This window comes from Kitasatospora sp. NPDC056273 (genome assembly GCF_042268845.1).
Lineage (GTDB): Bacteria > Actinomycetota > Actinomycetes > Streptomycetales > Streptomycetaceae > Kitasatospora.
The window spans coordinates 130,356-186,212 of sequence record NZ_JBHJSJ010000013.1 but is presented as its reverse complement, the minus strand read 5'-3'; the positions used below and the strand labels follow the sequence as shown (position 1 = coordinate 186,212).

49 protein-coding genes, 1 tRNA gene, 1 other RNA gene, 1 pseudogene and 1 riboswitch (2 of these 53 running past the window's edge) are annotated in these 55,857 nt (G+C 73.7%); of the genes and pseudogenes, 37 read left to right on the top strand and 15 right to left on the bottom strand.

Going from position 1 to position 55,857, the window contains the following annotated elements; genetic code table 11:
- Window positions 1-815, top strand: the 3' portion of a protein-coding gene (locus tag ACFCY1_RS14900) for a serine/threonine-protein kinase (RefSeq protein ID WP_117488036.1). 439 nt of this gene lie to the left of the window's left edge; the window shows 815 of its 1,254 coding nt (coding positions 440-1,254); the start codon falls outside the window, past its left edge; the stop codon is at window positions 813-815.
- Window positions 816-896: 81 nt separating this feature from the next.
- Window positions 897-2,009 carry a peptide chain release factor 2 gene (prfB, locus tag ACFCY1_RS14895; RefSeq protein ID WP_049653430.1) on the top strand — a complete coding sequence of 371 codons (1,113 nt, stop codon included), beginning with the start codon at window positions 897-899 and terminating at the stop codon, window positions 2,007-2,009.
- 64 nt (window positions 2,010-2,073) lie between these two features.
- Here prfB and ACFCY1_RS14890 read toward each other — a convergent pair whose 3' ends face one another.
- Window positions 2,074-2,268: a hypothetical protein gene (locus ACFCY1_RS14890; protein WP_049653432.1), complete on the bottom strand. Its 195-nt coding sequence runs from the start codon at window positions 2,266-2,268 to the stop codon at window positions 2,074-2,076.
- Between the two features lie 351 nt (window positions 2,269-2,619).
- On the opposite strand from ACFCY1_RS14890, the gene ftsE reads away from it, so the two are divergent.
- From ftsE to ACFCY1_RS14850, 8 genes are all read left to right on the top strand, one after another.
- Window positions 2,620-3,309: a cell division ATP-binding protein FtsE gene (gene ftsE / locus ACFCY1_RS14885; protein WP_049653434.1), complete on the top strand. Its 690-nt coding sequence runs from the start codon at window positions 2,620-2,622 to the stop codon at window positions 3,307-3,309.
- 79 nt (window positions 3,310-3,388) lie between these two features.
- Window positions 3,389-4,300 (top strand): permease-like cell division protein FtsX, encoded by a 912-nt coding sequence (gene ftsX, locus ACFCY1_RS14880; protein ID WP_049653435.1) that lies wholly within the window; start codon window positions 3,389-3,391, stop codon window positions 4,298-4,300.
- Between the two features lie 112 nt (window positions 4,301-4,412).
- Window positions 4,413-5,549 carry a S41 family peptidase gene (locus ACFCY1_RS14875; RefSeq protein WP_375874780.1) on the top strand — a complete coding sequence of 379 codons (1,137 nt, stop codon included), beginning with the start codon at window positions 4,413-4,415 and terminating at the stop codon, window positions 5,547-5,549.
- Window positions 5,550-5,593: 44 nt separating this feature from the next.
- A complete protein-coding gene (smpB, locus tag ACFCY1_RS14870) occupies window positions 5,594-6,070 on the top strand; it encodes an SsrA-binding protein SmpB (RefSeq protein WP_049653438.1) in 477 nt (158 codons plus the stop codon).
- A gap of 86 nt (window positions 6,071-6,156) precedes the next feature.
- Window positions 6,157-6,538: a transfer-messenger RNA gene (gene ssrA, locus ACFCY1_RS14865) on the top strand.
- Between the two features lie 150 nt (window positions 6,539-6,688).
- Window positions 6,689-8,992 (top strand): UvrD-helicase domain-containing protein, encoded by a 2,304-nt coding sequence (locus ACFCY1_RS14860; RefSeq protein WP_049653441.1) that lies wholly within the window; start codon window positions 6,689-6,691, stop codon window positions 8,990-8,992.
- A 361-nt stretch (window positions 8,993-9,353) separates the two neighbouring features.
- Window positions 9,354-10,826, top strand: coding sequence for an NAD-dependent malic enzyme (locus ACFCY1_RS14855; RefSeq protein WP_049653443.1), 1,473 nt, complete (start codon window positions 9,354-9,356; stop codon window positions 10,824-10,826).
- 508 nt (window positions 10,827-11,334) lie between these two features.
- Window positions 11,335-11,619, top strand: a complete 285-nt coding sequence (locus ACFCY1_RS14850; protein ID WP_030242980.1) for an HU family DNA-binding protein — start codon at window positions 11,335-11,337, stop codon at window positions 11,617-11,619.
- A 79-nt stretch (window positions 11,620-11,698) separates the two neighbouring features.
- On the opposite strand, the gene murA is transcribed toward ACFCY1_RS14850, so the two are convergent.
- Window positions 11,699-13,039: a UDP-N-acetylglucosamine 1-carboxyvinyltransferase gene (gene murA / locus ACFCY1_RS14845; protein WP_049653446.1), complete on the bottom strand. Its 1,341-nt coding sequence runs from the start codon at window positions 13,037-13,039 to the stop codon at window positions 11,699-11,701.
- Between the two features lie 300 nt (window positions 13,040-13,339).
- On the opposite strand from murA, the gene ACFCY1_RS14840 reads away from it, so the two are divergent.
- From ACFCY1_RS14840 to ACFCY1_RS14815, 6 genes and pseudogenes are all read left to right on the top strand, one after another.
- On the top strand, window positions 13,340-13,924 hold the full coding sequence (locus ACFCY1_RS14840) for a YqgE/AlgH family protein (protein WP_375874779.1): 585 nt from the start codon (window positions 13,340-13,342) through the stop codon (window positions 13,922-13,924).
- 63 nt (window positions 13,925-13,987) lie between these two features.
- Window positions 13,988-14,266 (top strand): DUF3039 domain-containing protein, encoded by a 279-nt coding sequence (locus ACFCY1_RS14835; protein WP_049653451.1) that lies wholly within the window; start codon window positions 13,988-13,990, stop codon window positions 14,264-14,266.
- Window positions 14,267-14,357: 91 nt separating this feature from the next.
- Complete coding sequence (locus tag ACFCY1_RS14830; protein ID WP_074005025.1) at window positions 14,358-15,968, top strand: beta-N-acetylhexosaminidase; 1,611 nt, start codon at window positions 14,358-14,360, stop codon at window positions 15,966-15,968.
- 357 nt (window positions 15,969-16,325) lie between these two features.
- Window positions 16,326-17,192: a xanthine dehydrogenase family protein subunit M gene (locus ACFCY1_RS14825; RefSeq protein ID WP_049659370.1), complete on the top strand. Its 867-nt coding sequence runs from the start codon at window positions 16,326-16,328 to the stop codon at window positions 17,190-17,192.
- A 68-nt stretch (window positions 17,193-17,260) separates the two neighbouring features.
- Window positions 17,261-17,720: pseudogene (locus tag ACFCY1_RS14820) on the top strand ((2Fe-2S)-binding protein); the annotation flags it as partial.
- Between the two features lie 805 nt (window positions 17,721-18,525).
- The gene (locus ACFCY1_RS14815; protein ID WP_079272634.1) at window positions 18,526-20,853 is read left to right on the top strand and encodes a xanthine dehydrogenase family protein molybdopterin-binding subunit; all 2,328 of its coding nucleotides are present in this window, start codon (window positions 18,526-18,528) and stop codon (window positions 20,851-20,853) included.
- A 96-nt stretch (window positions 20,854-20,949) separates the two neighbouring features.
- Here ACFCY1_RS14815 and ACFCY1_RS14810 read toward each other — a convergent pair.
- Window positions 20,950-21,021 (bottom strand) — tRNA-Cys (locus ACFCY1_RS14810).
- A gap of 84 nt (window positions 21,022-21,105) precedes the next feature.
- A riboswitch (guanidine-III (ykkC-III) riboswitch) is annotated at window positions 21,106-21,171 on the top strand.
- 44 nt (window positions 21,172-21,215) lie between these two features.
- Here ACFCY1_RS14810 and ACFCY1_RS14805 point away from each other — a divergent pair.
- Complete coding sequence (locus tag ACFCY1_RS14805; RefSeq protein ID WP_049656934.1) at window positions 21,216-21,530, top strand: multidrug efflux SMR transporter; 315 nt, start codon at window positions 21,216-21,218, stop codon at window positions 21,528-21,530.
- A 94-nt stretch (window positions 21,531-21,624) separates the two neighbouring features.
- The gene (locus ACFCY1_RS14800; RefSeq protein ID WP_375874778.1) at window positions 21,625-23,064 is read left to right on the top strand and encodes an MFS transporter; all 1,440 of its coding nucleotides are present in this window, start codon (window positions 21,625-21,627) and stop codon (window positions 23,062-23,064) included.
- Between the two features lie 3 nt (window positions 23,065-23,067).
- Here the strand turns inward: ACFCY1_RS14800 and ACFCY1_RS14795 are convergent, their stop codons facing one another.
- Entirely contained in the window at window positions 23,068-24,357 is a 1,290-nt protein-coding gene (locus ACFCY1_RS14795) for a hypothetical protein (protein WP_199823158.1), read from the bottom strand.
- Between the two features lie 405 nt (window positions 24,358-24,762).
- Here ACFCY1_RS14795 and ACFCY1_RS14790 point away from each other — a divergent pair, with 405 nt between their 5' ends.
- From ACFCY1_RS14790 to ACFCY1_RS14780, 3 genes are read left to right on the top strand one after another with little or no spacing between them, the layout of a single operon-like run.
- On the top strand, window positions 24,763-25,404 hold the full coding sequence (locus ACFCY1_RS14790) for a class F sortase (protein ID WP_049656930.1): 642 nt from the start codon (window positions 24,763-24,765) through the stop codon (window positions 25,402-25,404).
- On the top strand, window positions 25,401-26,726 hold the full coding sequence (locus ACFCY1_RS14785) for an esterase family protein (RefSeq protein WP_049656928.1): 1,326 nt from the start codon (window positions 25,401-25,403) through the stop codon (window positions 26,724-26,726). The genes ACFCY1_RS14790 and ACFCY1_RS14785 overlap by 4 nt, the downstream gene beginning before the upstream one ends.
- Window positions 26,693-29,296, top strand: coding sequence for a rhomboid family intramembrane serine protease (locus ACFCY1_RS14780; RefSeq protein WP_375874777.1), 2,604 nt, complete (start codon window positions 26,693-26,695; stop codon window positions 29,294-29,296). The genes ACFCY1_RS14785 and ACFCY1_RS14780 overlap by 34 nt, the downstream gene beginning before the upstream one ends.
- Window positions 29,297-29,441: 145 nt before the next feature.
- On the opposite strand, the gene ACFCY1_RS14775 is transcribed toward ACFCY1_RS14780, so the two are convergent.
- Entirely contained in the window at window positions 29,442-29,867 is a 426-nt protein-coding gene (locus ACFCY1_RS14775; RefSeq protein ID WP_049654781.1) for an SsgA family sporulation/cell division regulator, read from the bottom strand.
- A gap of 312 nt (window positions 29,868-30,179) precedes the next feature.
- Between ACFCY1_RS14775 and ACFCY1_RS14770 the strand changes: the two genes are divergently transcribed.
- From ACFCY1_RS14770 to ACFCY1_RS14760, 3 genes are all read left to right on the top strand, one after another.
- Complete coding sequence (locus ACFCY1_RS14770) at window positions 30,180-32,012, top strand: DEAD/DEAH box helicase (RefSeq protein ID WP_074005029.1); 1,833 nt, start codon at window positions 30,180-30,182, stop codon at window positions 32,010-32,012.
- Window positions 32,013-32,379: 367 nt separating this feature from the next.
- Window positions 32,380-33,030 carry an IclR family transcriptional regulator gene (locus ACFCY1_RS14765; RefSeq protein WP_049654777.1) on the top strand — a complete coding sequence of 217 codons (651 nt, stop codon included), beginning with the start codon at window positions 32,380-32,382 and terminating at the stop codon, window positions 33,028-33,030.
- 38 nt (window positions 33,031-33,068) lie between these two features.
- On the top strand, window positions 33,069-33,875 hold the full coding sequence (locus ACFCY1_RS14760) for a S16 family serine protease (protein ID WP_074005030.1): 807 nt from the start codon (window positions 33,069-33,071) through the stop codon (window positions 33,873-33,875).
- Between the two features lie 73 nt (window positions 33,876-33,948).
- Here the strand turns inward: ACFCY1_RS14760 and ACFCY1_RS14755 are convergent, their stop codons facing one another.
- A complete protein-coding gene (locus tag ACFCY1_RS14755; protein WP_049654774.1) occupies window positions 33,949-34,719 on the bottom strand; it encodes a helix-turn-helix domain-containing protein in 771 nt (256 codons plus the stop codon).
- Between the two features lie 152 nt (window positions 34,720-34,871).
- On the bottom strand, window positions 34,872-35,354 hold the full coding sequence (locus tag ACFCY1_RS14750; protein ID WP_181970601.1) for an Lrp/AsnC family transcriptional regulator: 483 nt from the start codon (window positions 35,352-35,354) through the stop codon (window positions 34,872-34,874).
- A gap of 273 nt (window positions 35,355-35,627) precedes the next feature.
- Here ACFCY1_RS14750 and ACFCY1_RS14745 point away from each other — a divergent pair, with 273 nt between their 5' ends.
- Window positions 35,628-36,233: a VOC family protein gene (locus ACFCY1_RS14745; protein ID WP_375874776.1), complete on the top strand. Its 606-nt coding sequence runs from the start codon at window positions 35,628-35,630 to the stop codon at window positions 36,231-36,233.
- 48 nt (window positions 36,234-36,281) lie between these two features.
- On the opposite strand, the gene ACFCY1_RS14740 is transcribed toward ACFCY1_RS14745, so the two are convergent.
- On the bottom strand, window positions 36,282-36,854 hold the full coding sequence (locus ACFCY1_RS14740; RefSeq protein ID WP_375874775.1) for a hypothetical protein: 573 nt from the start codon (window positions 36,852-36,854) through the stop codon (window positions 36,282-36,284).
- Window positions 36,855-36,988: 134 nt separating this feature from the next.
- Here ACFCY1_RS14740 and ACFCY1_RS14735 point away from each other — a divergent pair, with 134 nt between their 5' ends.
- The 4 genes from ACFCY1_RS14735 (at window position 36,989) to ACFCY1_RS14720 (ending at window position 41,200) form a co-directional block, all read left to right on the top strand.
- On the top strand, window positions 36,989-37,693 hold the full coding sequence (locus ACFCY1_RS14735; protein WP_074005033.1) for a response regulator transcription factor: 705 nt from the start codon (window positions 36,989-36,991) through the stop codon (window positions 37,691-37,693).
- Complete coding sequence (locus tag ACFCY1_RS14730) at window positions 37,690-39,258, top strand: sensor histidine kinase (RefSeq protein WP_375874774.1); 1,569 nt, start codon at window positions 37,690-37,692, stop codon at window positions 39,256-39,258. The genes ACFCY1_RS14735 and ACFCY1_RS14730 overlap by 4 nt, the downstream gene beginning before the upstream one ends.
- 193 nt (window positions 39,259-39,451) lie before the next feature.
- Window positions 39,452-39,625: a hypothetical protein gene (locus ACFCY1_RS14725; protein WP_375874773.1), complete on the top strand. Its 174-nt coding sequence runs from the start codon at window positions 39,452-39,454 to the stop codon at window positions 39,623-39,625.
- A 174-nt stretch (window positions 39,626-39,799) separates the two neighbouring features.
- Window positions 39,800-41,200 (top strand): glycosyltransferase 87 family protein, encoded by a 1,401-nt coding sequence (locus ACFCY1_RS14720; protein ID WP_375874772.1) that lies wholly within the window; start codon window positions 39,800-39,802, stop codon window positions 41,198-41,200.
- 164 nt (window positions 41,201-41,364) lie between these two features.
- Here the strand turns inward: ACFCY1_RS14720 and ACFCY1_RS14715 are convergent, their stop codons facing one another.
- The gene (locus tag ACFCY1_RS14715) at window positions 41,365-41,781 is read right to left on the bottom strand and encodes an SsgA family sporulation/cell division regulator (protein WP_049658875.1); all 417 of its coding nucleotides are present in this window, start codon (window positions 41,779-41,781) and stop codon (window positions 41,365-41,367) included.
- Between the two features lie 406 nt (window positions 41,782-42,187).
- On the opposite strand from ACFCY1_RS14715, the gene ACFCY1_RS14710 reads away from it, so the two are divergent.
- Complete coding sequence (locus ACFCY1_RS14710; protein WP_375874771.1) at window positions 42,188-43,900, top strand: RDD family protein; 1,713 nt, start codon at window positions 42,188-42,190, stop codon at window positions 43,898-43,900.
- A 74-nt stretch (window positions 43,901-43,974) separates the two neighbouring features.
- Window positions 43,975-44,712 carry an RDD family protein gene (locus ACFCY1_RS14705; RefSeq protein ID WP_375874770.1) on the top strand — a complete coding sequence of 246 codons (738 nt, stop codon included), beginning with the start codon at window positions 43,975-43,977 and terminating at the stop codon, window positions 44,710-44,712.
- Between the two features lie 36 nt (window positions 44,713-44,748).
- Here the strand turns inward: ACFCY1_RS14705 and ACFCY1_RS14700 are convergent, their stop codons facing one another.
- Window positions 44,749-45,021 (bottom strand): hypothetical protein, encoded by a 273-nt coding sequence (locus ACFCY1_RS14700; protein ID WP_375874769.1) that lies wholly within the window; start codon window positions 45,019-45,021, stop codon window positions 44,749-44,751.
- Between the two features lie 233 nt (window positions 45,022-45,254).
- Here ACFCY1_RS14700 and ACFCY1_RS14695 point away from each other — a divergent pair, with 233 nt between their 5' ends.
- From ACFCY1_RS14695 to mycP, 4 genes are all read left to right on the top strand, one after another.
- Window positions 45,255-45,968: an endonuclease V gene (locus ACFCY1_RS14695; protein ID WP_375874768.1), complete on the top strand. Its 714-nt coding sequence runs from the start codon at window positions 45,255-45,257 to the stop codon at window positions 45,966-45,968.
- 99 nt (window positions 45,969-46,067) lie between these two features.
- Window positions 46,068-46,517, top strand: a complete 450-nt coding sequence (locus ACFCY1_RS14690; protein WP_049657753.1) for a hypothetical protein — start codon at window positions 46,068-46,070, stop codon at window positions 46,515-46,517.
- 37 nt (window positions 46,518-46,554) lie between these two features.
- The gene (locus tag ACFCY1_RS14685; protein WP_375874767.1) at window positions 46,555-47,985 is read left to right on the top strand and encodes a hypothetical protein; all 1,431 of its coding nucleotides are present in this window, start codon (window positions 46,555-46,557) and stop codon (window positions 47,983-47,985) included.
- Between the two features lie 86 nt (window positions 47,986-48,071).
- Window positions 48,072-49,274, top strand: a complete 1,203-nt coding sequence (gene mycP, locus ACFCY1_RS14680; protein WP_375874766.1) for a type VII secretion-associated serine protease mycosin — start codon at window positions 48,072-48,074, stop codon at window positions 49,272-49,274.
- Here mycP and ACFCY1_RS14675 read toward each other — a convergent pair.
- On the bottom strand, window positions 49,268-49,837 hold the full coding sequence (locus tag ACFCY1_RS14675; RefSeq protein ID WP_375874765.1) for a GNAT family N-acetyltransferase: 570 nt from the start codon (window positions 49,835-49,837) through the stop codon (window positions 49,268-49,270). The genes mycP and ACFCY1_RS14675 overlap by 7 nt on opposite strands.
- Window positions 49,838-50,042: 205 nt before the next feature.
- Here ACFCY1_RS14675 and ACFCY1_RS14670 point away from each other — a divergent pair, with 205 nt between their 5' ends.
- Window positions 50,043-50,639: a DinB family protein gene (locus ACFCY1_RS14670; RefSeq protein ID WP_375874764.1), complete on the top strand. Its 597-nt coding sequence runs from the start codon at window positions 50,043-50,045 to the stop codon at window positions 50,637-50,639.
- A gap of 114 nt (window positions 50,640-50,753) precedes the next feature.
- On the opposite strand, the gene ACFCY1_RS14665 is transcribed toward ACFCY1_RS14670, so the two are convergent.
- Window positions 50,754-51,194, bottom strand: a complete 441-nt coding sequence (locus tag ACFCY1_RS14665; RefSeq protein ID WP_049657761.1) for a hypothetical protein — start codon at window positions 51,192-51,194, stop codon at window positions 50,754-50,756.
- Window positions 51,195-51,848: 654 nt separating this feature from the next.
- Window positions 51,849-52,523 carry a hypothetical protein gene (locus ACFCY1_RS14660; RefSeq protein WP_375874763.1) on the bottom strand — a complete coding sequence of 225 codons (675 nt, stop codon included), beginning with the start codon at window positions 52,521-52,523 and terminating at the stop codon, window positions 51,849-51,851.
- Window positions 52,524-52,779: 256 nt separating this feature from the next.
- On the opposite strand from ACFCY1_RS14660, the gene ACFCY1_RS14655 reads away from it, so the two are divergent.
- Entirely contained in the window at window positions 52,780-53,784 is a 1,005-nt protein-coding gene (locus tag ACFCY1_RS14655) for a hypothetical protein (RefSeq protein ID WP_375874762.1), read from the top strand.
- A gap of 106 nt (window positions 53,785-53,890) precedes the next feature.
- Here the strand turns inward: ACFCY1_RS14655 and ACFCY1_RS14650 are convergent, their stop codons facing one another.
- Both ACFCY1_RS14650 and ACFCY1_RS14645 read right to left on the bottom strand, forming a co-directional pair.
- A complete protein-coding gene (locus ACFCY1_RS14650; RefSeq protein WP_074005044.1) occupies window positions 53,891-54,481 on the bottom strand; it encodes an isochorismatase family protein in 591 nt (196 codons plus the stop codon).
- Between the two features lie 260 nt (window positions 54,482-54,741).
- Window positions 54,742-55,857, bottom strand: partial view of a nicotinate phosphoribosyltransferase gene (locus ACFCY1_RS14645; RefSeq protein ID WP_049654311.1) — the 3' portion only. The gene runs 219 nt beyond the window's last position; 1,116 of the gene's 1,335 nt are visible here — the last part of the coding sequence; its start codon lies beyond the right edge, outside the window; it ends in the stop codon at window positions 54,742-54,744.

The window sequence follows — 55,857 nt, the reverse complement described above, 5'->3', positions numbered from 1 at the left end:
GCGGCGCCCCGCGCGCCAAGCTCACCGACTTCGGGGTGGCCCGCCTGGTCGACGCCCCGCGCCGCACCCGGGCCACCCGGATCATCGGCACCCCGGACTACCTCGCCCCCGAGATCATCGAGGGCCTGGAGCCGCGCGCCGCCGTCGACATCTACGCCCTCGCCACCGTGCTGTACGAGCTGCTGGCCGGCTTCACCCCGTTCGGCGGCGGCCACACCGGCGCGGTGCTGCGCCGGCACGTCACCGAGCAGGTCCCGCCGATCCCCGGCCTGCCGGACGGGCTGTGGCGGATCATCTCCGAGTGCCTGGCCAAGGCCCCGGCCTCCCGGCTGCGCGCCGCCGAGCTGGCCTCGCGGCTGCGCGAGCAGCTGCCCTCGCTGGCCGGCCTGCCGGTGCTCGCCGTGCCCGGCCAGGGCCGGGCCCCGGCCGAGGAGCAGCTGACCCCCGGCGAGGCCGTCTACGCCGAGATCGACGCCGGCCCCGGCATCCACAAGCGCCGCCGCGGCCCGGCCGTCCCGCTGGTGCCCGGCGCCGCCCCGGACTCCACCCGGGACACCCACACCAGCCTGCGCCGCCCGTCGGCCGACGAGCTGGCCGCGTACGCGCTCGAGTCCCGCGCCCAGCGCGCCGCCCCGGGCCACCGCCGGGACCGCCAGGCGCTGCTGCGCCGCCGCCGGCTGCTGGCCGTGCTGATCGCCACCGTGCTGCTGCTGGCGGGCGCCGCCGCGGCCTGGACGGCCTTCGCGGCCACCGTCCCGGACGGCGGCCACCCGGCCCGTCCGGCGGTGTCCGGCACGGCCCCGCGGGCGCCGTAGCCGGGGCCGTGGCCGCCGTCGTGAGGCCGGGGGGACCGGGGGTGTCGTCATGACCACTCCCGGAACCATTACCCTGGGGGCGTGGCAGCCGTCGATCCTTCCGAAGAGCTCAAGAACCTCGATACGACCATGGGGTCGATCGAGGCCGTCATCGACCTGGACAAGATCCGGGCCGACATCGCGGTCCTGGAGGAGGAGGCAGCCGCCCCCACCCTGTGGGACGACGTCGCGAACGCGCAGAAGGTGACCAGCCGGCTCTCCTTCCTCCAGGGCGAACTGCGCCGGGTCGAGGGCCTGCGCAGCCGTATCGACGACCTGGGCGTGCTGTTCGAGCTCGCCGAGGCCGAGGACGACGCGGACACCCGCACCGAGGCCGAGAACGAGCTCGTCGCCCTCCAGAAGGCGGTCGAGGAGCTGGAGGTCCGTACCCTCCTGTCCGGCGAGTACGACGCCCGCGAGGCGCTGATCAACATCCGCGCCGAGGCCGGTGGCGTGGACGCCGCCGACTTCGCCGAGCAGCTCATGCGCATGTACCTGCGCTGGGCCGAGCGGCACGGGTACCCCACCGAGGTGTACGACACCTCGTACGCCGAAGAGGCCGGCATCAAGTCCGCGACCTTCACCGTGAAGGCGCCGTACGCCTACGGCACCCTCTCGGTCGAGCAGGGCACCCACCGCCTGGTCCGCATCTCGCCGTTCGACAACCAGGGCCGCCGGCAGACCTCCTTCGCCGGTGTCGAGGTGCTCCCCGTCGTCGAGCAGTCCGACCACGTCGACATCGACGAGGGCGAGCTCCGGGTGGACGTCTACCGCGCCTCCGGCCCCGGCGGCCAGGGCGTCAACACCACCGACTCGGCGGTGCGCATCACGCACATCCCGACCGGCATCGTGGTCTCCTGCCAGAACGAGCGCTCGCAGATCCAGAACAAGGCGTCCGCGATGAACGTCCTCCAGGCCAAGCTGCTGGAGCGGCGCCGCCAGGAGGAGAAGGCGGCGATGGACGCGCTCAAGGACAGCGGCAGCTCCTGGGGCAACCAGATGCGCTCCTACGTGCTGCACCCGTACCAGATGGTGAAGGACGTCCGCACCGCGTACGAGGCCGGCAACCCGCAGGCCGTGCTGGACGGCGACATCGACGGCTTCATCGAGGCCGGGATCCGCTGGCGCAAGCAGCGCGAGACCAGCGCCGAGTAGCGGCAGACGACGAAGGCCCCCGACCGCAGTGGTCGGGGGCCTTCGTCGTACGTCTCGTGGGTTGTCAGGCCAGAGCCTGCCGCGCGATCAGCGCCACCGCGAGCAGCCCGGCCAGCAGGGCCAGCAGCATCGCGGGGGAGAGTGCGGCGAACGGGCTCTGCTGCTCCTGGATCCGGGCCCGGTTGGCCCGGCACACCGGGCAACGCCCGTCGCTGACGCGGCCGTTGCAGTTGGCGCACACCAGATGGTCGCAGGTCATGCGATCTCCTCCTCGCTGCTACAGCCAACGCGCCGGACGGGGCTTTGGTTCCATGTGCTGCCCTGTACGGGGGAGCGGCCGTGACGCGGTCGCCCCCTCCACTCTGCCAGGTTCCGGCGGTTCCGGCTCCCGGGCTGCGAGATGGCCCCCGATATTCGGGGCATAAACGGACATTCTCCCCCAAGGGGCGGGCGTTGTCGCGGGCGGCCCCTGCGGGCCGGATGCCGATTCGCGTATGGTCCGAGTCCGGGAGCGGCCCTCCGCGCTCCCTTCGACCGCCCCCGGGCCGGGCCCCAGGGGCGGACCGACCCAAGGACTGGCGCCGCCTAGGATGGCCTCCGTGATGCAGCCGTGATCAGATTCGACAACGTCTCCAAGACCTATCCCAAGCAGAACCGTCCCGCCCTGGACAACGTCTCGCTGGAGATCGAGAAGGGTGAGTTCGTCTTCCTGGTCGGCTCGTCCGGCTCGGGCAAGTCCACCTTCCTGCGCCTGTGCCTGCGCGAGGAGCGCCCCACCACGGGGGCGGTGCACGTGCTGGGCAAGGACCTCGGCAAGCTGTCCAACTGGAAGGTGCCGCACATGCGCCGCCAGCTGGGCACCGTCTTCCAGGACTTCCGCCTGCTGCCGAACAAGACGGTCGCGCAGAACGTCGCCTTCGCGCTGGAGGTGATCGGCAAGCCCAAGAGCGCCATCAACAAGGTGGTGCCCGAGGTGCTGGAGCTGGTCGGCCTCGGCGGCAAGGAGGACCGCATGCCGGGCGAGCTGTCCGGTGGTGAGCAGCAGCGCGTGGCGATCGCCCGGGCCTTCGTGAACCGTCCGATGCTGCTCATCGCGGACGAGCCCACCGGCAACCTCGACCCGCAGAACTCGGTCGGCATCATGAAGCTGCTCGACCGCATCAACCGCACCGGCACCACGGTGCTGATGGCCACCCACGACCAGGCCATCGTCGACCAGATGCGCAAGCGCGTCATCGAGCTCGACAAGGGGCTGCTCGTCCGCGACCAGGCCCGCGGCGTCTACGGGTACCAGCACTGACCGACCAGCGCTGACCCGTAGGGCCGCCGGCCCGAACCGCCAGTCCCGGAGCAGTACCGACCCTGGAGTTGTTTCCCGCATGCGTGCCCAGTTCGTCCTGTCGGAGATCGGTGTGGGTCTCCGACGCAACCTGACCATGACCATCGCGGTCGTGGTCAGTGTCGCGCTCTCCCTCGCCCTCGCCGGTTCCTCGCTCCTGGTCCGCGACCAGGTGAACTCCATGAAGGGGTACTGGTACGACAAGGTCGAGGTGAGCATCTACTTCTGCACCAAGGCGGACGCCCGGAACTCGCCCCAGTGCGACAAGGGTGCGGCCACCGACCAGCAGGTCCAGGACATCAAGGACCAGCTGGACAAGATGACCTCGGTGGTCCAGTCGTCCACCTACGAGAGCTCCGCCGACGCGTACAAGCACTGGAAGGAGATGAACCCGGACAACCCGCTCATCTCCGTCCTGGGCGCGGACGCCATGCCGCAGTCCTGGCGGGTCAAGCTCAACGACCCGACCAAGTACGACGTGATCCAGAGCGCCTTCGCCGGCAAGCCCGGCGTCAAGTCGGTCGAGGACCAGCGGAAGATCCTGGAGAACCTGTTCGGCCTGCTGAACGGCCTCCAGACGGCGGCCTTCGTGATCATGGTGCTGATGCTGTTCGTCGCGCTGCTGCTGATCGTCAACACCGTCCGGGTGTCGGCGTACAGCCGACGGCGTGAAACCGGGATCATGCGCCTGGTCGGTGCGTCGAACTTCTACGTCCAGATGCCGTTCATCGCCGAGGCGGCCTTCTCGGCGCTGCTGGGCGCGATGATGGCCTCCGGACTGCTGATCGGCGGGCACTTCTTCGTCCAGAACTGGCTGGCCGACCGGGTGCAGTTCATCCACTTCATCGGCCTCGGCTCGGTGCTGGCGGTGATACCGCTGCTGATCGTGGTCGGTATGGGCATGGCCGGTGTGGCGGCGTTCTTCACGCTGCGCAAGTACCTCAAGGTCTGATTCCCGGACGCCCCGACGGCCCCGGACGGCACTGCGCCGTCCGGGGCCGTCGGCGTTCCGGGGCCCGTCGTTCCGGTTCGTCCCGCTCGGAGCGGTGTCTACACTCCGGTCCATGCTGCAAACTCCGCGCAGGGCCCGCCAGGTGGCCGCGCTCAGCCTGGTGTTCGGCGCCGTGCTGCTGGCCGGCGCGGCCACCGGTGCCTGGGGCGACCCGGGCGGGCCGCCGCACAGCCCGTCCGCCGACACCGCCCGGGCCACCGGCGGGCTCCCGGCGGACCCGGCCGGCGCCGCCCTGTCCGAGCAGCAGGCCGAGCACCTGCTGGCGGCCGGAGGCGACCGCTGGGGCGCGTACTACAGCGCCCAGGAGTACGCGGAGTTCAGCCAGGGCCTGGACGGCCGGTACCCGGGCGTCGGCCTCTCGGTCGGCCGCGGCCAGGACGGCGTCACCGAGGTCTCCCAGGTCGCGCCCGGCGGCCCGGCCGCCGCGGCCGGGATCGCCCCCGGCGACCGGCTCGTACGGATCGGCCGGGACCAGGCCGACCACCTGCCGGTCACCGAGGTGGTCGCGCGGCTGCGCGGCCAGGGCGAGGAGCGCCGGGCCGGCTCCGAGGTCACCCTGGCGGTCCGGCGCGGCGAGGGGGAGGAACGCGAACTGCGGCTGCGGCGCGTGCTGCTGGACAGCCGGCAGGTCACCGCGGAGCAGCTGGGCAAGGGCGTGCTGCGGGTGACCGTGCGCGGCTTCACCAGCGGCGTGGCCGACCAGGTGCGCGCCGCGCTGCGCGCCCCGCACGCCGGCGTGGTGCTCGATCTGCGCGGCAACTCGGGCGGGTTGGTCGACGAGGCGGCCGGCACCGCCGGGATCTTCCTGGACGGCGGAACGGTCGGCTCGTACCAGGAGCGCGGCGAGACCAGGGAGTTGACCGCCCCGCCCGGCGGCGACCAGCGCACCCCGCTGGTGCTGCTGGTGGACGGCGGCACGATGAGCGCCGCCGAACTGCTGGCCGGAGCCCTCCAGGACCGCAGCCGCGCCGTGGTGGTGGGCTCGCGGACCTTCGGCAAGGGCACCGTCCAGCAGCCCAGCCGGCTCGCCGACGGCGCCGTGCTGGAGCTGACCGTCGGCCGCTACTACACCCCGGCGGGCCGCTCCCCGGACGGCACCGGCCTCACCCCCGACGTCCCGGCCGGCTCGGGCGAGGAGGCCGACGAGCTCGCCCTGCGGGTCCTCTCGGGGCTGGGCACCCGCGCCTAAAGCAGCTGCCCGATCCGGCCTCGAAGTGCGAGAATGGCCGCGTTATGGCAAAGGAAACCGGACAGAAGCTGATCGCGCAGAACAAGAAGGCGCGACACGAGTACACGATCCTCGACACCTACGAGTGCGGCCTCGTCCTCACCGGAACCGAGGTCAAGTCGCTGCGCGAGGGGCGGGCCAACCTGGTCGACGGCTACGCGTACATCCAGAACCACGAGGCGTGGATCGACAACGTCTTCATCCCCGAGTACACCCAGGGGACGTGGACCAACCACGCGGCCCGGCGCAAGCGCAAGCTGCTGCTGCACAGGATGGAGATCCACAAGATCGAGAGCAAGGTCCGCGACGCGGGCCACACCCTGGTCCCGCTCTCGCTGTACTTCAAGGACGGCCGGGTGAAGCTCGAACTGGCGCTCGCGGTCGGCAAGAAGCTCTACGACAAGCGCCAGACGCTGCGCGAGAAGCAGGACACCCGCGAGACGGCCCGCGCGGTGGCGGCGGCCCGCCGACGCCAGGGTTAATCCGCTGGACCCTCGCCCGTCGCCTCGCGTACTATGGCGCAAGCAACACGGACGATGACCGTCCGAGCTGTTTCTCAACAAAACATGGGGATGATCGGTTTCGACAGGGGATGTTGAAACAGGGGAAGCGAGCCGAGGAACGCGGCAATGATCTCGTTAACCACGTGTCGCAAAAAAATAATCGCCAACTCTAAGCGCGATTCCCAGCAGTTCGCTCTCGCTGCCTAATAAGCACCGATAGCGCTTGGGTGTCAGACCGGGGAGTTCCCGACCCGGACCCTGGCATAATCTAGGGAACTCAACCGTCCGCCCGGGCTGCGAGGGCGGATGGGAAATCAAACAGCAGCTGGGCCTGTTGGCGGCTTGTCCGTGTGACCGCCAGGGCCGAGAAAATCACAGCGGACTGCGCTCGGAGAAGCCCTGAATTAACTCCACTGGACCCGGGTTCGATTCCCGGCATCTCCACCACCCCATGTTGACACGAAGGCCGTCCTCCGCTCCGCGGAGGGCGGCCTTCGATTTTTGTACGTTCCGGAGCAGCGCGGCCGGGGGGTCGCGGCGTAGGATCATCCGTCCGCTCGTTTTCCGGAGCCGGATTCCGCCGCTACCACCGAGGCCATGCAGAGCAACACGCCCACCACCCCCGCCACCGACCACGAGACCGTCCGCGCACGCGAGATCGCCGGTGAGCAGCAGCACCTCGACACCGTCTACCACCGGTTGGAGGAGAAGCTCGCCGAGGCCGAGTACATCCTGGAGGACGCCGCCAAGCGGGTCCAGGTCGGCACCCCCGGCGCGCTCGCCGAACGCGACGCCCAGGTCTACCGGGCCGGCGCCCACCTCCAGCGTCTGAACAACGAGTTCGAGGACTTCCTGTTCGGCCGGATCGACCTCCAGCGGGCCGACGCCCCGGAGGAGCACGGCATCCCGTCGAACACCCCGCTCGACCCGGCCGACCCGGCCGTCGCCGAGACCCTCCACATCGGCCGACTGGGCGTGCTGGACGCCGAGTACGGCCCACTGGTGATCGACTGGCGCGCGCCCGCCGCCGCCCCCTTCTACCGCGCCACCCCGGTCGAACCGGGCCGGGTGATCCGCCGCCGGGTGATCCGCTCCAAGGGCCGCAAGGTGATCGGCGTCGAGGACGACCTGCTGCGCCCCGACCTCACCCCGACCCTGGACGGCGAGGAGCTGGCGGTGGTCGGCGACGGCGCGCTGATGGCCTCGCTGGGCCGCGCCCGCAGCCACTCGATGCGCGACATCGTCTCCTCCATCCAGAAGGAGCAGGACGAGGTGATCCGCGCCGCCGCCGCGGGCGCCACCCTGGTCACCGGCGGCCCCGGCACCGGCAAGACCGCCGTCGCCCTGCACCGGGCCGCCTACCTGCTCTACCAGGACCGCCGCCGCTACGCCGGGGGCATCCTGGTGGTCTCGCCGACCGCGCTGCTGGTCTCGTACACCGAGGGCGTGCTGCCCGCGCTGGGCGAGGAGGGCCAGGTCGCCATCCGGGCGGTCGGCTCGCTGGTGGACGGCATCGAGGCGGACACCTACGACACGCCCGAGGCGGCCCGGGTCAAGGGCTCGGCCCGGATGGTCCAGCTGCTGCGCCGGGCCGCCCGCGCGGCGCTGGAGCTGGGCGCGCCGCAGGAGCTCAAGGTGGTCGCCCGGGGCGAGGTGCTGAAGCTGGACGCCTCCCGGCTGAAGGCCGTGCGCGGCAACGTGGTGGGCTCCGGCGGCACCCCGCTGAACCTGCTGCGCCCGCGCGCCCGCCGGCTGCTGCTGGACGCCCTGTGGCAGCAGGCCACCAGGGACCTGCCGAAGCCCGCCGACCACTACGCCCGCGAGCAGCGCCAGGAGGAGAAGGAGTCCTTCGACGAGTACGTCTCGGACGAGGCGTCGTTCCTGGACTTCCTGGACGCCTGGTGGCCGGCGCTGACCCCGCGCCGGGTGCTCGCCACGCTGCGCCAGCACCGGCACACCAACCGGATCGCCCGCCGGGCCGTCACCCCGGACGAGGCCAGGCTGCTGGCGGCCTCCTGGCGCCACCTGTCCGGGCGGGGCGAGGGCGCGCTGTCCGCGCACGACGTCGCGCTGATCGACGAGCTCCAGGTGCTGCTCGGCGAGCCGGCCCGCCCGAAGGTCCGCGAGGTGGACGCGGTGGACCTGCTGAGCGGCCTGGACGAGGTCACCACCTTCGCCGACCGCAGCGCCCGCCAGCGCGACCGCCAGCCGGTCGAGCGCACGGAGTACGCGCACATCATCGTGGACGAGGCGCAGGACCTCACCCCGATGCAGTGGCGGATGATCGGCCGCCGGGCCCGGATGGCCACCTGGACGATCGTCGGGGACCCGGCGCAGTCCTCCTGGCCGTTCCCGCAGGAGGCCCAGGCCGCGCTGGACGAGGTGCTCTCCGGCAAGCCGCGCCGCCGCTTCACGCTGACGGTGAACTACCGCAACCCGGCCGAGATCGCCGAGGTGGCGGCCAAGGTGCTGGCGCTGGCCGCGCCGGGCACCCCGTCGCCGAGCGCGGTGCGCCACGTCGGCGTGGAGCCGCGCTTCGCGGCCACCACCGACCCCGCGCCGGAGGCCTTCGGCAAGGCTGCCCGGGCCGAGCTGGAGCGGCTGCTGGCCGAGGTGGACGGCACCGTGGCGCTCGTGGTGCCGATGGACCGCCGGGGCGAGGCGGCCGGCTGGGCCGAGGGCCTGGGCGGGCGCGTGGTGGTGCTGGGCAGCCTGGAGGCCAAGGGCCTGGAGTACGACGCGACCGTGGTGGCCGACCCGACCGGCATCGCCGGCGAGTCGGAGGCCGGCCTGCGGGTGCTGTACGTGGCGCTGACCCGCGCGACCCAGCGGCTGACCGTGCTCTCCGGTCCGGACGACCTGCCGGACGCGGCCGGCGTGCCCGCGCTGCTGCACGGCTGACGGACCCTACGGGATCCGACGGAAGAAGGCCCCTCACCGGGTGGTGAGGGGCCTTCAGACGTTTACGACACCGACCCGCCATGCTCGCCTCGCGGCAAGTGGTCCCTCGAAGGGACGAAGGTTGGGCCCGGGGGCTTGGATCGAGCCGGTGTCCCGTCCAATGTAACGCATCGGCCGGGAGAGGCAAGGAGCGAGCGGCGGGAGCCGGACGGCCATCGGGTGGGATTGTCGGGTCCGCACACTCAATGAACGTTATTTCTGGCTACCCCTTGGAAGGTGCGACGATCGACGTCTAGCATGCGCAGGCGATGCCTTCAACAAAATGTTGAGCCTGCGGGACAGACGGAAGAAGGAAGCGTCGATGGCGACGGTGCCCAGTGTCTCCAACTCGATCACGGTACGGCTGGAGGTCCCGGCCCGGGGCAACGCCGTCAGCGCGATCACCACGGCCGTGGAGTCCTCCGGCGGATCGGTGACCGGTCTCGACGTCACCGCCTCCGGGCTGGAGGCGCTGCGGATCGACGTCACGGTGGCGGCGGCCTCGGTCGCGCACGGCGAGGAGATCGTCGAGAAGCTGCGCACGATCGACGGCGTGTCGATCGGCAAGGTCTCGGACCGCACCTTCCTGATGCACCTCGGCGGCAAGATCGAGATGTCCTCCAAGCTGCCGATCCGCAACCGTGACGACCTCAGCATGATCTACACCCCGGGTGTCGCCCGGGTCTGCATGGCGATCGCGGAGAACCCCGAGGACGCCCGCCGCCTGACCATCAAGCGCAACAGCGTCGCCGTGGTCACCGACGGCTCCGCGGTGCTGGGCCTGGGCAACATCGGCCCGGAGGCCGCGCTGCCCGTCATGGAGGGCAAGGCGGCCCTGTTCAAGCGCTTCGCCGGGATCGACGCCTGGCCGATCTGCCTGGACACCCAGGACACCGACGAGATCGTCGCCATCGTCAAGGCGATCGCCCCGGGCTTCGCCGGGATCAACCTGGAGGACATCTCCGCGCCGCGCTGCTTCGAGATCGAGGCCCGGCTGCGCGAGGCCCTGGACATCCCGGTCTTCCACGACGACCAGCACGGCACCGCGATCGTGGTGCTGGCCGCCCTCACCAACGCGCTGAAGGTGGTCGGCAAGCGGATCGGCGACATCCGCGTGGTGATGTCGGGTGCCGGCGCCGCCGGCACCGCGATCCTCAAGCTGCTGATGGCGGCCGGCGTCGAGCACGCCACCGTGGCGGACGTGCACGGCGTGGTCCACCTGGGCCGCGGGGACCTCAACGAGAACCTGCGCTGGATCGCCGAGCACACCAACCGCTCGGGCCGCACCGGCAGCCTCAAGGAGGCCGTGGCGGGCGCCGACGTCTTCATCGGCGTCTCGGCCCCGAACGTCCTGGACGGCGACGACCTGGCCACCATGGCCGAGGACTCGATCGTCTTCGCGCTGGCCAACCCGGACCCGGAGGTCGACCCGGCCATCGCCCGGCAGACCGCCGCCGTGGTCGCCACCGGCCGCAGCGACTTCCCGAACCAGATCAACAACGTGTTGGTCTTCCCGGGTGTCTTCCGCGGCCTGCTGGACGCCCAGAGCCGCACCGTCAACACCGAGATGATGATCGCCGCCGCCCGGGCGCTGGCCACCACCGTGGCCGACGACGAGCTGAACGCGAACTACATCATCCCGAGCGTGTTCCACAAGGACGTGGCCAAGACCGTCGCCTCCGCGGTGCGCGAGGCGGCCCTGGCGGGGGCCCAGGAGGACCGCGCGCCGGCCCGTCCGACCCCCGGCATCGTGGGCACCCTCGACACCGCCGCGTTCCCCACCGTCAAGCTCTGACGGACGGCTCGGGCGACGTGTCGCAGATCGCTCAAATGTGCGAATAGCGGTCATACCCGCCCAGCTCGCCCCGAACCCTTGCGACACAAGGGCGAGGGGCGTGTTTGGGCTTGTCAGTCGTAGGGCGTACCGTAGCCCTGCACGGGGCAGGCGTGTCCGACAAGTACGGAACGTCCCCCTGGTCTTCCGGCGTGTCGTCCCGACCGCCGCCCGGGTCCGGTCCGCCGGAGCCGACGGAGCGTCACACCTCCGACGGGCGGGCGATGTTCGGGTGGCTCGGCCGGGGCCCGATTGGCTTTCTCGGGGCCGGTCGGGGCAGGATTCGTACCCAGGCGGGCGGGCGGGCCTTCGACGGCTCCGGCGCGCGGCATCGGGTACGGACCCGGCCTGCGACCACGCATTGCCTGCATGAGCACAGTGTGCGGACCTGCGGCCTATCCGGGTGCCCCCCGGTGGGAGCACCGATGGGCCCCCGCGCACCGCAAGCGAACAGACCACAGGAGTACACATGAACCGCAGTGAGCTGGTGGCCGCGCTGTCCGAGCGCGCCGAGGTGACCCGCAAGGACGCCGACGCCGTTCTGGCCGCCTTCGCCGAGATCGTCGGCGAGGTCGTCGCCAAGGGCGACGAGAAGGTCACCATTCCCGGTTTCCTGACCTTCGAGCGCACCCACCGCGCTGCCCGCACCGCCCGCAACCCGCAGACCGGCGAGCCGATCCAGATCGCCGCGGGTTACAGCGCCAAGGTGAGCGCCGGCTCCAAGCTGAAGGAAGCCGCCAAGGGCGCTGCCTGAGCCACCCCTTGAACGCCCGAGAGGCCGGGCTCCCCACTGGGGAGCCCGGCCTCTCGCCGTTGCCGTCGCGGCCGGACCGTCAGGCGTCGACCAGCTGCTCGCTGGGCAGCTCGACGTGGGCGCCCAGGTCGCGCAGCTTGTCCATGAAGTTCTCGTAGCCGCGGTTGATCAGGTCGATGCCGTGCACGGTCGAGGTGCCCTCGGCCGCCAGCGCCGCGATCAGGTACGAGAAGCCGCCGCGCAGGTCCGGGATGACCAGCTCGGAGCCGATCAGCTTGGACGGGCCGGAGACGACCGCGGAGTGCAGGAAGTTGCGGGCCCCGAAGCGGCACGGGGTGCCGCCCAGGCACTCGCGGTAGAGCTGGATGTGCGCGCCCATCTGGTTCAGCGCGCCGGTGAAGCCGAGCCGCGACTCGTACACCGTCTCGTGGACGATGGACAGGCCGGTGGCCTGGGTCAGCGCGACCACCAGCGGCTGCTGCCAGTCGGTCTGGAAGCCCGGGTGCACGTCGGTCTCCAGGGCGATCGCCTTGAGCTCGCCGCCGGGGTGCCAGAAGCGGATGCCCTCGTCGTCCACCTCGAAGGCGCCGCCGACCTTCCGGAAGGTGTTCAGGAAGGTCATCATCTCCAGCTGGCGGGCGCCGCGGACGTAGATGTCGCCCTTGGTCGCCAGCGCCGCGCAGGCCCAGGAGGCGGCCTCCAGGCGGTCCGGCAGCGCGCGGTGGTTGTAGCCGTTCAGCTCGTCCACACCGGTGATCAGGATCGTCCGGTCGGTGCCCAGGGTGATGATCGCGCCCATCTTCTGCAGCACGCAGATCAGGTCGACGATCTCCGGCTCGATGGCCGCGTTGCGCAGCTCGGTGACGCCCTCGGCGAGCACCGCGGTGAGCAGCACCTGCTCGGTCGCACCGACCGAGGGGTAGGGCAGCTCGATCTTGGTGCCGCGCAGCCGCTGCGGGGCCACCAGGTAGGTGCCCTGCGGGTGCTTCTCGATGCTGGCGCCGAACTGGCGCAGCACCTCGAAGTGGAAGTCGACCGGGCGGCCGCCGATGTCGCAGCCGCCCAGGCCGGGGATGAAGGCGTGGCCGAGGCGGTGCAGCAGCGGGCCGCAGAACAGGATCGGGATCCGCGAGGAGCCGGCGTGCGCGTCGATGTCCGCGACGTTGGCGCTCTCGACGTGCGAGGGGTCGAGGATCAGCTCGCCGTCCTCGTCACCGGTGCGCACGGTCACGCCGTGCAGCTGCAGCAGGCCGCGGACCACCTTGACGTCGCGGATGTCCGGGACGTTGCGCAGTCTGCTGGGGCCCTGCCCGAGGAGGGCGGCGACCATGGCCTTGGGCACCAGGTTCTTCGCTCCGCGGACGCGGATCTCGCCTTCGAGCGGGTTTCCGCCGTGGACCAGCAGGACGTCGTCGGTCATCGTTCTCGCAATCCGGGGTGCCAGAGGAGTCGGGGGGAGGGCTCCGGGAGAGAGCCGGTGGTGGACCGGTCGTACGGGCGCGTTCGGGCCCCCGGCGAAACCGAGTCGGCACCGTATAAAGGCGTCCACCAGACGTAGATGGTAGTAGGCGTGCCGTTGGTTCCCGTGAGCCTCTCCCGTGATGGTGCTCTCTCCGGGCCCGGGCCCGCCCCCCGGTACGGCCGTACGGGTGTTCGTGGGCGTGGCCGTTTCCGGGCGTTGCGGTGTCCGAGCGGTGCGGTTCTGCGGGATCATGTGGGCATGACGGCGGCCCATTCGCACGGAGGCCGGTCCCAGACCGGCCGTCTGCTCGTCGCGACGCCCCTGCTCACCGACCCGAACTTCGCGCGGGCGGTGGTGCTGCTCCTCGACCACGACGTCGAGGGGGCGCTCGGCGTGGTCCTGAATCGGCCGACGCCGGTCGAGGTGGGCAGTGTGCTGGACGGCTGGAACAGACTCGTCGGACAGCCGGCCGTGGTCTTCCAGGGCGGCCCGGTGGCGCTGGACTCGGCGCTCGGCCTCGCGGTGGCGCCGGGGGAGCCGGGCACCGGCGAGCCGCTCGGCTGGCGCCGGGTGCACGGCGCGATCGGCCTGGTGGACCTGGAGGCGCCGCCCGAGGTGCTGGCCGGCGAACTGGGCAGCCTGCGGATCTTCGCCGGGTACGCCGGGTGGTCGCCCGGGCAGCTGGAGGCGGAGCTGGAGAGCGGCGCCTGGTACCTGGTGGACTGCGAGCCGGGGGACGTCTCCAGCCCCGAGCCGGAGCGGCTGTGGCGCTCGGTGCTGCGCCGCCAGCGCGGCCCGCTCGCCCTGCTGGCGACCTACCCGGACGACCCGACGATGAACTGAGCCGACCGGCCCGGAGCCGCGACACTGGCCGGGTTTCCGGAGGCGCCCATAGACTTGGCACCCATGAGCACTCTTGAGCCCGAGCGCGGCCTCGGCACCGGCACCCTGGTCGAGCCCGTCCCGCAGGTGTCCCACGGGGACGGCGACCACGAGCGCTTCGCGCACTACGTCCAGAAGGACAAGATCATGGAGAGCGCGCTCTCGGGGTCCCCCGTGGTGGCGCTCTGCGGCAAGGTGTGGGTGCCCGGCCGCGACCCGAAGAAGTACCCGGTCTGCCCGATGTGCAAGGAGATCTACGACGGCATCGGCAAGCCGCAGGGCGGCGACGGCGACAAGAAGTAGTCCGCGGCGCCCCGCACAACGCCGTTTTGCATAGCACCAGGGTTCCCCTGGTGGTCTATGCCAATCGTCGGGGCGTGGGCAGGATGTCGGAATGGACCTCATTCCCGCACCTTCGAGTGCCGCCCGCCGCCCGGACGAGGACTATCCGCTCGACGCCGCCACCACGCTGACCGCACCCCCCGCGCTGGCCGACGCCGAGCGCTGGCTGCGGGCCACGCTGTCCGCCGCCACCGGGCTGCCGCTCGGCCCGGGCCGGCCGGGCGCGGGCATCGAGCTGGTCCAGGACGGGACGCTCGCCGCCGAGGCGTACCGGATCACGGTGCGCCCCGGCCACGCCCTGCTCGCCGCGGGCGGCCCGGCCGGCGCGCTGTGGGGCGCGCAGACCCTGCGGCAGCTGCTCGGGCCGGACGCCTACCGCCGCTCGCCGCTGCGCCACGAGGGCTGGGTGCTGCCCGGCGCCGACATCGAGGACGCCCCCCGGTTCGGCTGGCGCGGCGCGCTGCTCGACGTCGCCCGGCACTTCCTGCCCAAGGCGGACGTACTGCGCTTCGTCGACCTGCTGGCCGCGCACAAGCTCAACGTGCTGCACCTGCACCTGACCGACGACCAGGGGTGGCGGGTCGAGATCAAGCGCTACCCGAGGCTGACCGCGCGCGGTTCCTGGCGGGACCGCTCGATGGTCGGGTACCGGGCCGGACAGCGCCGCGACGACCGCCCGCACGGCGGCTTCTACACCCAGGACGACCTGCGCGAGATCGTCGCCTACGCGGCCGCCCGCGGGATCACCGTCGTCCCGGAGATCGACCTGCCCGGCCACACCCAGGCCGCCGTCGCCGCCTACCCCGAGCTGGGCAACACCGACGTGGTGGACACCGCCGCGCTCGGGGTGTGGACCGACTGGGGGGTGAGCCACAACGTGCTCAACGCCTCCGAGGAGACCCTGCGCTTCTTCGAGGGCGTGCTGGAGGAGGTCCTGGAGCTCTTCCCGTCCGAGTTCGTCCACCTCGGCGGCGACGAGTGCCCCAAGGAGCAGTGGAAGGACAGCGCCGCCGCGCAGGCGCGGATCCGCGAGCTGGGCCTGGCCAACGAGGACGAACTGCAGAGCCACCTGATCCGGCACTTCGACCGCTGGCTGGCCGAGCGCGGCCGCCGGCTGATCGGCTGGGACGAGATCCTGGAGGGCGGGCTCGCGCCCGGCGCCGCGGTCTCCTCCTGGCGCGGCTTCGGCGGCGGGATCGCCGCCGCGAAGGCCGGGCACGACGTGGTGATGTGCCCCGAGCAGCACGTCTACTTCGACCACCGGCAGGCGGACGGGCCGGACGAGCCGATCCCGGTCGGCTTCGTGCGCACGCTGGAGGACGTCTACCGGTTCGAGCCCGTCCCGAAGCAGCTGGACGAGGCCGCCGCCCGGCACGTGATCGGCACCCAGGCCAACCTGTGGAGCGAGTTCATGGACAGCGCCCGGGACATCGACTACCGGGCCTTCCCCCGGCTGGTCGCCTTCGCCGAGGTCGCCTGGTCCGCGCTGCCCGCCGAGCCGGCCGAGCGGGACTTCGCCGGTTTCGAGCGGCGGCTGACGACCCACCTGAAGGCGCTGGACGCGCTCGGCGTCGAGTACCGCCCGGCCGACGGGCCGCACCCGTGGCAGCGCTGGCCCGCCCCGGCCGGCCGGCCGATCGAGGGCCCGCCGCCGGTCCGTTAGGGGGTGTCCCGGGGGCCCTTTCCGGGGCCGCCGGGACCCCCGTGACACGCCCCGGTCGTGCTGACCGGGAACTTCTGAGCGGTCATCGGACGTCAAGAACTGATGAACATCTGCCCTGGCCCGGAGCGGGTCGGGGCAGATACCGCCCGGTATCGGTCCCAATCGGGCAGCCCCGTTCACCGGCCCCGAAATGATCATCGAGCATTGTGTGCCAGAGTTGCCCAACCCGGCCCGATCGCCCGTACCCTACGGGCCAGGCCGGGCTGCTGACGCAGGACGGCACGGCCGCAGGCCGGCGGGCGGCAGGCGATCGATGAGCAAGTGGAGCACGGTGGGACCCAGGTGAACCGGACGATCATGCTGCCGGCCTCCCTCGACGAGGCCGTCGACGCGCTGGCCGCCGCTCCGGCCGCGGTACCGGTGGCCGGAGCCACCGACCTGATGGAGGCCGTCAACGCCGGCCGCTTGCGCCCCGCCGCCCTGGTCGGCCTCGGCCGGATCACCGAACTGCGGGGCTGGCGCTACGAGGACGGCGGCACCGCCGTCCTCGGCGCCGGACTCACCCACGCCCGGATGGACCGCCCCGACTTCGCCGCGCTCATCCCCGCGCTCGCCGACGCCGCCCGCACCGCCGGCCCGCCGCAGGTCCGCAACGTCGGCACCCTCGGCGGGAACATCGTCACCGCCGCCCCGGCCGGCGACACCCTCCCGGTGCTCACCGCGCTGGAGGCCGGCGTCACCCTGACCCGGGCCGGGGGCACCCGCGAGGTGCCGGTCAGTCACCTGCTCACCGGACTCGACCCGGTGCGCCCCGGCGAACTGCTCACCTGGGTGCGCGTCCCGCTGCTGCACGCCCCGCAGGTCTTCCTCAAGGCCACCGGCCGCAGCGGCCCGGCCCGCGCCACCGCCTCCGTCGCCCTCGTCCTCGACCCGGCCAGGCGCTCGGTGCGCTGCGCCGTCGGGGCCGTCGCGCCGGTGCCGCTGCGCCCGCTGGAAGCCGAGGCCTGGGTGGCCGGCTGCATCGACTGGGACGGCAGCCGGGAGATCGACCCGGCCGCGACCGCCGCCTTCGGCGAGTACGTGGCCGCCGCCTGCGTCCCCGACGACTACGGCGCCGAGGGCGCCTGGGAGGCCGTGACCGAGGGGCCGACAGCGGCCGCCGTTCGGCTGCGGCGTACCGTATCGGTGCTGGCCCGACGGGCGCTGGGAAGGGTGCTGAAGTGACCACAGACCCCATCGAGACCCTCGACGCCGACCCGCTCGGCCTCTCCCCGCAGGTCAGCCGCGAGCTGCGCCCGTGCGCCTCGTACACGCTGCGGGTCAACGGTTTCGAACGGCCCGTCACCGACGCCTGGATCGGCGAGAGCCTGCTCTACGTGCTGCGCGAGCGGCTCGGCCTGGCCGGCGCCAAGGACGGCTGCGAGCAGGGCGAGTGCGGGGCCTGCTCGGTGCAGGTGGACGGCCAGCTGGTGGCCGGCTGCCTGGTGCCCGCCGCGCTGGCCGCCGACAGCGAGATCAACACCGTCGAGGGCCTGTCGGCCGCCGGCGGCGCGAGCGCCGTCCAGCAGGCGCTGGCCGCCTCCGGCGCCGTCCAGTGCGGCTACTGCACCCCCGGCATGGCGATGGCGGTGCACGACCTGCTCCAACGCAACCACCGGCCCACCGAGGTGGAGGCCCGTCAGGCCCTGTGCGGCAACCTCTGCCGCTGCACCGGCTACCGGGGCGTGCTGGCCGCCGTTCAGACCGTCGCGGACGCCCGCGCGCTGGAGGCCGAGCAGGCGGAGGAGGCCGCCGAGGCCGCCGCCGCGCAGGCCGCCGCCGGGCCCGCCGCCGAGGCCCCGGCCGAGCCGGTCGCCGAGCCCGTCGCCGAGCCGCCCGCCGCACGGCCGGCGGAGGCGCCGGTCGAGCCCGGGCAGGCCGTCGAGCCGCCGGTCTACGCCGACGCCGGGGACTGGATCGAGCACGTCCCGCAGCAGGCCGTCGAGCAGCAGCCCGTCCCGCAGCAGCCCGTCGAGCAGCACGCCGTCCCGCAGCACGCCGTCGGGCAGCCGGGCGTCGGGCCGGCCCCGGCCGGAGTGCCGTACGGCGACCCCCAGGGCGGCTACGACACCGGCGTGTACGACACCACCGTGCTGGCCCCGATCCGGGACGCCATCCCCGCCCAGGCCGCCGACGAGCAGGTGTACTACCCGCCGCAGGGCTACCCCGAGCAGCCCTACCAGGCCACCCCCGCGCACGGCACCTACCTGCCCTACCCGGACGGCCACCAGCAGCAGAACGGCTACGACGCCGGGTACGACGCCCCGGTCTACGAGCCCACCCCCGCGCACGGCACCCCGCTGCCCGGCGCCGTTTACGACGGCACGCCGCCGCACGGCACGCCCGCGCACGGCACCCCGCTGCCCGGCACCGGCTACGACGGCACCCCGCCGCACGGCACGCCGTACCCCGCTCCGCACCCGCACGGTGCCCCGGCCGAGGGCGGCGCCCCGGCCGGTGTCCCGTACGGGGCCACCCCCGCCCACGGCATCCGGCTCCCCGAGGACGACCACGCATCATGACGTCGCCTACCGACATCGGCGCAGCACTCCAGCAGGACGGCGGCGAGGGCGGCGCACCGGAGCCGATCGGCCTGGGCAGCTCCCCGCTGCGCGGCGACGCGCTGCCGAAGGCGCTTGGCATCTACCCGTACGCGGCCGACCTCTGGGCCGAGGGCCTGCTGTGGGGCGCGGTGCTGCGCTCGCCGCACCCGCACGCCCGGATCCGCGGCATCGACACCTCGGCCGCGCTGGCGCTGCCCGGGGTGCACGCCGTGGTCACCGCCGCCGACCTGCCGCCCGGCCCGGACGGCACCCCCGACGGCGCCCCGGCCGGGCCGATCGTCTCCGACCGGCCGGTGCTGGCCGCCGGCGTGGTGCGCCACCACGGCGAGCCGATCGCCGCGGTGGCCGCCGACCACCCGGACACCGCCCGGCTGGCGGTCGGCCTGATCGCGGTCGACTACGAGCCGCTGGAGGCCGTCACCGACCCGGAGCAGTCCTTCACCGCGCCGCCGCTGCACCCCGACGGCAACCTGTTCCGCCACCTGCCGCTGCGCACCGGGGACCCGGACGCGGTCGGCGAGATCATCGTCGAGGGCCTCTACCAGGTCGGCCGGCAGGACCCGGCCCCGCTCGGCGCCGAGGCCGGGCTGGCCGTGCCGCGCCCGGACGGCGGTGTCGAACTGCACCTGTCCTCCACCGACCCGCACGGCGACCGCGACCGCACCGCCGCCTGCCTCGGGCTGGAGCCGGACCGGGTCCGGCTGGTGGCCACCGGCGTGCCCGGTGCCACCACCGACCGCGAGGACCTCTCGTTCCAGGTCACCCTGGCCCTGCTGGCGCTGCGCACCGGTCGCCCGGTGAAGATGACGCTCACCCGCGAGGAGTCCTTCCACACCCACACCTCGCGTCACCCCGCGCTGCTGCGTTACCGCCACCACGCCGACGCCGAGGGCACGCTGGTGAAGGTCGAGGCGCAGATCCTGCTGGACGGCGGCGCCTACGCGGACGTCTCCGCCGAGGCGCTGGCCGCCGCGACGGCCTTCTCGGCCGGTCCGTACGTCTGCCCGAACGTCTTCGTGGACGCCTGGGCGGTGCGCACCAACAACCCGCCGGCCGGCCGGATGCGCGGCGAGGGCGCCCTGCAGGCCTGCTTCGCGTACGAGTCCCAGCTGGACCAGCTGGCCGCCCGGATCGGCGTGGACCCGGTGGAGATCCGCCGCCGCAACGCGATGTCCACCGGCGACCCGCTGCCCACCGGACAGGCCGTCACCTGCCCGGCGCCGGTGCGCGCCCTGCTGGACGCGGTCGCGGCCGAGCCGCTGCCGGCCCTGCCGGTGGACGACCCGGACGCCGAGTGGCTGCTGCCCGGCGGGCCCGGCGGCGCGGGCGACCCGGCGGCGGTGCGGCGCGGCATCGGCTACGCCGTCGGCATGGTGCACATGCTGGGCGCCGAGGGCGAGGACGAGGTCTCCACCGCGACGGTGCGGGTCAGCGGCGACCACGCGACGGTGATCTGCGCGGCGGTCGACGCCGGGCAGGGCTTCGCCACGCTGGCCCGGCAGATCGTGCAGACGGTGCTGGGCGTCAGCGAGGTCTACATCGCGCCGGCCGACAGCGACCAGTCGATCGCCGGGCCGTCCGCCCGCGGCCGGCACACCTGGGTCTCCGGCGGCGCCGTCGAGCGGGCCGCGCTGATGGTCCGCCACCAGCTGCTGCAGCCGATCGCGGCGAACTTCGGGATGTCGGCGGAGCTGCTCCAGATCGCCGACGGCAAGATCACCTCGTACGACGGGGTGCTCGGCATGCCGGTCGCCGAGGCGCTGGAGGGCAAGGAGCTGTGGGCGACCGCGCAGTGCCGCCCGCACCCCACCGAGCCGCTGGACGAGTCCGGGCAGGGCGACGCCTTCGTCTCCATCTCGTTCTGCGCGATGCGCGCGGTGGTGGACGTGGACATCGAGCTGGGCGCCGTCCGGGTGGTCGAGATGACCGTTGCCCAGGACGTCGGCCGGGCGCTGAACCCGCGCCAGATCGAGGACCGGATCGAGGCGGGGGTGGCCCAGGGCGTCGGTCTGGCGCTGCTGGAGGACCTGCGGACGGAGGGCGGGGTGCTGCAGAACCCCTCGCTCACGGGCTACCGGCTGCCCACCGCGCTGGACACCCCGGAGGTGCGGATCGCCGCGCTGCTGGAGGAGCGCGACGTGGTGGCCCCGTTCGGCGCCAAGGCGGTCGGCGCCGTCCCCGCGGTGGTCGCCCCGGCGGCCGTGGCCGCGGCGGTGCGCGCCGCCACCGGCCTGCCGGTCGGCCGGCTGCCGATCCGGGCGGAGGACGCCGTCACCGCCTGACCGGCCGGTTCGGAAAGGCGACGGAAAGCGGTGCAAACAGCGGAAAGGAATTGCCGGCCGACTTTTCCGGGTCGACCGGCAATTCCTTTCTCCACGAGGCCATGGCGGGGATCGAACCCGCGTGTACCGCTTTGCAGACGGTTCCCTAAGCCACTCGGGCACACGGCCAGTGAATTCATAGTGGCCGATCCGGGGAGAGCGGTCAACGCTCCTTTGTAAATTCTGTATGGCAGTGTGTGCTACCGTCGGAGACCGGTGGCGGCATTTCCGCCACCCCGGACGAGCGCGTCGTACCCGGTGACGACAAGACGGCGCAGTTCAGCGGCAATCCGGCCGCTGTGGACTGCGGAGGCACCACCGTCATGGCCTGGCTCGTTCTGATCCTCTCGGGTTTCCTCGAAACCGTCTGGGCGGTCGCCCTGGAATCGTCCAAGGGCTTCACCCGCCTCGTTCCCAGCCTCGTCTTCGGCGTCGCCCTGCTGTTCAGCATGGGCGGGCTGGCGTACGCGATGCGCACCATTCCGATCGGCACCGGCTACGCGGTCTGGGTCGGTATCGGCGCGGTCGGCACCGCGGTCTACGGCATGGCCGTCCTGGGGGACGCGGTGACCATGGCCCGGATCGGCTGCCTGCTGCTGATCGTCTCCGGCGTGGTGGGCCTCAAGGTGCTGCACTGAGCCCCGGCGGGCCCGCGGCGTAGGTCCCGGGGCGGAGTCGATCACCGACCGGGGTCAGGGGTCATCGAGGCGGACGGCTCTTACGATGTTACGTATGACCACTGCCTCCCCCACCTCGGTCGACCCTGTTCCGATACCCCTCGACGACGACCCCGGTGGCGGGGTGCTCGGCGGCCGCTACCGCGCGCTGACCCTGGGGATCGTCTCGGTGGTCCTGGTGATCGCCTTCGAGGCGACGGCCGTCAACACCGCGATGCCGACCGCGGCCCGCCAGCTGAACGGGCTCGGGCTGTACGCCTTCGCCTTCTCCGGCTACTTCACCACCACCCTGTTCGCCCTGGTCGTCTCCGGCCAGTGGTGCGACCGGAGCGGCCCGCTGAGGCCGCTGTTCAGTGGCATCGCGGTGTTCGGCGTGGGGCTGGTGGTGGCCGGGACGGCGCCCGGGATGTGGGTGTTCGTGGCCGGCCGGGCGATCCAGGGCCTGGGCGGCGGGCTGGTGATCGTCGCGCTGTACGTGGTCGTCGGCCGGGCCTACCCGGAGCGGCTGCGGCCCGCGGTGTTCGCGGCCTTCTCCTCCGCCTGGGTGCTGCCCTCGATCATCGGCCCGCTGGTCTCCGGGGCCGTCACCCAGCACCTGGGCTGGCGCTGGGTGTTCCTGGCCGTGCCGGCGCTGATCCTGCTGCCGCTGGCCGTGATGGGCCCGGCGCTGGCCCGCTCGGAGCGGGAGCGCCCGGTGGTCCGGGGCGCGGCCTTCGACCGCCGTCGCACCCTGCTGGCCGCGATGGCGGCGGTCGGCGCCGGCCTGCTGCAGTACGCGGGCCAGCGGCGCGACCTGATCGGGCTGCTCCCGGGGATCGCCGGGGCGGCGCTGCTGGTGCCGGCCGTCCTGGGGCTGCTGCCGACCGGGACCCTGCGGGCCGGGCGGGGGCTGCCGGCGGTGATCCTGCTGCGCGGGATGGCGGCCGGGGCGTTCCTCGGCGCCGAGGCCTTCGTCCCGCTGATGATGACCACCCAGCGGGACCTCTCGCCGACGCTGGCCGGCCTGACCCTGACCAGCGGCGGCCTCACCTGGGCGGTCGGCTCCTGGCTCCAGGGCCGGCCCGGGGCGGAGCGCTACCGCGAGGCGATGATCCGGGGCGGCCTGCTGCTGACCGCGGTGGCGATCGGGGGCGCCGCGCTGGTGCTGTTCCCGGCGGTGCCGGCCTGGGTCGCGTCGGTGGCCTGGGGCGTCGGCGGCATCGGGATGGGGATGGCGATCGCGAGCGTCAGCGTGCTGATGATGAAGCTCTCCACGCCGGAGGACGCCGGGGCCAACTCGGCCGCCCTGCAGATGAGCGACGCGCTGGGCAACGTGCTGCTGACCGGGATGGCCGGGGTGCTGTTCGCGGCGCTGGGCGGCGGGGCGCTCGCCGCCGCCCACGAGGGCGGCGGGGCGGCCGGCTCGCCCGGCGCGTTCGCGGTGATCCTGCTGTCGATGGCCGGGGTGGCGCTGCTCGGCGCGCTGCTGGCCGGCCGGGTGCGGGCGAAGGCCTGACGGTCAGGACCCGGCGGGGGCTCCGGCCCCCACCGGGGCGCCGAGGAAGGCCTCCCAGCCGCCGGCCGGCGCCTGGCCCGGGGCGAGGGTCTGGAGCTTGCGCAGCACCGCCGGGTCCTGGGCGTCCAGCCAGTCGACCAACTGCCGGAAGGAGACCAGCCGGACCTCCGGCTTGCCCGCGATGGTCCGGAGGACGTCCTCGACGGCGTTCATGTAGATGCCGCCGTTCCACTCCTCGAAGTGGTTGCCGATGACGTACGGCGCCCGGTTGCCGTTGTAGGTGCGGTCGAAGCCCATCAGGTAGGCGTCGCGGGCCTGGGTCTGGAAGCCGGGGTGGAGCGCCGGGTCGGCCTTGGTGTTGGGGCCGCACTGGTTGTACATGATGTTGTAGTCCATCGAGAGCACCTGGAAGGTGTGCCCGGGGAACGGGATGGACTGCAGCGGGAGGTCCCACAGGGCGCCGCCCTGGATCTTCTGCGGCCACACCTGGGTGCCGTTGCCGCTGCTGTCGTAGCGCCAGCCGCGCTTGACCGCGGTGGGCAGCAGGTTGCGCTGGCCCTCCAGACAGGGGGTGCGGCTGCCGATCAGCTCCTTGCGGTAGTCGAAGGGCAGCGCCGGCAGGTCGGTGAAGCCGGTGTTGGTGCGCCAGTTCGTCACGAAGTCCATCGCCTGCTGGATCTCGCTGTCCCACTCCTCGGGGGACCACTTGCCGACGCCGGTGGAGCCGCAGAAGTGGCCGTTGAAGTGGGTCCCGATCTCGTGGCCCTCCAGCCAGGCCGCGTGCACGTTCTCCAGGGTGTCGCGGATGTGCTGGTCGCTCAGGTAGCCGATGTCGGAGGCGCCGGCCCTGTGCTGCGGCGGGCGGTAGAGGTCCTTCTTGGACTCCGGCAGCAGGTAGAGGCCGCTGAGGAAGAAGGTCATCTTCGCGTCGTGCTCCTGCGCCAGCCGGCGGAAGCGGGCGAACAGGCCGTTGTCGAGCTCGCCGGCGCCGTCCCAGGAGAAGACCACGAACTGCGGCGGGCGCTGGCCGGGCTGCAGCCGGTCGGGGACCGGCTGGTGCGGCTGGGCGCCGGTGTCCGAGGTGGAGCCGTCGCCGATCAGGACGGCCTGCGGCTTGGGGGCCGGGGCCGGGGCGGGGGTGTCGCCCCGCTCGTCGGCCGCGCCGGTGGCCGGGACGACGGCTCCGGGCACCCGCACTCCGCCGGTGGCGTGGTCGCTGCCGCAGCCGGCCGCCAGGGTGGCGGCGGTGGCGGCGCCCGCCGCCAGCAGGGTGCGGCGTGAGAGGGCTTCCATGGTCACTCCGTTCGTGGGGCGGTGGGGCGGCGTGCGGGAGTGCGGAGTCCGGTCGGACAAGTGGGTGATACAACCCGTGGCCGGGTCAGCATGGCACGGGGGCGGGGCCGGTCGGAGAGGCGCAGCGCGTCGTCCGGAGCGATCGCCCGAACGCCGCAACCGATCGGGTCCGTAGAACCGTCGGTAGCTCGTGTCGGGAGTGTTCCTGCGGCGATCGTATGCGGGGGGCGGCCGTCGCGCTCCGCGACCGGGTGCCCACGGGGCGCACGAAAGAGGGCGTCAGCCCTGCCGATCGGCGGGTGCCGGTACGACCGTCGTATGGACGTGCCTTACAGTCCGTTCCGGTTGAATTGTTTCCCAGGAAACTCCCAGGAAGCGGGGTTCCGTCGGCAGAGGGGAGCGCCCGTGGGCGTCCAGCAGAGCAGGGGGCCCTGGCCGGGCACCCTGGCGGCGGGTGCCGCGCTGGTGCTCGGTGCCTGGCTCGTGCACGACGGAGGCCCGTCGCTGCCGCCCGCACCGGGGGCCGGCCAGGCCCAGGCCGGGATCACGCCGGTCTCGGTCGTCCCTCCGCTGGGCCCGTCCGCGCCGACCCGGATCCGCATCCCGGCGGTGCGCCTGGACGCCCCGGTCACCGCGCTCGGACTGGACGCGGACGGCCACCTGCAGACCCCGCCCGAGGCGGACCGCAACCTGGCGGGCTGGTACCGGGGCGGGGCCAGCCCCGGCCAGCGCGGTACCGCGATCCTGGCGGGACACGTCGACAACAAGACCGGCCCCGCGGTCTTCTATCATCTGGGCGCGCTCCGTCGGGGGGACCGGATCGAGATCGCCCGGGCGGACGGCGCCACCGCCGTCTACCAGCTCTACGCCATCGAAGTGCACGACCGAAAGGACTTCCCGGACGATCGGGTCTACCGTCAGGCCACTGACGCGCAGCTGCGGGTGATCACCTGCGGCGGCTCGTACAGCGAGGAGCACGGCTACGACGGCAACGTCGTCGCCTACGGCTTCCTGGCCGACACCACCCCGCCGGGCAAAGCCGCATGAGCACGCTGACCCTTGCCTCCCGCTGGAACCCGATCGACTGGCCGCTCACCGAGGGCCTGATCCCGCACGCCGTGCTGGCGGCCGGCTGGGCGGCGCTGATCGCGCTCGCCGTCGGCCGCGGCCGGAGCTGGTGGCGGGTCCGCCTGCCCGCCGCCCTGATCACCGCCGCGGCGCTCAGCTGGCTGCTGGACGTCGTGGTCGACGGCTGGTGGCACCCCTTCCCGGAGGGCACGCCCAAGTACGTCACCTGGTGGATAGCCATCGCCCTGACCGGGCTCTGCCTGGCCGGCTACCGGATGCGCCGGCTCACCTGGCGGCGGCGGGGGCTCGCGCTGGGCCTGTGCGGCCTGGTGGTGCTGATGGCCTCCTCCGAGGTGAACATCGGCTTCGGCCAGTTCCCGAGCGGGCGCGTGATGCTCGCGCCGTGGCTGACCAAGACCGACGGGCTGGTCGCCGACAAGGCGGGCCAGACCGTGGCCGCCCCGCCGGGCAGGACGCTGGAGGAGGTCTGGCAGCCCCCGGCGGACCTGCCCGAGAAGGGCACCGTGTCGGTGGTGCCGATCCCCGGCACCAAGTCGGGCTTCAAGGCCCGCGACGCGTACGTCTACCTCCCGCCCGCCTACCAGGCCACCCCGCGGCCGCTGCTCCCGGTGATCGTGATGATCACCGGCCAGCCCGGCGTCCCGGGGGACTGGGTGCTCTCCGCGCAGATCAACGAGGCGCTGGACGCCTACGCCGCGGACCACGGCGGCCTCGCGCCGATCGTGGTGATGCCCGACCAGCTCGGCTCCACCTGGGCCAACACGCTCTGCCTCGACTCCAAGATCGCCAAGACCCAGACCTACCTGGCGGTGGACGTCCCCGAGTGGGTGCACCAGCACCTCCAGACGGCGGCCGGCCGGAAGTCCTGGGCGATCGGGGGCGCCTCGATGGGTGGAACCTGCGCCCTCCAGCTCGGCGTCAACGCCTCCGACGTGTACGGCACCGTCCTCGACATGTCCGGGCAGGAGGAACCGACCCTGGGCAGTCGGGAACAGACCGTCAAGGCCGCCTTCGGTGGTGACGAGAAGAAGTTCGACGCGGTCGATCCGCTCCAGGTGATGGCCCGCAAGAAGTTCCCGGACACCAACGTCGCGTTGGTCGTCGGCGAGACCGACGAGGAGTTCAGACCGCAGATGGAGAAGGTCTACCAGGCCGCGCAGGCGGCCGGAATGAAGTCCAAGTTCGAACTGATGCCGGGTGGCCACGGCTGGGTCGTCTTCCGGCCCGGCATCGCCCAGCAGCTCCCGTGGCTCGCCCAGCAGACCGGGCTGACCCGGTGACCGGGGCGGGGACGGCGCTGGCCACCGTCGGCGAGCAGCGCGGGCCGGGGCCGGACGCGGAGCGCTCGGCCGAGCGCGGCACCGACCGGGCGCCGGTCACCCGGACGCCGGAGCCGCGCCCGCAGAAGGTCCGGCGGGCGGCCGGGGTGCTCGGCGCCCGGCTGCGCTCGGCGCCGCTGACGCTGGCCCTGCTGGCCGGGCTCTGGCTGCTCGGCGCGGCCACCCGCAGCCTGGGCCACGGCCCGTCGGACCGGCTGCTGGAGCGGGCCGGCATCGGCCTGTCCACGCTGGCCGAGGGCCACTGGTGGACGCCGGTCACCTCGATGTTCTGGTGCTCGGGCCGCGGCTCGTACGTGTTCACCAGCCTGTTGCTGCTCCTGGTCGGCCCGGCCGCCGAGCACCGGCTCGGGCGGCTGCGCACCCTCGCGGTGCTGGTCGGCGGGCAGGTGGTCGGCACCCTGCTGGGCACCGGGCTGGTCGCGTTCGGCTCCTCGGCGGGGGAGCAGTGGACCGCCTCGGTGGCCGACCAGATCTCGGTCGGCCCCGGCGTCGGCGTGTTCGCGCTGGCCGGGGTCCTCGGGTACCGGCTCACCGTGCTCTGGCGCCGTCGGCTGCACCTGCTGGTGCTGCTCGTCCCGCTGGTGATGACGCTGTACGTGGGCCACCTGCAGAGCGTCCAGCGGTGCGCCGCCGCGCTGGCCGGGCTCGGCCTGGGCGCGCTGGTCAGCCGGGGCCGCCCGCACCTGCGCACGCACCGCTCCTCGCACTCGGAGACCCGGGTGCTGGTGGCGCTCTGCCTGGTCGCGGCCGCCTTCGGGCCGCTGCTCGCCTCGCTGTACGACAACGCCAGCGGGCCGTTCAACACCTTCTCCGAGCTGTACTTCTCGCACCGGCTCAGCCCGGACGAGGTGGCCGACTTCTGCGCGCAGTCGGCGCACGACTGCGCCCGGGCGCACGCCGTCGTCCGGATCTTCGACACCCCGGGCCGGATGATGGCCGCGCTGATCCCGGCGCTGCTGCTGGTGCTCGCCGAGGGGCTGCGCCGGGGGCTGCGGTTCGCCTGGCTGGTCACCGTGGCCACCGAGCTGCTCTGGGCGGCGCTGCTGTGCTGGCTCTACCTGGACGCCGGGCCGGTCAGCCGGGACGTGGTGCAGTACTTCGTCGAGGCGCTGCTGCTGCCACTGCTGACCACCGGGCTGCTGGTGGCCACCCGCAAGCGGTTCCTGCTGCGGCTGTCCGGCCGCTCGGTGCGCCGGCTGGCCCTGGTGCTCGGCGGCGCGGCGCTCGCCTCCGCGGCCACCTACGTGGGGGTCGGGCGGCTGGTGGCCGGGGAGTTCGAGCCGGGGGCGTCCGCCCGCCGGCTGGTGGCCGGGCTGCCGGCCCAGTTCCTGCCGCCCGCGTACAACGACCTGCTGCCGGACTACCCGATCGCGGTCGGGCCGGTGGCGCGCTTCCTGGAGACGTACTGCGGGCTGGCGTTCTGGGCGGTCGCGCTGGCCGTGCTGCTGTCGGTCTTCCGCCGGCCGGTGCTGCACACCGACGCGGCGGCGGCCGCCCGCGCGCGGGCGCTGCTGGCCGAGCACGGCGGCGGGACGCTCTCGTTCATCGCCACCTGGGACGGCAACCACTACTGGTTCGACGAGGGCGGCCGGGCGGCCGTCGCCTACCGGGTGGTGGGCACCGTCGCGCTGACCACCGGCGACCCGTTCGGCGCGCCGGAGGACCGGGCCCGGGCGGTGGCCGGCTTCGCCCGGTACTGCGACGCGCGCGGCTGGACGCCGTGCTTCTACAGCGTCTGCGGCGAGACCAGGGCCGCCACCGCGCAGCTCGGCTGGCGCTCGGTGCAGGTCGCCGAGGACACCGTGGTGCCGCTGCCCGAGCTGGCCTTCACCGGCCGCAAGTGGCAGGACATCCGCACCGCCCTCAACAAGGCCGGCAAGCAGGGCATCTCCGCGGAGTGGTGGGCGTACCACGAGGCGCCGCTCGCGCTGCGGGAGCAGATCCGGGCGATCTCCGAGGAGTGGGTCTCCGAGAAGGGCCTGCCGGAGATGGGCTTCACGCTCGGCGGGCTGGAGGAGCTGGACGACCCGGACGTGCGGGTGCTGATCGCGGTGGACGAGCAGCGGGTGGTGCACGGGCTGACCAGCTGGATGCCGGTGTACGAGAACGGCGTGCCGGTCGGCTGGACGCTGGACTTCATGCGCCGGCGCTCGGACGGCTTCCGCGGCGTCAGCGAGTTCCTGATCGCCTCGGCGGCGCTCGGCTTCAAGGAGGAGGGCGCGCGCTTCCTGTCGCTGTCGGGCGCGCCGCTGGCCCGGACCGGGCAGGACGAGGAGCCCACCGGCCTGCAGCGGATGCTGGACTGGATGGGCAAGGTGCTGGAGCCGGTGTACGGCTTCCGCTCGCTGCTGGCGTTCAAGGCGAAGTTCCAGCCGGAGTACCGGCCGATGTACATGGCGTACCCCGACCCGGCCGCACTGCCCGGCATCACCAGGGCGATCGGCAAGGCGTACCTGCCGCACCTGACGGCGGCCCAGGGCGTCCGGCTGATGCGCAAGCTCTCGGGCTGACCCGCCCCTGGGGGCGCGACCGTACGGGCTTCCCGGGCCCCGGACCCGGGTCGCCGCGCGACGGACGCGGACGGACGGTCCACCACGCGGGCGGGCGCGTCACGGCCCGGAAGCACGGGGGCGCTCCCGAGGGCCGGCGCCCCCGTCAGCCGAGCAGCTGGGCGAGCGCGCGGTCGGCGTCCAGGTGCAGGTGCTCCTCGCCCTCGGGGACGACCAGCCGGCTGCGCCACAGGAAGCGGCGCAGGTCGGCGGCGTCGAACTGGAGCAGCGCGGTGCCCTCGGGCGCCCGCAGCTCGACCATGGTGCGCCGGCCGACCGCGGGCCGGACGTGGACGTCCCCGGCGCCGGACGGCAGCTCCAGACCGGCCGAGAGCAGCTGGCGCGCGAAGACCCAGACGATGTCCTCGGAGCCCCGGCGCTCGGCCGGGTCGTCCAGCGAGAACTCGGCGGGGAAGGCCATCCGGACGGCCAGCGGGTCCTCCGGCAGGTAGGAGAGCCCCACCCGCAGCCGGACGGAGCGGTGGGAGGAGAGGATCAGGCGGGCCTGGACGGTCTCTTCGACGGTGCGCACGGGCGGGGTCCCTTCGGTTCGGTGCGAGGCTGCGTGACAGCAGTGAGGGTTGCTGCGGCCTCACCCTGGTGAGAGTCCCGGGACCGGTGGTGCTTACCGGGTTCCACGAGGCAATCGGTGTGATCCGGGTCACATCGATTTCCGGCCGCGCGGGCCCGGCGCGGAGCGCCGCCTGGAGGCCCGAACGGCGCCGGACCCGGTACGCTGGGCGGGTTGTCCGATTGCCGCCCGACCGCGGGGTGAGGCCGCAAAACCGCCTCTGACCTGCGATGATCCCCCTCGGAGACCGTGAGTACTGCCGCCGCCTCCTCGATGCCGCTGTTCTCCGACGTACCGGAGCCGCAGGCGCCCGTCCGATCCGTCGGCCACGCCGCGCCCGCCGGTTCGCACCACCTCTCCCCGGCCTTCCCCGGCCGCGCCCCCTGGGGCACCGCCGGCAAGCTGCGGGCCTGGCAGCAGGGCGCGCTGGACAAGTACATCGAGACCCAGCCGCGCGACTTCCTCGCGGTCGCCACCCCGGGCGCAGGCAAGACCACCTTCGCGCTCACCCTGGCCTCGTACCTGCTGCACAACCACCTGGTGCAGCAGGTGACGGTCGTGGCACCGACCGAGCACCTGAAGAAGCAGTGGGCCGAGGCCGCCGCGCGGATAGGCATCCGGCTGGACCCGGCGTACTCCTCCGGGCCGCTCTCCCGGGACTACCACGGCATCGTGGTCACCTACGCGGGCGTCGGGGTCAACCCGATGCTGCACCGCAACCGGACCGAGGCCCGCAAGACCCTCGTGATCATGGACGAGATCCACCACGCCGGTGACTCCAAGTCCTGGGGCGAGGCCTGCTTCGAGGCCTTCGAACCGGCCACCCGCCGACTGGCGCTGACCGGTACGCCGTTCCGCTCCGACACCAACCCGATCCCGTTCGTGGCCTACGACGCGGGCAGCGACGGCATCCGCAAGTCCATCGCCGACTACACCTACGGCTACGGGCACGCGCTCGCCGACCACGTCGTCCGCCCGGTGATCTTCCTCAGCTACAGCGGCAACATGCGCTGGCGCACCAAGTCCGGCGACGAGCTGGAGGCCCGGCTCGGCGAGCCGATGACCAAGGACCTGATCGCCCAGGCCTGGCGCACCGCGCTGTCCCCGCAGGGCGAGTGGATCCCCTCCGTCCTCCAGGCCGCCGACCGGCGCCTCACCGAGGTCCGCAAGGCGATCCCGGACGCCGGCGGACTGGTCATCGCCACCGACCAGAACGTGGCCCGCGCCTACGCCAAGATGCTGCGCGAGATCAGCGGCGAGAAGGTCACCCTGGTCCTCTCCGACGAGACCGAGGCCTCCAAGCGGATCTCCGACTACGCGGAGGGGACCTCGCGCTGGATGGTCGCCGTCCGCATGGTGTCCGAGGGCGTCGACGTGCCCCGGCTGTGCGTCGGGGTCTACGCCACCTCGATCTCCACCCCGCTGTTCTTCGCCCAGGCCGTCGGCCGCTTCGTGCGCGCCCGCAAGCGCGGCGAGACGGCCTCGGTGTTCCTGCCGACCATCCCGATGCTGCTGGGCTTCGCCAACGAGATGGAGCTCCAGCGCGACCACGTGCTGGACCGGCCGAAGAAGGAGGGCGACGGCCTCTTCGACGAGGAGGACCGGCTGCTCGCCGAGGCCGAGCGGGCCAACGACGGGCCGGACGGCGCGGGCGGCGACGAGTTCTCCTACGAGGCGCTGGGCTCCGAGGCGGTCTTCGACCGGGTCCTGTACAACGCCATGGAGTTCGGCATGCAGGCCCACCCGGGGAGCGAGGAGGAGGAGGACTACCTCGGCATCCCGGGCCTGCTGGAGCCGGACCAGGTGCAGATGCTGCTCCAGAAGCGCCAGCACCGGCAGATCCAGCGCAGCAAGACCAAGCCCGCCGAGGAGGCCGACCTGCTGGAGCTGCCGGCCGAGCAGCGGCCGGTGGTCACCCACCAGGAGCTGCGGGAGCTGCGCAAGGAGCTGAACGCGCTGGTGGCCGCCTGGCACCACCGCACCAACCAGCCGCACGGCACCATCCACAACGAGCTGCGCCGCCAGTGCGGCGGGCCGCTCACCGCGCAGGCCACCGCCAACCAGCTCAAGGCGCGGATCGTGAAGATCCGGGAGTGGGCCAACTAGTCCGGGCGGCGGCCGGCCGGGGGCGGCCGGCGGAGGGGCTTCGAAGGGCGGCGCGTCCGGTCACCGGACCGGGGGCGCGTCCGGAGCCCGACGCACCCGGCGAATCGCGGGGGTTCGTCCCGAATTCGAGGCGCTGTTGGAGTTGATCACGCCCGAATTTTGGACAACCACTTCCGTCGCGTCATTTCCTTCACTACCTTTCCCCCACGCTCTTCCGTCGGGCAACCCCCGCGGGACGGCGTCGCAGGGCCGTGCGCGTCAACGATGACGCCGTACGGCCCGAGCGCGGCCACCCCCACCTGCGCGCGACACCGACCTTGGAACGGCGCCGCCCGCCCCGCGAGCGCCGCGGAAAGGATTGCCCGTCGTGACAGCCGAGACCTCCCAGACCCTGGACCGCGGCGTCCGGGTCCTCAAGCTCCTCGCCGACTCCGAGCGCGGGCTCACCGTGACCGAGCTGGCCGCCCGGCTGGCCGTCAACCGGACCGTGGTCTACCGGCTGCTGGCCACCCTGGAGCAGCACGGCCTGGTCCGCCGGGACATCGGCGGGCGCGCCCGGGTCGGCCTCGGCGTGCTGCGCCTCGCGCACCGGGTGCACCCGCTGCTGCGCGAGGCCGCGCTGCCGGCCCTGCGCAGCCTCGCCGAGGACCTCGGCGCCACCGCCCACCTGACCCTGGTGGACGGCAACGAGGCGCTGGCCGTCGCCGTGGTCGAGCCCAGCTGGACCGACTTCCACGTCGCCTACCGGACCGGCCTGCGCCACCCGCTCACCGAGAGCGCGGCCGGCCGGGCGATCCTGGAGGCGCGCACCTTCCCCAGCCAGCGCCGGCCCGAGCAGGGCTTCGTCATCACCCGGGCGGAGGAGCAGTCCGGGGCGAGCGGGGCCGCCGCCGCGCTGGTCGGACTGAGCGGCATCGAGGGCAGCGTCGGCGTGGTGATGCTGAACGGCATGGTGCCCGAGCGGGTCGGCCCCCGGGTGGTGGAGGCGGCGACCGAGGTGGCCGACGCCCTGAGGTAGCGCCCGCACCCGGTGTCGGGTGTGTTTGGATTCCCCTTGTGTCCGACACCAAGCTCTCCAAGGCCCTCACCTCCCCGCGGACCCGCGCACTCACGCTGTGCGGGGTGCTGGTCGCCGCGCTGTTCGGGGTGGCCGCCTTCGTCCCGCTGCCGTACACGATCACCTGGCCGGGCCTGACCGCGGACACCCTGGGCTCGTACGAGGACAAGCCGGTCCTCACGATCACGGGCGCGCCGCTGCGCACCACCGAGGGCGAGCTGCGGATGGTCACCATCACGGCGACCAACCCGGGGCAGAAGAACACCTTCTGGCGCTCGATGCAGGCCTGGTTCGACCCGAAGGAGGCCGTGCGCCCGACCGAGACGGTCTACCCGGAGAGCAACCCGGTGAAGGCCGACGAGGCGACCGCCGCGCAGATGGCCGAGTCGCAGGACGCCGCCACCGCGGCCGCGCTGAACTACCTCCGCCTGTCGCCGGACCAGGTGAAGGTCAAGGTCGACCTGGGCGCGGTCGGCGGCCCGAGCGCCGGCCAGATGCTGGCGCTGGGCATCGTCGACAAGCTGGCCGGCGACGGCAAGGGCGGCGACCTCACCGGCGGGCTCACCGTGGCCGGCACCGGCACCATCGAGGCGGACGGCACCGTCGGCCCGGTCGGCGGCGTCCCCCTGAAGACGCAGGCGGCCGCCCGGGACGGCGCGACGGTGTTCCTGCTGCCCAAGGACGAGTGCTCGGACGCCAAGGTGAACACCCCGAAGTCGCTGCGGCTGGTGCCGGTCGGCACCCTCGGCGAGGCGGTCTCCGCCCTGGAGGCGCTGAAGAGCGGCGGCAGCGTCCCGTCCTGCTGACTCCCGGCCGGCCTCGTGCGGGCCTCCGGCCGGCCGGGCGTCCCCCCGCACGGGGTCGGCCCGGCCCGCGCGGTCAGATTCCGAAGGCGACCGCGGCGAAGTCCTCGCCGAGCCGGGTGCGCAGCTCGGCGGCGATCCCGGCCAGCCGGTGGGCCTGGGCCATCGGCAGGGAGACCGAGATCGCGCCGATGCCGTTGCCCGCGACGATCGGCACCGCCGCACCCGCCGAGCCGAGCGCGTACTCCTGGAACTGGGTGATCGGGACGGCCCGCCGCGGGCCCTGGCGGGGCAGCAGCGGCAGGCAGGCCGGGTCCCGCAGGGTGTACGGGGTGAACGGCACCATCGGGTAGCGGGCCAGGTGGGCCCGGCGCTCCTCGGCGGTCATCAGGGCGAGCAGGGTCTTCCCGGCCGCGTGGGCGTGGGCGCCGACCCGCCAGCTGTGCCGGTCGATCAGCGGCGCGCCGGGGGCCTCGGCGGCCTCGATCAGCTCCACCTCGCCGTGCCGGTACCAGGTGAAGTAGACGGCGGCGGACAGCTCGTCGGCGAGCAGGCCCAGCAGGGCCCTGAGCCGGGCCCGGTCGGTGGCCGGGCCGTCGTCCCGGACCAGCCCGGTGACGGCGGGGCCGGTCAGGTAGCGGCCGCTGTGGCGCTCCAGGTAGTGGTCGTGCACCAGGGTGCGCAGCAGGTGGTAGGCGGTGCCCAGGGCGAGGTCGGTGTCCCGGGCGAGCTGCTTGGCGGTGGCACCCTTGGGGTAGCGGGCTGCCGCCGCCAGCAGGCGCAGGGCGCGCTGGGCGGAGGCGATGAGGGTGGGGGCGGTACCGTCGGCCGCGACGGCGTTCGTCATGCGGGGGCCGACCAGGGGGAGGGCGCGGCCGCCACGGGTATCAGCGGGCCGGAGAGCGGCGCCAGGATTTGTAGAACGTTCATACATAAATCTTGCGGCCCCCGACGCCTCCTGCCTATGCCGAATCGGCGCGTGGCGTGGCGCGGACCCTCCTACTCGGCGGCGGCCTGGTCCACCAGCGGCAGGATCCGGTACGGCACCGGGTTCTCCAGCACGATCGCGGTGGACGAGCGGACGATCCCGTCGAAGCCCAGCACCCGGTCGATCACCCGCTGCAGATCGGCGTTGGACCGGGCCACGATCCGCACCAGCATGTCCCCGATCCCGGTGATGGTGTGCAGCTCCAGCACCTCCGGCACGCTCGCCAGGTGCGCCCGCACGTCCGCGCCCTGCCCCTGGGAGATCTCCAGGGTGGCGAAGGCCGTCACCGGGTAGCCGATCGCCGCCGGGTCCACCTCCGGGCCGAAGCCGCCGATCACGCCCTTGGCCTGGAGCCGGTCCAGCCGGGCCTGGACGGTGCCCCGGGCGACCTGCAGCCGGCGCGAGCACTCCAGCACCCCGATCCGGGGCTCCTCGGCGAGCAGCCGGATCAGCCGACCGTCCAGCGGGTCGATCGTGTCATTCGTACTGCCCACGATGGAATTCCCTTGAGGGGCAGCGGAGTTGGGGGAGCCGGGGGAGCTCGGCGAGTGGGCGGGGGGCATTCGCGGCACCGTCCTGTGGTGGGCATTCTGTACAGCGGCGCGGCCGATTCTCCCGCTCCGGGGCACAGCTTGACCAGGAGGAAACGGAACAGTTGCGCGCGGGTCGGCCCGGCGACACCCTCCAGCCACACCCCCGTGCGCAGGGCCCCACCCCCGGTGCCGGGGGCGGCCACGATGGTCCGTACGCCTACCGGGAGGGCAGTCATGACCGACACCGCCGCCGAACCCGCCCTGTTCGGGGCAGACCTCCCACCGGACCCGGCGGAGGCGGGGCCGCTGCCGATGGGCCGCGCCGACGCGGTGGTCTTCGCGGTCGCCGACGCCGAGCGGGCGGCCCGCCGCTACTGCGCCGCGCTCGGGCTGCGATGTACCGCGTACGCCGGGCCGGAGACCGGCGAGCCGGAGCTGCTCTCGTACGTGCTCGCGGCGCCGGGCACGCGGATCGTGCTCACCTCCCCGGTGCCCGCCGCCCCGCCGGTGCCCGCCGCCCCGGTGCGGGCCGCCTCCCGGACCGCGCCCCGGGTGCGGACCGGCGGCCCGCGCGGCCGGGAGCTGACCGCGTACCTGGACCGGTACGGGGACGGGGTGCTGGACCTCGCGGTGAGCGTGCCGGACGTCTACTACGCCTACGACTACGCGGTGGACCGGGGCGCGCTGTCGCTGGCCGAGCCGTACGAGGCGCGGGACGACTACGGCGCGGTGCTGCTCGCCACCATCGGGGTGCCGGGCGGGACCAGGCACACGCTGGTGGACCGGGCGGGGTACGTGGGGCCGTACCTGCCGGGGTACGTGCCGTGCGACGGCCTCTGACGGGACGTCGTGCGGCGGACCGGTTCCTGATGGACCGCCGGAAGCGCCTCAGCGGATCGCCGTCTCCACGATCGGCGGGTGGCCGTTCCAGGAGGCGAAGACGGAGTTGGCCTCGTCGCCCCGGGTGAAGTCGACCCGCAGCCACTGGCCGTCGGTCCACACCTGCATCTGCCAGCCCGGGTCCGGGGTGGCGGAGACCAGGGTGGCCCGGTCCGGCTTCAGGTCCAGCGCGACCTTGCCGCCCGGGATCGGGTAGCTCTTCACCGTGGACGTCGTGGTGGCGGTGGGGACGGGCCGGCGGGTGGGCGGCGCGGCGGCGGTGGTGGCGGGGGCGGGGGCCGGGCCGTGCGGGGCGGTGGCGGTGGTGGCGGCGTTGGTGGTGCCGGTGGTCGGGGAGGCCGCCGGGGAAGGGGTCGTGGACTGTGCGGCGGAGCGCGGCTGGTCCGCGGTGGCGGGCGCGGAGTGCAGCGTGCCGTCGGCCTTCGGGGAGGGCAGCGGCAGGGCCGTGGGCCGTTCGAACGCGGCGCCGGTCAGCACCGCGTGCACGCCGAGCCAGGACAGCGCCACCGCCGCCCCGGTGGCCGCCGCCCAGGCGCCGAGCTGTACCAGTCCGTTCCGCATCGTCCGCACATCCTGCCGTATTTCCATACGGATGGAGACCGGCACCCCCGGTATTCAGCAGGGCAGTTGCACAATGTCCGGACCCACCCCCGAGGTACAGACCATTGACCGGCGATGGCGTACCGTGCAGGCCCATGGCAACAGTGCTCGTGGTCGAGGACGACCCCTTCGTACGATCCGCCCTCATCCGGCACCTGACCGACACCGGTCACGCGGTCCGCAGTGTGGGCACGGCTCTGGAGGCGCTGCGGGAGGTCGCCCAGGTCGGCTGTGACCTGGTGATCCTCGACCTCGGCCTGCCGGACCTGGACGGCAGCGAGGCGCTCAAGATGATCCGGGGCCTGACCAACGTGCCGGTGATCATCTCCACCGCCCGGGACGACGAGGCCGAGATCATCCGGCTGCTCAACGACGGCGCCGACGACTACCTGGTGAAACCTTTCTCCGGGGAGCACCTCAGCGCCCGGATGACCGCCGTGCTGCGCCGCTTCGGCAGCGGCGCGGCCCCCGTCGCCCAGGTGCTGCGGGTCGGCGGACTGGCCATCGACCTCCAGCGGCGGGAGGCCGCGCTGGACGGACGGCCGCTCGACCTGACCCGCCGTGAGTTCGACCTGCTGGCCTTCCTGGCCGCCCGGCCCGGCGTGGTGGTGCCGCGCAAGGAGATCCTCGCCGAGGTCTGGCAGCAGACCTACGGCGGCGACCAGACCATCGACGTCCACCTCTCCTGGCTGCGCCGCAAGCTCGGCGAGACCGCCTCCAACCCCCGCTACCTGCACACCGTCCGGGGCGTCGGGGTCCGACTGGAGGCCGCCGGAGGACTGCCGGAGCACCGGACATGAGGCGGTTCGGGCGCTCGCTGCGCTGGGCCCTGATCAAGGCCGCGGTGGCCGGGACCACCATGGTCGCGCTGGCCTTCCTGATCCCGCTCGGGCTGATGGTCCAACAGACCGCGCGGGACCGGGCCTTCACCGCCGCCGAACGGCAGGCCGCGGCGCTCGGGCCCGCCCTGGCCATCACCACCGACGAGGACGCGGTCAACCGGGCCCTGGCCAGTACGGACGCCGGCGGGCAGGGGCGGATGGCGGTGCACCTTCCGGCGGCCGGGCAGCCCGCCGGAGCGGGCGGCGCCGAGGCGGCGACCGTGGGGACGGGCGGGGGAGGCCCCGGGACGGTGGCCGCGGGGACGGGCGGGGGCGGCCCCGGGACGGTGGCCGCGGGGACGGGCGGGGGCGGCCCGGGTGCGGCGGCCGCCGGGACCGGCGAGCCCGAGGGCCCGATGCTGGGGGAGGGGCGCGCCGCCGCGGCCGACGTGGCCACGGCCGGCGGAAAGGGCCGCTCCTTCACCGTGAAGGTGGCCGGCGGGTACGCCCTGCTCCAGCCGGTCGCGGTGGACACCGGGCGGACCGCGGTGGTCGAGGTGTTCGTGGCCGAGAGCGACCTCACCCGGGGCGTGGCCACCGCCTGGCAGGTGCTCTCCGCCGTGGCGCTCGGCCTGGTCGCCATCTCGGTGCTGGTCGCCGACCGGATGGGCAGCCGCATCGTCGCCTCCGCGCGGAAGCTCGCCGCCGCCGCCCGCTCGCTCGGCGCCGGGAACCTCGCGGTGCGGGTCCCGGTGGAGGGCCGGCTGGTCGCGGGCAGCCCGGAGGAACTGCGCGAGGCCGGCCAGGCGTTCAACACCATGGCCGACCGGGTGGTCCAACTCCTCGCCGCCGAACGGGAACTGGCCGCGGACCTGTCGCACCGGCTGCGCACCCCGCTGACCGTGCTGCGGCTCAACGCCGCCTCGCTCGGCGAGGGCGACGCGGCCGACGCCACCCGGCACGCGGTCGCCCAACTGGAGCGCGAGGTCGACCAGATCATCCGCTCGGCCCGCCGCGCCCCCGAGGACGCGCCCGTCGTCGCGGTCGGCTGCGACGCCGCCGAGGTGATCCGGGAACGGGTCGCCTTCTGGTCGGCGCTGGCCGAGGACGAGGGGCGCCGCTGGCAGCTGGCCGGCGCCGAGCGGGCGGCGCCGGTGCCCGTCCAGCGCGGCGACCTGGCGGCCGCCGTCGACGCGCTGCTCGGCAACGTCTTCCGGCACACCGCCGTCGGCACCGCCTTCTCGGTGGACGTGCTGGCCACCGACTGCTCGGTGATCGTGCTGGTCGGCGACGCCGGACCGGGGTACAGCGACCCGGCCGCCGCCCTCAAGCGCGGCGAGGGGCACGGCGGCGAGGGCTCCACCGGCCTCGGCCTGGACATCGTCCGCAAGCTCGCCGAGTCCACCGGCGGGGACCTCGCGCTCGGCCGCTCCGCAGTGCTCGGCGGCGCCGAGACCCGGCTGCGGCTGCGCACCGGGCCGCAGGAGGCGGCGCCCGCGCGGGGCGGACGGCGGCGGAGCCGGGGGGCGCTGTTCCAGAAGTGACGGTGGCTCGGGGTGGCCGGGCGCCAGGTGTGGTGGTACGGCGCCCGTGCGCTCTTCCTTAACGGCGGCCTAAGGGACCTCTACCGCTCGCTCAGCCCGCCCGCCGCGCCCCCGGCCCACCGCTAGCGTCGGTCGCGCCGACCTCCACCCCGGCGCCGACCCCACCCCGGCCGTCACCCCCACGGCGACCGGTGTGCCCGTTCCCCCGGTCGGCGCCGGGGCCGGACACACCCTGTGCGTGGACACCCCGCTCCACCCGCCGTACGACCTGGTCGCAGGGGCCAAGGCCCATGCCGACGCGGCGTGCTCCAGCGTCGTCCAGCAGCCGCTGGACTTCACCCGGGCCCCGGGAGCGTACAAGGGCTGAGGGTTGTGATCGCGTGATCGCCTGATTCCCGGCCCTGGCCGTCCGTGCCCCGCTCGCGGCGGAGGACGGCTGGTCAGGGCCGGTTCGTCACGCCGGGTAGTCGATCGTGTCCGGTTCCGCCCGGGCGGCATCCGGTATCGTCGCTGGTTGGCCCAGCCGTGGACGGAGTGGACAGTGACAGCGGTGCAAGACGAGCGCAGCCCGGTGCGGACCGCACCCGACCCCTCGCCCGCCCCCCTGTCGGACCGGCTGCGCCGGGCCCTCGGCGCCCCCGTCCGGGCGCTGCGCGAGGCCCCCCGCCGCCCGCTGCTGGCGGCCTCCGCCGTCGCGCTGCTGTCCCTGCTGGTGTACGCGGTGGTCCGCCACTTCGTGCACACCTCGATGGTGGACATGATCGTCTACCGGGCCGAGGGCGCCGCCGTGGCCAACGGCACCGACCTGTACGCGCTGCGCGTCACCGAGTGGAACCTGCCCGCGACCTACCCGCCGTTCGCGGCGATGCTGTTCGTCCCGACCACCTGGTTCCCGGTCCCCTTCCTCCGGGTGGCGATCACTCTCGGCAACATCGGGCTGCTCGCCCTGCTGACCCACCTGTCCTTCAAGCTGGCCGGGTGGCCGCGCCGCGAGCTGCGGCCGATCGGCGTGATCCTGGTGACCGGCCTCGGGGTCTGGCTCGAACCGGTCTTCACCACGCTCCGTTACGGCCAGATCAACCTCGCGCTGGCCTGCCTGATCCTCTGGGACCTCACCCGTCCGGACGGGCGGCGGAGCAAGGGCGTGGCGATCGGCATCGCCGCCGGCATCAAGCTCACCCCCGGCCTGTTCGCGGTCTACCTGCTGATCACCGGACGGATCCGGGCCGCCTTCGTGGCCGGCCTCACCTTCCTCGGCACCTTCCTGCTCGGCGCCCTGGTCCTGCCCGACGCCACCTGGGGCTTCTGGACCAAGTACCTCTACGACTCCTCCCGGGTCGGCAAGACCTGGATCGTCGACAACCAGTCGATGCGCGGCGCCTTCGCCCGCCTGCTGCACAGCGCCGACCCCGGCACCGTCGCCACCCTCGGCGCCGGCCTGGTCGCGGTGGCCGGCCTCGCCGTCGCCGCCTGGGCCGCGCGCAGCGGCCGCTGGCTGCCCCGGGCCGAGGCCTGGGGCGTCTGCTGCGCGGCCGTCACCGCCGTCCTGATCTCGCCGATCAGCTGGACCCACCACTGGGTCTGGTGCGTGCCGATGCTCGTCCTGCTCGCCGCCGAGGCCTCGGTCGAGCACGCCCGCCCGGCCGGCGTCCGCCGACTGCGCTGGCGGGCCGCCTTCTGGGCCACGCTGGTCGCCTTCCTGTCCTTCGCGATGTGGGCCGCGAAGCCGGTCGGCCTGGCCGTCCTCGACATGTCACCGTGGCGCCAGCTGCCGACCTCCGTCTACCCGTGGGTCGGACTCTGCTTCCTGCTCGCCGCCGCCGTCCGGATAAGGGCCCGACGGCGCTCGGCCGGCGCGCCGCTGGTCCGGCTGCCCGGACAGCGGGAGACCGGCGGCCCGGACGCCGCCCGCGGTCGTCAGCAGGCCCCCGCGGCCCGCTGAGCCGGCGGGGGCGCCGCTCCTGCTTCCCTGTTCCCGCGCTCGCGGTTCCTGCCGAGCCCGCTGCCCGTGCTCGTGGTCGCGGCCGCGGTCGTGGCCGTGCTCTCGCGGGTGTCCGTGTTCGTGTCCCTGCTGCTGTCCGTGCCGGTGCACGCTGCGGCGCACGCCTAGGCGAGCAGCTCGGCGAGCGAGCCGTCCATGTCCAGCGCGGCCAGCTCGCTGCCCGGCGGGACCAGCCGGTGCGCCCGCTCCAGCCAGGCCGCGACGATCGGCAGCGGGGCCTCCAGCAGGGCGTCCCCGGCGGGCGAGCTCAGGGCCAGACAGAGCACGCTGCGCCGCCCCGAGCGGGTCGGCCAGATCCGCACGTCGCCCTGGCCGCACGGGCGGAAGGTGCCCTCGACCAGCAGCTCGCGGGCGAACACCCAGGTCACCGGGGAACCGGTGTCCAGGTGGAAGGTGATGTACACCGCGTACGGGTCGTGGCTGCCGTAGGACAGTCGGGCCGGGACGGGGACGCTGTGCTCCGGCGAGAGCACCAGGTTGAGCTCCAGCTCGTGCTCGACGACGCTGACGGGACGCTCCATGATCGTCTTCCTCTCTGCCTTCGGGCGGTGCCCGGTTCCGGGCCCCTGTGACCTTTGAGAGGGCGGTCCGCACCGGCTCTTACACACGTTTCCGGGATTTCTTCGGGAAGTTTGGTGAGGGGTGGTGAACGGCGGGTGGCACGGCGCGCGGGCGATCGTCGTGCGCTGGGTTCCTTACCTTGAGCCACCCTCCGCTGTCCGGGGATTCGCGAACTTTCCGTCACGGCTTCGATGAGGTACTACCCTTTGTGACTGCCCGGCGACTGTCCGCCCATCGGTGGCTCCCCCACGCGCGCCGAACGCCGGGCGCGCGCCTGGTCGTGCGCGCGGGGGGACGCGTCTGCGGTGGTCGGGCCCGGTCGGCCCGCACCGTCCTCGTCAGGCCCTGCCAGGAAAGAAGACCCCCATGACGGACCGCCCCTTCGCCGCCGCCGGCGACCCGGCCGTCGCACCCGAGCCCGGCTACTACCCCGACCCCTCCATCCCCGGCTTCATCCGGTACTGGGGCGGCTCGGCCTGGGTGCCCGGCACCAGTCGGCCCGCGCCCGCCGAGGGCGAGGTGCCGGCGCCGCCCCGGTACGCGACCCGCCCTCCCGTCCCGGGCGGGCCGGCGGCGCGGGCGGTGCCGCCGCCGGTGGTGCTGCTGGAGGCGGTGGCGCCGGAGGCGGGGTGTGCGGGGCCGGCGGCCCCGGAACCGGCGGCTCCGGAGCAGGTGGCCCTGGGGGCGGTGCCGCTGGGGTCGGTTCCCCCGGGGTCGGCGCCTTCCGGGGTGGCGCCCCCGGGGTCCGTGGCGGAGGTGCGGGGCGGGCTGCCGGCGGGCGGGGGCGACACCGGGCCGGTGTACTTCGACCAGACCTCGGGCGGGGCGTCCTTCGTGCTCGGGCCGCGGGTGGCGGAGGTGATCGGCGGGCCGGTGTTCCGGACGGTCGACGGGCCGGGGGTGCTGTCGGGGGTTTCGCCGGGGGTGCCGTTCGGGGTGCCCTCCGGGGTGCCGTCCGGGGGGCCGTCGGGTTTCGCCGGTGCCGAGCCGCCCGGGGTCGTGGACGCGCCGGTGGCCTTCGGTGCGGTGCCCGAGGCGGCCCCGGTTCCGGGGCTGGGGCTGGGCCCGGCTCCGGCCCCGGCCGCCGCTCCGGTCGCCGGGGATTTCGAGTCCGGCTGGCAGGCCGATCCGCGGGCGCAGCGGGGCCTGATGGAGACGGGCGACGCGCCCCGTTGGGTCTCCTGGGGGGTGCTTCCGGAGGCGCCCGAGGTGGAGCAGGGGCGTGCGGAGCCCGAGCGTGCTCCGATTGCCGCGGAACTGGCCGCCGCCGGCGCTCCCGCCGTGGCGGTGGCGGTGCGGGAGGCCCCGGTGCCGGCCGTCCTGGCCTCGGGCCCGGTGCCGGTGGTCGGCGAGGAGATGCTCCGGAGCCCGCTTCAGGCCCCGGTCCCGGTTCCGGCCGCGACCGCGGCCGCCTCGAAGCCCCTGGCCGCGGTGGCGGCGACCGCCTCCGCCCACGCCGCTCCGCTGCCCGCCGTACGGGCGGTCCGGGAGACCGCCGTCCAGCCCCGCCCGTCCGCCGCCACCCCCGTCCCCGCGCCCTCCCGGGCCGCCCGGACCTCCCGGGATGCCCGGACCACCCGGATCTCCGGGCCGGCCGGCCTCGGCCGCCGACTGGCGGCGCGGACGGTGGACACCGCCGTGCTGCTGGTGGTCGCGGTCGCCGCCGGGATCCCGCTCGGCAACTCGGTCTCCGACCACCTCCGGCAGAAGGTCGACCAGGCCCGGATGGCCAGCGCCCTCACCCGGCGCCAGGTCCAGGTCTGGCTGGTGGACGACGTGGTGCTGGGCAAGATCGCCGTGCTGATCGGCATCCTGCTGTTCGTCAGCCTGCTCTACGAGGTGCTGCCGGTCGCCCGCACCGGACAGACCTTCGGCAAGCGGATCGTCCGGATCCGCGTGGTGGACGCCGCCGCCCCCGCGGCCCGCACCAGGCTGAGCCTCGGCCGCTCGCTGCTCCGCTGGGCCGTGCGGCAGCTGGGCGCGGTGCTGCTGCTCGGCCTGGTCTGGCCGGTGTTCGACCGTACGGCGCGGCGGGGCTGGCAGGACCGTGCGGCTCGGACCCGGGTGGTGCGCGGCTGAGGGCCGGTAGGGCCCGGTGCAAAACGGACAAAATGTCCCGAACATCAAGAATGTGTGATGTTCTACTCGGGGGCATGAGCACCCACGACCCCTCAGGCCCCCAGCCGGAGGGGGGCGGTACGCCCTCCTTCGACAAGCAGCCCCCGCAGCCGGGCGGCGGCACGCCGGAAGGCGAGCCGTCGGGCCCGAACCCGTCCCACGACCCGTCCGGTGACTCGTCCGGTGACCGGTCCGGCGGCCCCGGCGCCTACCAGGGCACCTACGGCGGAAGCCCGTACGGCGAACCGACCCCCGGCCAGAACCCGTACGGCCAGCCGCCGCCCGGCCACGGCACCGGCTACGGCCCCGGCGCGTACGGCACCCCCGGCGCCGGCCCCGTCCCCGGCATGCCGCCGATCGGCACCTGGCCCAAGCGGTTCCTCGCCCGGCTGATCGACTACCTCCTGATGCAGGCCGTCGGCGTGATCATCGTGGGCCCCTTCACCGACCTCAGCACGCGCAACGGCTCCACCGAGGCGTTCTGGCTCGGCTGCGCCATCTACCTCGTCTACGAGGCCCTGATGCTCAGCCGGGACGGCCAGACCCTCGGCAAGAAGGCGATGAAGATCCGCGTCGCCATGCTCGTCGACGGGAACAAGCCCACCCAGTCCGCCGCCTGGACCCGCGCCGCCGTCTTCATCCTCCCGGCCGTGCTCTGCTGCGCCGCGCTCTGGTGGATCGTCGACGGCCTCTTCGGCGTCTTCGACAAGCCCTACCGGCAGTGCCTGCACGACAAGGCCGCGAAGACCGTGGTGGTCACCACGGAGGTCTGAGCGGCGCGGCGGGACGCGCCCGCGCCCGGCGGCGGATCAGCGCTGCCGGGCGTACGCGTGCCCGGCAGCGGTCGCGGTGGGGTGCGGCGGGGCGGCCGGGGCCCCGGGACCCGACGCCACGGTGGCGGACCTGGCCGCGGCGGCGGACATCGAAAGCACCGTCACCACGGTGCCGAGCGCCAGCGCGAACCCCACCAGCACCACGACCGCCAGGACGCCCGAGGCGCCCGAGACGGCCAGCAGTGCCGCCGTGGTGGCGACGACGGTGAACGAGCCGAGGCAGGCCTGGGCGACGGAGGGGCGCGGCATGGCGGGGGTCCTTCGCACGTCGGGGGAAACGGGCGGGAGTGGAGCCGGTTCCAGTGGTGCTACCCCGCGGGGAGGACGGGTACGTCCAGGCTAGCCCCCGGAGGCGGGGGCACAGGGGGCGCACGGGCTCACCCCGGGGTCGTCCGGGCCGCTCGGTACGGTGAGACCGGCGCCTGCCACGCACTGTCGCTGAGCACGTATCACCGAGCACCACGTACCCGGGGGAACCGACCATGCCCATCCCCGCCGACTGGCCCACCATCGAGGCCGAGGCACTCGCCGAACAGGAGCGGCTGCGCCCGCTCGTCCAGCCCCACGACGACCCGGGCCGGGACCCCGCCGCCCCCGGCACCCTGATCGCCGGTGTGGACGTCGCCTACGACGACGAACACGACCTCGTCGCCGCCGCGGCCGTCCTGCTCGACCGCGACACCCTGGACGTCGTCGAACAGGCCACCGCCGTCGGCCGGATCGCCTTCCCGTACGTCCCCGGACTGCTCGCCTTCCGCGAACTCCCCGCCGTCCTCGACGCGTTGGCCGCCCTCACCCGCACCCCCGACACCGTCGTCTGCGACGGCTACGGCCTCGCCCACCCCCGCCGCCTCGGCCTCGCCAGCCACCTCGGCATCCTCACCGGACTGCGCACCCTCGGCGTCGCCAAGACCCCCTTCACCTTCGACCACCACGAACCCGACGCACCACGCGGCTCCTGGACCCCCCTCACCGACCCCGCCACCGGCGAGGAGGTCGGCCGCGCCGTACGCACCAGGGCCGGCGTCAAACCCGTCTTCGTCTCCGTCGGCCACCGCACCGGCCTCGACACCGCCGTCCGCACCACCCTCGACCTCGCCCGGCACTACCGCCTCCCCGAAACCACCCGGCACGCCGACTCGCTCTGCCGCCGCGCCCTCGCCGACGCCCGACGCACCGGGACGAACGCGAACTGACCATGCCCCGGGCGGGATTCGGGCCCGGTGTGTTAGACATGAGACACCGGGGCCCGGCCCCGGCCGCCAGGGGGACGGACGCACGGGGGAGGCGCCGACATGGGCACAGGAACCACCGGAACCGGATCGACCGGCGGAGCCGGACAGGGCTACCGCGTCGAGGTCGAACAGCTCCGCGCCTTCGCCGGCCAAGTACGGCTGCTGCTCGCCGACTTCCAGAAACACGCCGACGGCACCGACGCCCACGGCCGCAGCGGCATCGGCAAGACCGCCTTCGGGACCTTCGCCGAGGCCGCCGAGATCCACGGCCGCTACGGCACCATGCGGGACGCGCTGCGCGACGTCCTCAACCAGCTCCAGGAAGCCGTGAACGAGGCCCAGCAGAAGGCCGACCTCACCGCCACCAACTACGAGGAGCAGGACCAGCACACCGCCACGAAGCTCAAGCTCGGCGACGACGGCTGGTCCGTCGCCCAGCCCTCCGCGAGCAGCCAGGCCGCGGCCCAGCAGAACCGCACCCCGTCCACCCGCGGCAACGCCACCGTCTGACCGCCGCCCGCCCGCCCCGAACGGAGGCCGACCGCCCGTGGTCTACACCGACTTCACCAAGTACAGCCACGCCCAGCTCCGCACCATGGCACAGGCCCTCGACCCCGGCGCGGTGATGGCCGCCGGCGACCCCTGGCGCAAGGCCGCCGACACCCTCAAGCAGATCCGCCAGACCCTCACCAAGGCCAGCACCGAAGCCGCCACCTCCTGGGAAGGCACCACCAGCGACGCCTTCCACACCCGCATGCTCACCCTGGCCGCCAGCATCAACAACGCCGCCGCCTACGCCAACGACGCGGCCAACACCCTCCACAACACCTCCGAAGCCATGGCCAAGGCCAAGCGCGACATGCCCGAGGAACCCGGCAACTGGGACAAGGTCAAGGACACCGTCGGCGACGCCCTCTTCGGCGACGACGACGAACACATCCCCCTCGCCGACCGCAAGAAGGCCGAAGCGGCCGCCATCATGCAAACCCTCGCCATGCACTACCGCGTCGCCACCCCGGCCCTGAAGCCCCCGCCGATGACGAACCAGCGTGTCGACAAGCCCGTTGAGCAGGGATCACAGGACGACCCTGGCAGCGCTGCGGCGATGGCGGCGGCGGTCATGTCGGGTACCTCGCTCGGAGCCGGGGGAACGTCCGCGCGGACCGCATCCGCCCCTGCGCCGCAGCGTCCGAAGTCCTCCCAGCCTCCGATGGCGGCCGGCTCCTCGGCCAGGAACGCGGCTGTCGCGACCGACTCCGGCATCAAGGGCGGTACGGCGCAAGCCCTGTCGAAGCCGTCGAGCACGGTGGGTCGCGGTCCCGAAGCGGGTATTTCCGGCACCCCGGTGTCCCGTCCGAGCGGTAGCGTGCCGACGCCCCCCACTTCGGGCACCCAGACCTCCGGCCTGAGCACCGGCCCGGTCACGGGCCCCGTGACCGGGCCGGCTCCGACCGGAGGCGGGCAGACGGTCGTCGGCCCGGCCGGACCGACCGCGCAGAATCCGGTGGCCCTGCCCGGGATCGGGAACGGCAGGCCCGGATACGGAGGCAGTGGGTCCACCGGTGGCGAGACACCGGTGCAGGGCGTGAGCCCACGGGCGGGCCGGGCTGTCGCAGGTGGTGGCGGTGAGGTCAATCCGGGCTTCGGAGCCGGCGGCCGTGGAGCCACCGGAGGCAAGCAGACCGGTGCGACTCAGGGCCGACCAGGCGGTTCCGTCCGAGGGGCGACGCCGCCCGATGCCGGGGCACACGGCAAGCAGGCGTTCACGGAAGGCGGGTCCGGGCTGGGAGTGCGGAACCGCCTCAGGGGCGAGTCCGGCGTCGCAGGTGCGAACGGCATGTCTCCTGGTATCCCGCTGACCGGTACCCAGGGACGCAAGAAGGATCGGGAGAAGGACGGCAAGCGGCCGGACTACCTCGTCGAGGACGAGGAGACCTGGGCGTCGGACAAGCCGACCAACCCGAACGTGGTGGAATGAGGCCGGTCCGTAGGCGGACTGGTGATCTGATCGCATCCCGCAGGTCGGTGGCCTGCGGGATGCCTCGCTGAGTGGGGTGACCGGGTTTGACGAGCCGCTGGTTGGCGCGTGGTACGGCGGTCCTTGCTGCCGGGGCACTGGTCTGGGGTGTTGCCGGGCCGGCGGCCTTGGCCGATCAGGTCAGGGACCAGCAATGGGCTTTGAAGACCTTCGAGGCCGAGGCCAAGGTCTGGCCGGTCAGCCAGGGCGAGGGCGTCGTCGTCGCGGTGATCGACACCGGGGTGAACCCGGACCACCAGGACCTGACCGGGCAGGTTCTTCCAGGGGCTGATTTCTCGGGTACCCAGTCGGATGGTCGTGTTGACACCAATGGGCACGGGACGGGCATGGCGAGTCTGATCGCCGGCCACGGCCACGGCACTCAGGCCGGAGTGATGGGCCTGGCTCCGAAGGCGAAGATCCTTCCGGTGAAGGTGCGGACGAACGACGAAGGCCCCATCCCCGAGCAGAACGACCTGGCGGCGGGCATCCGCTTCGCGGTGGACAAGGGCGCGAAGGTCGTCAACATCTCTCTCGGGGGGGGCTCGCGATTCGACTCGCAGACGCGAAAGGCGGTTGCGTACGGGGTGTCGAAGGACGTCGTTCTGATCGCGGGCACGGGCAACGACGGTTCAAGCAACGGCGTAGGGTATCCGGCCGCCTTCCCCGGCGTCGTGGCCGTGGGGGCGGCAGATTCCAAGGGTGTTGTGTGGGGCGATTCCACGTCCGGCCCCGAGACCACGCTCATCGCGCCAGGCGTCGGGATCAACCACGCCGGGGCGAAGTCACCGACGAGCTACCTGGTTGCGAACGGCACCTCCGATTCCACGGCCTACGTCGCCGCCACTGCCGCGCTGATTCGGTCGAAGTACCCCGACCTGTCCGCCGGGCAGGTGATCAACCGCATGATCAAAACGGCCACGCCGCCGGCCAACGGGACGGCGGTACCTGACAACCACTACGGCTACGGGCTCGTCGCGCCGGCGAAGGCCCTGGAGGCGAATCCCGCCGTGGACAACGGGCCCCGGGAGAACCCCCTGCTCGGGCGGATGGAGGCGAAGGGCACTCCGCCTCCGGTGGACGAGGAGACCGACGAGCCCGCCGTCGTGCCCATGGTCCCCGAGGGGGACAAGGCGAGCGGCGGGAACGGGGTCGGGGTGGTCGTGGGGGTGGCGGCCGGGGGGTTGGTGTTGGTGGTCGCCCTTGTCGGGGTGTTGGTGGTGCGGAGGCGGCGGGGGGCGGGTCAGTGAGTGGCGAGCCATTCGTCGCGTAGGGCGGCCATCTGGAGGACGTCCCAGTAGCGGTCGTCCCAGTGGTGGGCTTGGCGGGAGCGGCCTTCGAGGGTGAAGCCGGACTTGCGGTAGGAGTGGGCGGCGCGTTCGTTGTACTCGAAGACTTCGAGGTGGACGCGGTGGAGGCGGATGGTCTCGAAGGCGTGGCGCAGGACCAGGAGGGTGGTTTCGGTGCCGATGCCGCGGCCGGTGTGGTCCGGGGTGAGGGCGATCCGGTAGCCGGCGGAGGAGTTGTCGGGGTCGACGTCGTTGAGGGCGGCCTCGCCGAGGAAGCGGCCGGTGGCGGGGTCTTCGACGGCGAGGTCGAGGCGGTCGGGCTGTTGGGCGCGGGTGGTGCACCACTGGTGGATCCGGTCGCGGGTGAAGGCGGTGCGGGTGCCGGTGAGCCGTCTGGTGGTCTCGTCGGCGCAGAGTTCCCACATCGGGTCGGTGTGCCGTTCGTCGAGGGGGACGAGCCGGATGGTGGGGCCGTGCAGGGTGGGCTTCATGGCGAGGGCGGCGAGATCGGTGGGAGCGGTCATGGCGGCCAGGATGGATGGTCGGCTTCCGGTTCGTCCACGTGTTTAGTCCTGGCGTGCGGGCGCGCACCGGTTGGGGTGCGCGCGGGGACGGGGGCGTGTGTCGGGCGGGCGCGCCGGGTGAATGCGCCGGGGGTGGCAGTATTTCGGTGACCGCTGGCGTCATTGCCGCTGGTGGGGTTCCCCCGGTGGCGGAGATGCTGGGCCCATGAGCACTCCTGAGCGCACGCGGGTCGAGAGCACGTCGATCGCCGCCACGAACACCGCCGACGACGGGATCGTCCCCGACACCAAGGACTGGACCTGGGTGCTGGAACGCCCGTGCCCCGACTGCGGGTTGGAGACTCCGCGGGTGGTGCGGGAGGACGTCGCCGGGATGGTCCGGGCCAATGCGGAGGGCTGGCTGGCGGTGCTGGCGGGGGATGTGGACGGGCTGCGCAGGCGGCCGGCTCCGGGGGTGTGGTCGGACCTGGAGTACGCGTGCCACGTCCGGGACGTCTTCCGGCTGTTCGAGGTCCGGCTGAACCTGATGCTGGACCTGGACGACCCGCTGTTCCCCAACTGGGACCAGGACGAGACGGCCGTCGCCGAGCGCTACGGGGAGCAGGACCCGAAGGTGGTGGCCGGGGAGCTGGCGGAGGCCGCGGAGACGCTCGCCGCCGCTTTCGAGCGGGTGGCGGGGGCGCAGTGGGCGCGGACCGGGAACCGCAGTGACGGGGCACGGTTCACGGTCGAGTCGTTCTCCCGGTACCTGATCCACGACCCGGTGCACCACCTGTTCGACGTGACGGGCGAGCGGGTCTGAAGCCGGGTCTGAAGCCGGGCCTGGAGCCGGGCCTGGAGCCGGGCCTGGAGCCGGGCCCGGGAGCGGGGCCGAGGCCCGGTCTGAGGCCGGACCGGAGGCGGCCGGGGCGCGGGGTCACCAGCCGGAGGCCTCGCGCAGCATGGTGCGGCGCAGCCGTCCGGCCACGCTGGCGGCGTCGGTGCCGATGACGTCGGCGATCTCGGGGGCGGCGAGGCCGACGACGTAGTGCAGGATCGCCAGGTCGTCGTCGGCCGGGTGGCGGTCCGGGGCGGGGGTCGCCTGGCGGGTGTGGTCGGCGACGGTGCCGCGCAGGATCTCCCAGGCGTGCGCGGTGGGGTTGGAGCTGCCCATCAACTCCCGCCAGTGCACCGCGATTTCCGCGAAGGCCTGTTGGACGGCGACGGCCGCGGCGCTGTGCTCGGTCAGCCACACGCGCGCGTAGCTGAGGTACCGGGGGCGGTGGAGTTCGCAGAACGCGGTGAACTCCAGGGGCACCTCCGCCGGCTCGCCGGGCCTCGGGGGCGGCTCGGCTGAACTCTCGTGACGGTTGGTCATCTCGGCTTCTCGGAAAGGGAGATGGGTTTCTGACGGTCGATCATCTGTGCTCACTCTACGGTAGGCCCTCGGTGCGCTGGGTGACCAATCCGATGGAATGCCCGGAACCCGCCGCCGCCAGGCCGGTTCCGGTGGCGACCGGGTGCGGCGAGGTGGCGGGACGGCCGGGCGGAGGGCCGGCGAGGGCCGGTGGGGCGGTGCTGCGCAGTGGCGCGGGATTCGTAGGTGCGAGCGTGTCGCGGCTGGTCAGAGGGTGTGGGGCGACGGCGGCCGCAGGGCGGTTGATGTGCCACCGTAGGCCCTGTGGAGGCTGGCGTCCACGCCCAGGGCGCGAACCTGGGTGCGCACAACCACCCGCACAACCGCACTCACGATCGTGGGGAAGATCGCCACGGAAGAGGGCATGGTCGTCACCGCGATGACGTCCGCGCGGGCGGGCCGGACGGCGTGCGCGGAACGGGTGCGCCGTGGACGCGGTGGACCCGGCGCCCGCCGCGCGCCGGGGCGGAGGGCGCGCTGGTGGGGCGGCCGTTGGACGGGGTGGTCCCGCGACCGCCGGTGTGCCGCCGGGCGCGTCCGCCACACCCCGGCGGCCCGGATCGGGCCGGGCGGAACGCCGGGGGCGGGAGGGCGGGCGGAGCGGCCGGCTGTCCGTCAGGAGGTCGTCCGGGCCTCCGTGGGGGAGATCCGGTCGACGGCGGTGTCCCGTTCGACCTGGGTGGGGAAGGCTTCGACGGCCCGTCGCCGGGCCGCCTGCGCCGCCGCGGCTGCCGCGGCCGCAGCCGCCGCAGCTGCCCCGGCGGCGGCCTCCTCGCGCTCGCACCGGTGCGCCGGGCCCGCGTGCGCCGGGCCCGTGTGCGTCGCGCCCGTGGCGTGGGCGCCGGCGGCATGCGGACCCGCGGCGTGGGCGCTCGCCGCGTGCACACCCGTGGCGTGCGCGGCGGGGGCGTGCACGCCCCCGGTGAGCGCCCCGGGGGCGTGTCCGGTGGCCCGTCGTCGGCGGCCGAGCGCGGCCCGGGCGGCATGCTCCTCGGCGGCCTGTCTAGCGGCCAGGTAGGCCTGTACGGCCGCCATGCCGTAGACGGGCTGGATGAGCTGGTGGCCCTTGAAGAAGGGCCTGGCCGGGGCGAACCCGGCGGCGACCACGAGGTCGCGGATCTCTGCTATCTCGGCCTCACTGCGGGCGGTGAAGCGGACCTCCCAGCCCTTCTTGTACGTATGCCCCTTCTCGCCGCTGCGGCGGGCGGGGTCCGGGCGGCGGACGTATCCGGGCAGACGGCCGAGGCGGAGCTGGGCCGCGCGGAGGCCGGCGGTCTCGTCACGTGACATGACGTAAGCCTAGGCAATCCCCGGGGCGGGATTGACGCCTTGGGGGTCCCTCGCCGTATGCCTTTGATCACTCTGGGTCAGGCGACCAGGTCGGCGATCGTTTTCGATCACATATGACAACCTGATGAGCGTCAATTACTCCAAATGAGTGAGGGTATGAGGACTTTAGTGCGGGCTGATCCCGGTTTCGCGACGGTTGGGTAACAGTGCGTCAGGGTCTCGGTCGCGGGTCCGGACGGTTGGGGATGGTGTCGGCATGAGCTACCGGATTCCGTCGCCGCCGCCGTCCCTGGAGGAGCTGGCGAAGCGTCAACAGAACGTCGTCACCGCGAGCCAGCTGCGCGCCCGGGGCGTGCCGGCCCGGATCATCACCGAGCACTGCCGCCGGGGCGGCCCCTGGCGGCGGGTGCTGCCCCGGGTCTACCTGCTGCAGTCCGCCGAGCCCACCCCGGAGCAGCGGATGTGGGCCGCGCTGCTGTACGCCGCGCAGAACGGCCGGGAGGAGGGCCGCCGGGAGGGCGCGGTGATCACCGGTACGGCCGCGCTGGCGCTGTACGGCTTCACGGTTGTGCCCCGGCTGCCGGCGGTGACCGGGGTGGACGTCCTGGTGCCCCGGCAGCGCCGGCTGAAGGACGTCGGCGAGGTGCGGATCCGGCGCACCGAACGGGAGTTGGTGGCCCGCTCGGTGCACGGCCTGGCCTGTGCGCCGGTGGCCCGGGCGGTCGCCGACGCGCTGGTCGAGTGGACGGCGGAGCCGGGTGGCGCGGCGCCGGTGCGCGAGGTGCTGCGGGAGGCCGTCGCCCTGCCCGGGAACCGCTGCACGGTACGGGAGTTGGTGTCCGAGCTGACCGACTCGGGGCTGACCTGCGAGCCGCGGGTGCGGGCCGCCCTGGACGAACTGCTGGCCGTCGAACGGGACTTGGCGCTGGAGCGGATCGGCCGCCTGGTGGACGAGCGGCTGCTGCCCGCCCCGCTGAACGCCCCCGAGCTGCGGATGCGCGGCGGCACGTACATCGCCGTCCCGGACCTCTACTGGCCGGAGCGGGGCGTCGCGGTGGAGGTGGACTCGGAGCTGCGCAGCGTGAGCGAGGGCGAGGCCGCCTGGGTGCGCGGCGGGCAGCACCGGATGGAGTACCTGGGCATCCGGGTGGTGTACGTCTGCGGGGCCGCGCTGGCCGTCGACCCGGACGCGGTCGGCGGCGAACTGCGCGAGGCGTACCGGGCCGGCGGGACGGACGTGGTGGAGCTGCTGGTGGTCTGAGCGGGCGACGCCGGCCGACCGGAACACGCCGGCCGACCGGGACGCGCGGCCGCACCCACAACACGCCCGCACAACACGCCCGTACGGCACGACCCCCCGAATGCCGTTACGAACGGACCACCGGCGCGCCGACCAGCTCGACCCCGGCCGCCCGCAGCTCCGCCAGCGCGGCGGCGGTGGTCTCCGGGTTCACCCCGGCGGTGAGGTCCAGCAGCACGCGGGTGGTGAAGCCCGCCCGGGCGGCGTCCAGCGCGGTCGCCCGGACGCAGTGGTCGGTGGCGATGCCGACCACGTCGACCTGGTCGACCTGCCGCTCGCGCAGCCACTCCACCGGACCGCGGTTGTTCTCGTCCAGCCCCTCGAAGCCGCTGTACGCCGCCGAGTGGGCGCCCTTGTCGAAGACCGCCTCGACCGCGCCGGAAATGACGGCGGGCGCGAAGTTGGGGTGGAAGCCCACGCCCTCGGTGCCGGCCACGCAGTGCGGCGGCCAGCTGTCGACGTAGTCCGGCTCGGCGGAGAAGTGGTCGCCCGGGTCGATGTGGTGGTCGCGGGTGGCGAGGATGTGCCGGTAGCCGGGGGAGGACTCGGTGATCAGGTCGGTGATGGCGGCGGCCACCTCGGCGCCGCCGGCGACGGCCAGGCTGCCGCCCTCGCAGAAGTCGTTCTGCACGTCGACGACGATCAGTGCCCGGTGCATGACTCGCATCCTCGGATCTCGGGGGCCCGCGGGAGGCGGCGCCCCGGTGGGGGAGCCCTCGGGAGTACGCGGCCCGGCCGTGCCGGGCGCGGGGGGTACTCGGGGAGCTCCGGGGGAACTCGGGGAACTCTACGGCTGACTCTAGGGAGTGGCGCCCGGGGGCGGAAGCCCCGGGGCCGGTCCGGGACATCCCGTCCGCGGGGACGGGGGCGGCGACGGGAGACCCGGGGCCGGTCCGGTGGTCCGGCCCCGGGTTCCGGTCAGCGGCCGGGGCCGGCCGGCAGGACCAGTTCGGTCGGCAGCACCGGGTCGCCCTTGGACAGCTGGGTGGCCGACAGCGGCAGCGCGGCGCGGGCGCGCACGTGCCGGTCGCGGGCGGCGCTGAGCGGTTCGCGGCCGACGGTCTCGCCGCCCAGGACCAGCGGCACCTGCGTCAGGTGCGGGCGCAGGTAGTCCGGGACGGGGCCGGTGCCGACCACCTCGGCCTCGGCGACGCCGTCGGCGTCGGGCCGGCGGGCCGCCCACTTGCGGCCGCCGATGCTGGTCTTGCCGCCGGCCGCGCGCTTGGCGACCGGGATCAGCGGCCCGCCGTCGGTCTCGGCCCGGGCGACCAGCTTGTAGACCATCGCGCAGGTCGGGTGCCCGCTGCCGGTGACCAGGCTGGTGCCGACGCCGTAGCCGTCGACCGGGGCGGCGGCCAGGGCGGCGATCGCGTACTCGTCGAGGTCCGAGGTGACGATGATCCTGGTCCGGTCGGCGCCGAGGTCGTCCAGCTGGCGGCGGACCCGGTGGGCCAGCAGGGTGAGGTCGCCGGAGTCGATCCGGACGGCGCCCAGGTCGGGGCCGGCCACCTCGACCGCGGTGCGCACGGCCTCGCGCAGGTCGAAGGTGTCGACCAGCAGGGTGGTGCCCTTGCCCATGGAGGCGATCTGCGCCTTGAAGGCGTCCCGCTCGCTGTCGTGCACCAGGGTGAAGGCGTGGGCGGCGGTGCCGGTGGTCGGGATGCCGTGGGTGAAGCCGGCCTCCAGGTCGGAGGTGGCGGCGAAGCCGGCCACGTAGGCGGCCCGGGCGGCGGAGACGGCGGCGTGCTCGTGGGCCCGGCGGGCGCCCATCTCGATCACCGGGCGGCCGCCGGCGGCGGCGGTCATCCGGGAGGCGGCGGCCGCGATGGCCGAGTCGTGGTTGAGGATCGAGAGGATCACCGTCTCCAGGATCACGGCCTCGGCGAAGGTGCCCTCGACGGTGAGCAGGGGGGAGCCGGGGAAGTAGACCTCGCCCTCGGGGTAGCCGTGGATGTCGCCGCGGAAGCGGTAGTCGGCGAGGAAGCGCAGGGTCTCCTCGTCGACCACGCCCTGGTCGGCCAGCCAGTCCAGCTG

Bases quoted from the DNA above. Each gene is read 5' to 3' on its own strand.
- ACFCY1_RS14890 (WP_049653432.1), bottom strand. From the start codon at position 2,268: ATGACCTGCGACCATCTGGTGTGCGCCAACTGCAACGGCCGCGTCAGC.
- ftsX (WP_049653435.1), top strand. From the start codon at position 3,389: ATGCGTGCCCAGTTCGTCCTGTCGGAGATCGGTGTGGGTCTCCGACGC.
- ACFCY1_RS14875 (WP_375874780.1), top strand. From the start codon at position 4,413: ATGCTGCAAACTCCGCGCAGGGCCCGCCAGGTGGCCGCGCTCAGCCTG.
- smpB (WP_049653438.1), top strand. From the start codon at position 5,594: ATGGCAAAGGAAACCGGACAGAAGCTGATCGCGCAGAACAAGAAGGCG.
- ACFCY1_RS14860 (WP_049653441.1), top strand. From the start codon at position 6,689: ATGCAGAGCAACACGCCCACCACCCCCGCCACCGACCACGAGACCGTC.
- ACFCY1_RS14855 (WP_049653443.1), top strand. From the start codon at position 9,354: ATGGCGACGGTGCCCAGTGTCTCCAACTCGATCACGGTACGGCTGGAG.
- ACFCY1_RS14850 (WP_030242980.1), top strand. From the start codon at position 11,335: ATGAACCGCAGTGAGCTGGTGGCCGCGCTGTCCGAGCGCGCCGAGGTG.
- murA (WP_049653446.1), bottom strand. From the start codon at position 13,039: ATGACCGACGACGTCCTGCTGGTCCACGGCGGAAACCCGCTCGAAGGC.
- ACFCY1_RS14840 (WP_375874779.1), top strand. From the start codon at position 13,340: ATGACGGCGGCCCATTCGCACGGAGGCCGGTCCCAGACCGGCCGTCTG.
- ACFCY1_RS14835 (WP_049653451.1), top strand. From the start codon at position 13,988: ATGAGCACTCTTGAGCCCGAGCGCGGCCTCGGCACCGGCACCCTGGTC.
- ACFCY1_RS14830 (WP_074005025.1), top strand. From the start codon at position 14,358: ATGGACCTCATTCCCGCACCTTCGAGTGCCGCCCGCCGCCCGGACGAG.
- ACFCY1_RS14825 (WP_049659370.1), top strand. From the start codon at position 16,326: ATGCTGCCGGCCTCCCTCGACGAGGCCGTCGACGCGCTGGCCGCCGCT.
- ACFCY1_RS14815 (WP_079272634.1), top strand. From the start codon at position 18,526: ATGACGTCGCCTACCGACATCGGCGCAGCACTCCAGCAGGACGGCGGC.
- ACFCY1_RS14805 (WP_049656934.1), top strand. From the start codon at position 21,216: ATGGCCTGGCTCGTTCTGATCCTCTCGGGTTTCCTCGAAACCGTCTGG.
- ACFCY1_RS14800 (WP_375874778.1), top strand. From the start codon at position 21,625: ATGACCACTGCCTCCCCCACCTCGGTCGACCCTGTTCCGATACCCCTC.
- ACFCY1_RS14795 (WP_199823158.1), bottom strand. From the start codon at position 24,357: ATGGAAGCCCTCTCACGCCGCACCCTGCTGGCGGCGGGCGCCGCCACC.
- ACFCY1_RS14785 (WP_049656928.1), top strand. From the start codon at position 25,401: ATGAGCACGCTGACCCTTGCCTCCCGCTGGAACCCGATCGACTGGCCG.
- ACFCY1_RS14770 (WP_074005029.1), top strand. From the start codon at position 30,180: ATGCCGCTGTTCTCCGACGTACCGGAGCCGCAGGCGCCCGTCCGATCC.
- ACFCY1_RS14755 (WP_049654774.1), bottom strand. From the start codon at position 34,719: ATGACGAACGCCGTCGCGGCCGACGGTACCGCCCCCACCCTCATCGCC.
- ACFCY1_RS14745 (WP_375874776.1), top strand. From the start codon at position 35,628: ATGACCGACACCGCCGCCGAACCCGCCCTGTTCGGGGCAGACCTCCCA.
- ACFCY1_RS14740 (WP_375874775.1), bottom strand. From the start codon at position 36,854: ATGCGGAACGGACTGGTACAGCTCGGCGCCTGGGCGGCGGCCACCGGG.
- ACFCY1_RS14735 (WP_074005033.1), top strand. From the start codon at position 36,989: ATGGCAACAGTGCTCGTGGTCGAGGACGACCCCTTCGTACGATCCGCC.
- ACFCY1_RS14730 (WP_375874774.1), top strand. From the start codon at position 37,690: ATGAGGCGGTTCGGGCGCTCGCTGCGCTGGGCCCTGATCAAGGCCGCG.
- ACFCY1_RS14715 (WP_049658875.1), bottom strand. From the start codon at position 41,781: ATGGAGCGTCCCGTCAGCGTCGTCGAGCACGAGCTGGAGCTCAACCTG.
- ACFCY1_RS14710 (WP_375874771.1), top strand. From the start codon at position 42,188: ATGACGGACCGCCCCTTCGCCGCCGCCGGCGACCCGGCCGTCGCACCC.
- ACFCY1_RS14705 (WP_375874770.1), top strand. From the start codon at position 43,975: ATGAGCACCCACGACCCCTCAGGCCCCCAGCCGGAGGGGGGCGGTACG.
- ACFCY1_RS14700 (WP_375874769.1), bottom strand. From the start codon at position 45,021: ATGCCGCGCCCCTCCGTCGCCCAGGCCTGCCTCGGCTCGTTCACCGTC.
- ACFCY1_RS14695 (WP_375874768.1), top strand. From the start codon at position 45,255: ATGCCCATCCCCGCCGACTGGCCCACCATCGAGGCCGAGGCACTCGCC.
- ACFCY1_RS14690 (WP_049657753.1), top strand. From the start codon at position 46,068: ATGGGCACAGGAACCACCGGAACCGGATCGACCGGCGGAGCCGGACAG.
- ACFCY1_RS14675 (WP_375874765.1), bottom strand. From the start codon at position 49,837: ATGACCGCTCCCACCGATCTCGCCGCCCTCGCCATGAAGCCCACCCTG.
- ACFCY1_RS14670 (WP_375874764.1), top strand. From the start codon at position 50,043: ATGAGCACTCCTGAGCGCACGCGGGTCGAGAGCACGTCGATCGCCGCC.
- ACFCY1_RS14665 (WP_049657761.1), bottom strand. From the start codon at position 51,194: ATGACCAACCGTCACGAGAGTTCAGCCGAGCCGCCCCCGAGGCCCGGC.
- ACFCY1_RS14660 (WP_375874763.1), bottom strand. From the start codon at position 52,523: ATGTCACGTGACGAGACCGCCGGCCTCCGCGCGGCCCAGCTCCGCCTC.
- ACFCY1_RS14655 (WP_375874762.1), top strand. From the start codon at position 52,780: ATGAGCTACCGGATTCCGTCGCCGCCGCCGTCCCTGGAGGAGCTGGCG.
- ACFCY1_RS14650 (WP_074005044.1), bottom strand. From the start codon at position 54,481: ATGCACCGGGCACTGATCGTCGTCGACGTGCAGAACGACTTCTGCGAG.